44 protein-coding genes and 1 pseudogene (1 of these 45 running past the window's edge) are annotated in these 57,671 nt (G+C 32.9%); 26 read left to right on the plus strand and 19 right to left on the minus strand.

Annotated features, from left to right (window positions below):
* Window positions 1-127: 127 nt before the first annotated feature.
* Together GMC_RS0110745 and pyrE are read right to left on the minus strand one after the other, a co-directional pair.
* On the minus strand, window positions 128-520 hold the full coding sequence (locus GMC_RS0110745) for an orotate phosphoribosyltransferase (protein ID WP_010522136.1): 393 nt from the start codon (window positions 518-520) through the stop codon (window positions 128-130).
* 27 nt (window positions 521-547) lie between these two features.
* Window positions 548-1,189, minus strand: coding sequence for an orotate phosphoribosyltransferase (gene pyrE / locus GMC_RS0110750; protein WP_010522137.1), 642 nt, complete (start codon window positions 1,187-1,189; stop codon window positions 548-550).
* Between the two features lie 8 nt (window positions 1,190-1,197).
* Here pyrE and GMC_RS0110755 point away from each other — a divergent pair, with 8 nt between their 5' ends.
* The 3 genes from GMC_RS0110755 to GMC_RS0110765 all read left to right on the plus strand — a co-directional run bounded on the left by GMC_RS0110755 (window position 1,198) and on the right by GMC_RS0110765 (window position 3,938).
* Window positions 1,198-1,797, plus strand: a complete 600-nt coding sequence (locus GMC_RS0110755) for an NUDIX hydrolase (protein ID WP_010522138.1) — start codon at window positions 1,198-1,200, stop codon at window positions 1,795-1,797.
* 1 nt (window position 1,798) lies between these two features.
* The gene (locus GMC_RS0110760) at window positions 1,799-2,122 is read left to right on the plus strand and encodes a hypothetical protein (protein ID WP_193361489.1); all 324 of its coding nucleotides are present in this window, start codon (window positions 1,799-1,801) and stop codon (window positions 2,120-2,122) included.
* 202 nt (window positions 2,123-2,324) lie between these two features.
* Entirely contained in the window at window positions 2,325-3,938 is a 1,614-nt protein-coding gene (locus GMC_RS0110765; RefSeq protein ID WP_010522140.1) for a SulP family inorganic anion transporter, read from the plus strand.
* A gap of 317 nt (window positions 3,939-4,255) precedes the next feature.
* On the opposite strand, the gene coaD is transcribed toward GMC_RS0110765, so the two are convergent.
* The 3 genes from coaD to GMC_RS22570 all read right to left on the minus strand — a co-directional run bounded on the left by coaD (window position 4,256) and on the right by GMC_RS22570 (window position 10,051).
* The gene (gene coaD, locus GMC_RS0110770; RefSeq protein ID WP_010522141.1) at window positions 4,256-4,711 is read right to left on the minus strand and encodes a pantetheine-phosphate adenylyltransferase; all 456 of its coding nucleotides are present in this window, start codon (window positions 4,709-4,711) and stop codon (window positions 4,256-4,258) included.
* A gap of 178 nt (window positions 4,712-4,889) precedes the next feature.
* Entirely contained in the window at window positions 4,890-7,079 is a 2,190-nt protein-coding gene (locus tag GMC_RS19750; RefSeq protein WP_094766284.1) for an RICIN domain-containing protein, read from the minus strand.
* Between the two features lie 383 nt (window positions 7,080-7,462).
* On the minus strand, window positions 7,463-10,051 hold the full coding sequence (locus GMC_RS22570; RefSeq protein ID WP_010522143.1) for a carbohydrate-binding protein: 2,589 nt from the start codon (window positions 10,049-10,051) through the stop codon (window positions 7,463-7,465).
* Between the two features lie 1,030 nt (window positions 10,052-11,081).
* On the opposite strand from GMC_RS22570, the gene GMC_RS0110795 reads away from it, so the two are divergent.
* From GMC_RS0110795 to GMC_RS0110820, 6 genes are all read left to right on the plus strand, one after another.
* Window positions 11,082-11,285: a hypothetical protein gene (locus tag GMC_RS0110795; protein ID WP_010522144.1), complete on the plus strand. Its 204-nt coding sequence runs from the start codon at window positions 11,082-11,084 to the stop codon at window positions 11,283-11,285.
* A 38-nt stretch (window positions 11,286-11,323) separates the two neighbouring features.
* Entirely contained in the window at window positions 11,324-12,370 is a 1,047-nt protein-coding gene (locus GMC_RS0110800; RefSeq protein ID WP_498365822.1) for a glycosyltransferase, read from the plus strand.
* A complete protein-coding gene (locus tag GMC_RS0110805) occupies window positions 12,370-12,942 on the plus strand; it encodes an RNA polymerase sigma factor (RefSeq protein WP_010522146.1) in 573 nt (190 codons plus the stop codon). The genes GMC_RS0110800 and GMC_RS0110805 overlap by 1 nt, the downstream gene beginning before the upstream one ends.
* A gap of 116 nt (window positions 12,943-13,058) precedes the next feature.
* Complete coding sequence (lipA, locus tag GMC_RS0110810; protein ID WP_010522147.1) at window positions 13,059-13,934, plus strand: lipoyl synthase; 876 nt, start codon at window positions 13,059-13,061, stop codon at window positions 13,932-13,934.
* 6 nt (window positions 13,935-13,940) lie between these two features.
* Window positions 13,941-14,942: a type I glyceraldehyde-3-phosphate dehydrogenase gene (gene gap / locus GMC_RS0110815; RefSeq protein ID WP_010522148.1), complete on the plus strand. Its 1,002-nt coding sequence runs from the start codon at window positions 13,941-13,943 to the stop codon at window positions 14,940-14,942.
* A 30-nt stretch (window positions 14,943-14,972) separates the two neighbouring features.
* Window positions 14,973-16,451 (plus strand): response regulator, encoded by a 1,479-nt coding sequence (locus GMC_RS0110820; RefSeq protein ID WP_010522149.1) that lies wholly within the window; start codon window positions 14,973-14,975, stop codon window positions 16,449-16,451.
* Between the two features lie 180 nt (window positions 16,452-16,631).
* Here the strand turns inward: GMC_RS0110820 and lpxK are convergent, their stop codons facing one another.
* Window positions 16,632-17,642 (minus strand): tetraacyldisaccharide 4'-kinase, encoded by a 1,011-nt coding sequence (gene lpxK, locus GMC_RS0110825; protein ID WP_010522150.1) that lies wholly within the window; start codon window positions 17,640-17,642, stop codon window positions 16,632-16,634.
* A 119-nt stretch (window positions 17,643-17,761) separates the two neighbouring features.
* On the opposite strand from lpxK, the gene GMC_RS0110830 reads away from it, so the two are divergent.
* The 7 genes from GMC_RS0110830 to GMC_RS0110855 all read left to right on the plus strand — a co-directional run bounded on the left by GMC_RS0110830 (window position 17,762) and on the right by GMC_RS0110855 (window position 29,372).
* Window positions 17,762-18,877 (plus strand): Nif3-like dinuclear metal center hexameric protein, encoded by a 1,116-nt coding sequence (locus GMC_RS0110830; RefSeq protein ID WP_010522151.1) that lies wholly within the window; start codon window positions 17,762-17,764, stop codon window positions 18,875-18,877.
* Window positions 18,878-18,880: 3 nt separating this feature from the next.
* The gene (locus GMC_RS0110835) at window positions 18,881-19,657 is read left to right on the plus strand and encodes a zinc ribbon domain-containing protein (RefSeq protein ID WP_010522152.1); all 777 of its coding nucleotides are present in this window, start codon (window positions 18,881-18,883) and stop codon (window positions 19,655-19,657) included.
* Between the two features lie 684 nt (window positions 19,658-20,341).
* Complete coding sequence (locus GMC_RS0110840; RefSeq protein ID WP_010522153.1) at window positions 20,342-23,395, plus strand: SusC/RagA family TonB-linked outer membrane protein; 3,054 nt, start codon at window positions 20,342-20,344, stop codon at window positions 23,393-23,395.
* Window positions 23,396-23,414: 19 nt separating this feature from the next.
* Window positions 23,415-24,995 carry a RagB/SusD family nutrient uptake outer membrane protein gene (locus tag GMC_RS0110845; protein ID WP_010522154.1) on the plus strand — a complete coding sequence of 527 codons (1,581 nt, stop codon included), beginning with the start codon at window positions 23,415-23,417 and terminating at the stop codon, window positions 24,993-24,995.
* Window positions 24,996-25,098: 103 nt separating this feature from the next.
* On the plus strand, window positions 25,099-26,709 hold the full coding sequence (locus GMC_RS22280; RefSeq protein ID WP_238527973.1) for an FG-GAP repeat domain-containing protein: 1,611 nt from the start codon (window positions 25,099-25,101) through the stop codon (window positions 26,707-26,709).
* Window positions 26,669-28,414 carry an FG-GAP-like repeat-containing protein gene (locus GMC_RS22285; protein ID WP_498365823.1) on the plus strand — a complete coding sequence of 582 codons (1,746 nt, stop codon included), beginning with the start codon at window positions 26,669-26,671 and terminating at the stop codon, window positions 28,412-28,414. The genes GMC_RS22280 and GMC_RS22285 overlap by 41 nt, the downstream gene beginning before the upstream one ends.
* Before the next feature lie 457 nt (window positions 28,415-28,871).
* Window positions 28,872-29,372 carry a hypothetical protein gene (locus GMC_RS0110855; protein ID WP_010522155.1) on the plus strand — a complete coding sequence of 167 codons (501 nt, stop codon included), beginning with the start codon at window positions 28,872-28,874 and terminating at the stop codon, window positions 29,370-29,372.
* A 235-nt stretch (window positions 29,373-29,607) separates the two neighbouring features.
* Here the strand turns inward: GMC_RS0110855 and GMC_RS0110860 are convergent, their stop codons facing one another.
* The 4 genes from GMC_RS0110860 to GMC_RS0110880 all read right to left on the minus strand — a co-directional run bounded on the left by GMC_RS0110860 (window position 29,608) and on the right by GMC_RS0110880 (window position 33,162).
* Window positions 29,608-30,159 carry a hypothetical protein gene (locus GMC_RS0110860; RefSeq protein ID WP_010522156.1) on the minus strand — a complete coding sequence of 184 codons (552 nt, stop codon included), beginning with the start codon at window positions 30,157-30,159 and terminating at the stop codon, window positions 29,608-29,610.
* 703 nt (window positions 30,160-30,862) lie between these two features.
* On the minus strand, window positions 30,863-31,075 hold the full coding sequence (locus tag GMC_RS19765) for a hypothetical protein (protein ID WP_138940611.1): 213 nt from the start codon (window positions 31,073-31,075) through the stop codon (window positions 30,863-30,865).
* Between the two features lie 648 nt (window positions 31,076-31,723).
* On the minus strand, window positions 31,724-32,296 hold the full coding sequence (locus GMC_RS0110875) for a DUF2911 domain-containing protein (protein WP_010522158.1): 573 nt from the start codon (window positions 32,294-32,296) through the stop codon (window positions 31,724-31,726).
* A gap of 71 nt (window positions 32,297-32,367) precedes the next feature.
* A complete protein-coding gene (locus tag GMC_RS0110880; protein WP_010522159.1) occupies window positions 32,368-33,162 on the minus strand; it encodes a DUF2797 domain-containing protein in 795 nt (264 codons plus the stop codon).
* Between the two features lie 248 nt (window positions 33,163-33,410).
* Between GMC_RS0110880 and GMC_RS0110885 the strand changes: the two genes are divergently transcribed.
* Window positions 33,411-34,922 (plus strand): GH3 auxin-responsive promoter family protein, encoded by a 1,512-nt coding sequence (locus GMC_RS0110885; protein WP_010522160.1) that lies wholly within the window; start codon window positions 33,411-33,413, stop codon window positions 34,920-34,922.
* A gap of 145 nt (window positions 34,923-35,067) precedes the next feature.
* Window positions 35,068-35,328, plus strand: coding sequence for a hypothetical protein (locus tag GMC_RS0110890; protein WP_010522161.1), 261 nt, complete (start codon window positions 35,068-35,070; stop codon window positions 35,326-35,328).
* A gap of 228 nt (window positions 35,329-35,556) precedes the next feature.
* On the opposite strand, the gene clpX is transcribed toward GMC_RS0110890, so the two are convergent.
* The 3 genes from clpX to tig form a co-directional block, all read right to left on the minus strand.
* Window positions 35,557-36,786, minus strand: coding sequence for an ATP-dependent Clp protease ATP-binding subunit ClpX (gene clpX / locus GMC_RS0110895; protein ID WP_010522162.1), 1,230 nt, complete (start codon window positions 36,784-36,786; stop codon window positions 35,557-35,559).
* 163 nt (window positions 36,787-36,949) lie between these two features.
* Window positions 36,950-37,624 carry an ATP-dependent Clp endopeptidase proteolytic subunit ClpP gene (clpP, locus tag GMC_RS0110900; protein ID WP_010522163.1) on the minus strand — a complete coding sequence of 225 codons (675 nt, stop codon included), beginning with the start codon at window positions 37,622-37,624 and terminating at the stop codon, window positions 36,950-36,952.
* Between the two features lie 92 nt (window positions 37,625-37,716).
* The gene (gene tig / locus GMC_RS0110905; protein WP_010522164.1) at window positions 37,717-39,039 is read right to left on the minus strand and encodes a trigger factor; all 1,323 of its coding nucleotides are present in this window, start codon (window positions 39,037-39,039) and stop codon (window positions 37,717-37,719) included.
* A 288-nt stretch (window positions 39,040-39,327) separates the two neighbouring features.
* On the opposite strand from tig, the gene GMC_RS0110910 reads away from it, so the two are divergent.
* The 4 genes from GMC_RS0110910 to GMC_RS0110925 all read left to right on the plus strand — a co-directional run bounded on the left by GMC_RS0110910 (window position 39,328) and on the right by GMC_RS0110925 (window position 47,200).
* Entirely contained in the window at window positions 39,328-40,233 is a 906-nt protein-coding gene (locus GMC_RS0110910; protein WP_010522165.1) for an AEC family transporter, read from the plus strand.
* A gap of 604 nt (window positions 40,234-40,837) precedes the next feature.
* The gene (locus GMC_RS0110915; protein ID WP_010522166.1) at window positions 40,838-44,179 is read left to right on the plus strand and encodes a T9SS C-terminal target domain-containing protein; all 3,342 of its coding nucleotides are present in this window, start codon (window positions 40,838-40,840) and stop codon (window positions 44,177-44,179) included.
* A gap of 72 nt (window positions 44,180-44,251) precedes the next feature.
* Window positions 44,252-45,196: a PorP/SprF family type IX secretion system membrane protein gene (locus tag GMC_RS0110920; RefSeq protein ID WP_238527974.1), complete on the plus strand. Its 945-nt coding sequence runs from the start codon at window positions 44,252-44,254 to the stop codon at window positions 45,194-45,196.
* Window positions 45,197-45,220: 24 nt separating this feature from the next.
* Window positions 45,221-47,200: an OmpA family protein gene (locus GMC_RS0110925; protein ID WP_010522168.1), complete on the plus strand. Its 1,980-nt coding sequence runs from the start codon at window positions 45,221-45,223 to the stop codon at window positions 47,198-47,200.
* Window positions 47,201-47,399: 199 nt separating this feature from the next.
* Here the strand turns inward: GMC_RS0110925 and GMC_RS0110930 are convergent, their stop codons facing one another.
* Window positions 47,400-48,425 carry a PorP/SprF family type IX secretion system membrane protein gene (locus tag GMC_RS0110930; protein ID WP_010522169.1) on the minus strand — a complete coding sequence of 342 codons (1,026 nt, stop codon included), beginning with the start codon at window positions 48,423-48,425 and terminating at the stop codon, window positions 47,400-47,402.
* Window positions 48,426-48,647: 222 nt separating this feature from the next.
* Between GMC_RS0110930 and GMC_RS0110935 the strand changes: the two genes are divergently transcribed.
* Window positions 48,648-49,709, plus strand: coding sequence for a hypothetical protein (locus GMC_RS0110935; RefSeq protein ID WP_029489728.1), 1,062 nt, complete (start codon window positions 48,648-48,650; stop codon window positions 49,707-49,709).
* A 132-nt stretch (window positions 49,710-49,841) separates the two neighbouring features.
* Here the strand turns inward: GMC_RS0110935 and GMC_RS19770 are convergent, their stop codons facing one another.
* Together GMC_RS19770 and GMC_RS0110945 are read right to left on the minus strand one after the other, a co-directional pair.
* On the minus strand, window positions 49,842-50,957 hold the full coding sequence (locus tag GMC_RS19770) for an LOG family protein (RefSeq protein ID WP_050813310.1): 1,116 nt from the start codon (window positions 50,955-50,957) through the stop codon (window positions 49,842-49,844).
* A 68-nt stretch (window positions 50,958-51,025) separates the two neighbouring features.
* The gene (locus GMC_RS0110945; RefSeq protein WP_010522172.1) at window positions 51,026-51,637 is read right to left on the minus strand and encodes a MarC family protein; all 612 of its coding nucleotides are present in this window, start codon (window positions 51,635-51,637) and stop codon (window positions 51,026-51,028) included.
* 91 nt (window positions 51,638-51,728) lie between these two features.
* On the opposite strand from GMC_RS0110945, the gene hisS reads away from it, so the two are divergent.
* Together hisS and GMC_RS0110955 are read left to right on the plus strand one after the other, a co-directional pair.
* Entirely contained in the window at window positions 51,729-53,099 is a 1,371-nt protein-coding gene (gene hisS / locus GMC_RS0110950; RefSeq protein ID WP_010522173.1) for a histidine--tRNA ligase, read from the plus strand.
* Between the two features lie 86 nt (window positions 53,100-53,185).
* Window positions 53,186-53,752 (plus strand): glutathione peroxidase, encoded by a 567-nt coding sequence (locus GMC_RS0110955; protein WP_010522174.1) that lies wholly within the window; start codon window positions 53,186-53,188, stop codon window positions 53,750-53,752.
* 157 nt (window positions 53,753-53,909) lie between these two features.
* On the opposite strand, the gene GMC_RS0110960 is transcribed toward GMC_RS0110955, so the two are convergent.
* The 3 genes from GMC_RS0110960 to GMC_RS0110970 all read right to left on the minus strand — a co-directional run bounded on the left by GMC_RS0110960 (window position 53,910) and on the right by GMC_RS0110970 (window position 56,652).
* Entirely contained in the window at window positions 53,910-54,203 is a 294-nt protein-coding gene (locus GMC_RS0110960; protein WP_010522175.1) for a hypothetical protein, read from the minus strand.
* A 150-nt stretch (window positions 54,204-54,353) separates the two neighbouring features.
* Window positions 54,354-55,109, minus strand: coding sequence for a VC0807 family protein (locus GMC_RS0110965; RefSeq protein ID WP_238527975.1), 756 nt, complete (start codon window positions 55,107-55,109; stop codon window positions 54,354-54,356).
* Window positions 55,075-56,652, minus strand: a complete 1,578-nt coding sequence (locus GMC_RS0110970) for a hypothetical protein (RefSeq protein ID WP_010522177.1) — start codon at window positions 56,650-56,652, stop codon at window positions 55,075-55,077. Before GMC_RS0110970 ends, GMC_RS0110965 begins: the two co-directional genes overlap by 35 nt.
* A gap of 219 nt (window positions 56,653-56,871) precedes the next feature.
* On the opposite strand from GMC_RS0110970, the pseudogene lpdA reads away from it, so the two are divergent.
* A pseudogene (gene lpdA, locus GMC_RS19775) lies at window positions 56,872-57,671 on the plus strand (dihydrolipoyl dehydrogenase) (it continues 608 nt past the right edge of the window).

Consider the following 57,671-nt stretch of genomic DNA (forward strand, 5'->3'; position numbering starts at 1 on the left):
AGGTTATTTTTTAATATGTAACCGTAGCCTCACATACGCTAGCTATTAAAAGGTGATTAAATAAAAAGCTTCCCTTAAATTCTAAAGGAAGCTTTTATACTCTAGTTACGCAGTAATGCACAGCGAATTAAATATTTTTAAGATTTTCAGCCAATGCAGTAATAAAATTTTGAATCGGTTTTTTTATCATCATTGCCATCATGGCGTTAAATTCACCATCAAAAATAAGTTGGGTCTCCGTTTCATTGTCATTTGTTGCTTTCATATTTGCAGTTAAAGTAAATGGAAGCTTGTCACTTGCAGCACCAAGTACCACAGTGCTTGGGGCATTATTTTCTTTTTGTTTCAAAACAATTTCGGGCATTCCTTTTAACTGAAACAAAAATTTATCATCGCTTAGTTTTTCAAATTTTTGTTTACTATCAGGCATAATTTGCTCAAAATTTTCAACTTTAGTTAAAAAATCAAACACTTCCTGACTGCTTTTTCCAATGCTTACTTTAGGACTTTCTAAATTCATTTTTCGTGGTATTGTTTAAAACAATTATTATTTGCCCCATTCAGCGGGGTTGGTTCTCCAATTTTGTAATGTTTCAGCTTGTTTTGCAGTAACATAATTAGCTTCCTGAGCCAATACTATTAAATTTTCGTAATTGCTAAGGGTGTGTAACGTTACTTCTGCGGCAGTAAAATTATCAGCAGCTACTTGAAATCCGTAACTAAATATGGCTACCATACCCAACATGTTAGCATTGCATTTTTTTAACGCTTCAACTGCTAAAAGACTGCTTTTCCCCGTACTAATCAAGTCCTCAATTACTACTACATTTTTATTGGTGGGAATAATACCTTCTATCTGATTTTGCCTTCCGTGTTTTTTTGCCTCGGGACGAATGTATATAAATGGCAAACCAAGTGCATCGGCAACAAGCATACCAATACCAATAGCACCAGTAGCTACGCCAGCAATAACCTCGGCATTTGGATATTGTTTGCGTATAGCGGCAGCAAATTTGTTTTTGATGTCGTTTCTCACTTCAGGAAAAGACAAACAAATTCTATTGTCACAATATATAGGCGATTTCCATCCTGAAGCCCATGTAAATGGGTCTTGCGGTTGTAATTTAATTGCGTTAATTTGCAGTAATTGAGATGCTGTTTCTTTAGCAGTTTTTATATCAAAAATCATAGACGCAAATGTATAAAGTTTTTGTCAATAATTCAGTAATTATCCTGTCTACCGAGTCTTGGATTTCCGATGAGCATATTAAAGTGAATATAAAAAAAGCGAATATGACTAAAATTATAAATGAGCTTTTAATGTATCCTAGTATTAAGTATCATTTGTATCACAAAAAGGAGGATAAACTTTTTAAAATTTTGCATAAAAAATTACCCGTAGTTGCTGCAGGAGGAGGGAAGGTGTATAATGCTCAAAAAGAGATATTATTTATTCATCGAAATGGCAAGTGGGATTTACCTAAAGGAAAAGCAGAAAAAAATGAATCAATATCTCAAACGGCGCTGCGCGAAGTTGAGGAAGAAACAGGAATTGAAAATTTAATTTTAGGGGATTTTATAAGAAAAACCTACCATGTATACCGCCGTAATAATGTGTTTAAGTTGAAGTTGACGTACTGGTTTGAAATGTATTCGGATTTTAAAGGAGAACTACTACCGCAGGAAGATGAAGGAATTACCAAAGTAAGGTGGAAATCATTTAAAAAGAGCAAAAAAGCATTAGAAAACACCTACGGAGCAATTAAAGAGTTGTTTCCAATGGAATATTTTGATTAATATGACAGCTTATCAAGAAAACAGATTAATTGTTTACAAAGCAAAAATAGAAATGCTAAAAAACGACGCTAATTATTTTAAAAAAAATATGTTCTCGTTTGTTTTGTTTGGAATTGGCTTTTCAATTATTGCTCCTTTTTATGGGCAGGATAGTACGAACCTAGGGAATTCCGAAACTGTTGCGGAAAAGTTAGGTGGAGGGTATTTGCAAGCGGTTTTGTTTTGTGCAGCTTTATATTTTACCCTTTTGATAATTGGTACGTTGGTTTTTCCATTACAGGATAAATTAAAAGTAAAAAATTTCAGAAAAAAATTGATGCTATAATGCAGGAAATTGAAAAAGATAAAAATTTATAGTAGGTTGATTGAGTTTGATACAGCCTGCTTCGCCCATTTCATTGATAAGACTAAGGCTTATTTAATTCGTTTTAAAGCTGTACTTTTGCATTTTTAAAAACGGCATTAAAAAATGGCGTGCTAATAAAGTTTAGTAGCTTCATTTTTAATTAATTCAATAAATACATATTTTGAAACAGTATTTTAAAACAAATTCTTCAGGAATTAAAAATGATATTACAGCAGGTATAACTACTTCATTAGCCATGATTCCTGAGGTGGTAGCTTTTGCTTTTGTATTAGGAATTGATCCCTTAGTAGCGCTATCAGGGGCATTTATGGTAGGCTTAATCGCTGCAATTTTTGGTGGAAGACCAGGCTTAATTTCTGGTGCAGCAGGTGCTGTTGCCGTAGTATTGATTCATTTGTTAATTGATGGAAATAAACGCGGTTTAGCCTTTGATATTCCTGTGGAAAATATGGGCTATTTCTATTTGTTAGCTACAGTTATTTTAATGGGAATCATTCAAATAATTGCCGGCTTATTTAAATTAGGGCGCTTTGTACGTTTAATACCGCATCCAGTAATGATGGGGTTTGTTAATGGTTTGGCTATCGTGATCTTTTTGGCACAATTGAAAATGTTTTTTCATAAAACTCCGGCAGGTGTAGCTACTATTATGGAAGGTGCAGAGCTGTACAGTATGATTGGTTTAGTAGCTTCAACCATGGGGTTGGTATATTTTTTACCTAAATTTAAATACACCAAAAAACTCCCTGCAGCATTAACGGCTATTTTAATTGTATCACTAATTAAAATTTTTGGAAACATCAACGTAACTACCGTGGGATCTTACATTAGAGAAGGTGGTGGTGCTGGGTTGAAAGGGAAATTTCCGACGCCTAATTTAGAGCTATGGGAACACTTGCCATTGGCTTTTGATACGTTTACTTTTATTTTGCCATATGCTGCTTTAGCAGCTGCAGTAGGATTAATTGAATCTTTAATGACGTTAAATTTAGTGGACGAAATTACAGAGACCAGAGGGAACGGAAACCGCGAATGTGTAGCGCAAGGAGCAGCTAATGTAGTGAGTGGTTTGTTCGGTGGTACTGCTGGTTGTGGTATGATTGGTCAAACGATGATTAATATTAACTCCGGTGGACGTGGGCGTGCTTCGGGTATTGTAATGGCGGTTACCTTACTGATTTTTATTTTATTTGCCGATACGTATATTGAAATGGTACCAATTGCTGCCTTAGTAGGAGTAATGTTTATGATGGTTATTGAAACCTTTGCTTGGAGTAGTTTCCGAATTTTAAAGCGTATTCCAAAATCAGATGCATTCGTATTGATAGCAGTATCTACCATTACGGTATTTGTTGATTTGGCTATTGCGGTATTAGCTGGTGTTATTATTTCAGCTTTGGTATTTGCTTGGGAAAGTGCTAAGCGTGTACGTGTAAATCGCTCAATTAAGGATGATGGTACAAAATTATATGAAATATGGGGCTCTGTTTTTTTCGGAAGTATCCAAAGTTTCAATTCCAAGTTTGATGTAAACGGTGATCCTGAAAATGTTGAAATTGACTTTATGGAAGCTAAAGTTGCCGATCATTCTGCATTGGAAGCTATTTTTGTTTTGGTGGAGAAATATGAAAAAGCAGGCAAAAAGCTTACTTTAAAACACTTAAGCACTGAGTGTAAAGATTTAATGCGAAAAGCGTCACCTAAATTTGAAGGTGTTATTGAAGATAGTGTACAGGATCCACGATATCACGTAATGGCAAAAGCATTAGAATAACATTTGTGTAGGGTGACCTTATCATTTTAAAACAAAAAGGAGTAATCATAAATTTATAATTACTCCATTTTTCAAATTTCGTAACTTTATTTCAGACTTCAAATTTTTCATTTTAAATGATTGTTTTTTGCATATTACATCATGCCTTAATTAGGGCTTGCTGATTTTTTCTTTCTCCTTCAATCAAAAACCACTAAACTTTATTTTAGTAATTTGAAATTAGAAACGTATAGCGTTGTTATTCTAAACCATTTTTAATGGAAAATCACTCATTACAATATGTCGTAAGCTAATATTTAATGAAAGCTCAGGTCAAATTACTTCTTCCTTACAGTATCGGGCACTAGTACCGTGTAATCGCCATTATTTCTAAGGACATCCCGAACAATACTACTACTAATAAATGATGTTTTGGCTGAGGTAAGTAAAAATACCGTATCAATATCAGTAAGTACTTTATTAGTATGCGCAATGGCTTTTTCAAATTCGAAATCGGCAGGATTTCGCAATCCTCTCAAAATAAATTTGGCATTAATTTCTTTACAAAAATCTACGGTTAAACCACTGTAAGTAACAACGCTGATGTTTTTTTTATCAGCAAAAGCTTTTTGAATAAATTCAACACGTTCATGTAATGAAAACATGTATTTTTTTGAAGCATTTACTCCAATGGCAACCACTAATTCGTCAAACAATTCAGCGCCCCGAGATATAATATCGTAATGACCCAAAGTAAGTGGATCGAATGAACCTGGAAAAATCGCTTTGCGCATCATTATTATATTAAATGTTTGATACAAAATACAAAGTTTCTGTAAGTAAATGCTTAGTTCTATATTTTTATTTTTTGGAAAGAAGTTTAGTTAACCAAAAAAAGACCGCCTTTTCAGGTAGCCTTTTTTGATTGAAAATTAATTTAGTTCAACAAAAATTAAACTATTAGTGCTAGATTTACTTTTTTGAAATCATAAATTTTTCATTGATAACGCTACCATTTGCTGTTTTAATTGAAATAAAATACATGCCATTTCCTAAGGTGTTTAAAGAAATATTTTCAACAAAACTGTGATTGCTGTTAAAATTTCCTTCAGATAACTTTTGTCCTTGTACTGATGTTATAGTGTACGATACGGCTTGATTCATAAACTGTTCAAGGTTTAAGTGAAGTGATTCTGCCGTAGGATTTGGAAATAATCGGATAGTTGTAGTAGCTGTATTATCTAAAATTTTTGCGCCATTCACAGGAACTAATTCAAAACGTTGATTGCTATTTGATGTATTGTATTCCCATACCTGTACATTTTTGTTGATACCTACGCCTTTGTCTAAAGTTCTGTTTTTACAATGGTTAGGTCGTAAAAACACGTTGCCATTGTTGCTAGTTACTATCCATTTTTGATGATTTGAATTAGCACTTGTCCATGTAGAAATATTACTACCGTTGGCACATGCCGCAAAGGGAACCTCTAGGTAACGTTGGGAACCGATGTTTTTAATTGTATGAACACCATTTCCAATATGCTTGAACTGCCATTTTTGATCATTTGAGGTGCGTGCGTCATACATTCTGGCATTGTAATTATCCCGTTTTGGTGCGATAATGTTTTGACTATTTGATTTATTTCTAATAAAATAAGTGCCATTTAATCTAAGGTTACCATTGTTAGGCGTTGGATTAGGCTGAGGAGTTACAACCACAGGTGGAGGAGGTGTGTTTCCGCTACCAAATAAATTAGGTGTTACTTTAATTTGTGTGCTAGTTAAATTAGGAGGAGTACTGTTTATAAGCACTTCGGGCCCACCATTAGGGTAAAGATTTGTTGGTCTAGCTTTGGTTCCAGCTGCAGGAGTATTGAGTGTTATAAAACGTACATCATTTGTATTGTTATTTTGTGGCTTTGGGTTATGTCTTTGACCATTACCTTCAACACTCCAAACATAGTTGTTTTCAAATTTTATTGTGCTATGTTGTATAAAACGGTCTTTGCGCATTACAATACCATCTCTAAAAGTTTCAGGGTAAAATACGTGGTTATTAATCCAGTCATTATTACGAGTTCCTTTGAAACTACCTACGCCTCTTCTTGAGTTTTCAGTTCCATTTTCCTGCATTCCGCCAACACCTTTTGATCTTCTTCCAGGCAAATGAATAGCTACGTTGTTGTTCATTACATTGTTATGTGCATCAATTTCAGTCCAAAGCATAAATCTGAAATTTACACCCAAAACAACATTTAAATCAACAGTACCATTTTGGCAAAAAGCATCAACATCAATACCGTCCAAATGATTTCCGTAACATAAATTGTTTTTTACTGAAAATCCATTAACCGCAATGAGGTGCATGGCTCTGCGGACATTGTTGTAAAAAAAGTTATTTTCAACCGTTACATTTCTGGTTTGGTGTATAAAAATGGTATTAAATCCGTTGATTACTTCGTTATTAGTAATAGTAATATTTCTAGAGTTTAGCGTATACGCGAAGGGAAGTTTGGATTTACAATCAATAAGTCCTCTTTTAGTACCATTAATAGTAATGTTATTTTTTCTTTTTATTCTAAAAATACCATCTCTAATAATAGGTATTGGACTTAATGCATCAGTATTTGCTAGCGGTCTGTTTGGTCCTGTGTAAGTAACTTTACCATCAATCCAAAAGGTTTTATTGGAACCAACAACAATAGGATTATTTACATTAATATTGTTTCTGAAAATATAGGTTTCTCTATTATTGTTGCTAATTCTACTTCTGTTAGCATTTAAACTAGCAGTGCTATTAATGATAATTGCTCCGGCAATATTATTTACCGTTGCGCGACGTGCATTTAGTTTGTTTGCAGTGGATTTTACGGCAGGCATTTGAGCAATATATCCAGCTAACGGACCTTGAGTAAGTCTCGATTGAATAACTACGTCAGGAATAGTTGCTGCATTTAGCGTACGCCTAATCTGATTGATGTTTCCCTTAGGTGCGGGTGCCTTTCTTACCATTACATTACCATTTGGTAAACCAGGTGTTCCAGCTTCTTGCGCAGGAAATGACCGGTAACCTCCATTTAAGGTAAAAACTTGAGCGTTTAAGGATGTTGCAAAAAGGGAGCAAAGTAATATGAGTCCCATTAGATTTCTAATTGTGTTCATTTTTTAATTAGTTAGTTTATAAATAAAAAGTACTATTCGAGCATTACGTAAAACAGCATTTGAGCAAAATATTGATGAGCATATATTTTTACGGCATTAAAAATTCAAAATAAATTTTAGTTTGCTTTGCGTTTTAACTTTAATTTGTGCTTTTTTTAGCAGTTTAGCTTTTGAAAAGCCATTAATGGGAATGAAAGAATCGTTATAGGATAAATTTTGTTTAGGTAAGAAAAAAGAAAATACATTTAGTACGAGTTGCGGCATGCAGTATCATGTAACAAACAATTATTTTAAATGGGTTTAAGTAGAGTAACCTATGTAAAAGCAAAAATCCACCGAACTATAAGTTCAGTGGATTTTTTACAATTTGTGAATATTAAAAATTATTCTTTGATTACTTTAATCACCTTGGTAGTATTGTTAAGGGTTTTAAAGCTTACCAAGTAAATACCGTTGCTATAATTTGAAAAGTCAATGATAGTATCATTTACATTAGTGGTGTTAATTTGCTGGAGAAGCTGACCGTTTAAATCATATACATCTATAGCATCAATACTTGTTGTATCTATAGAATTAACAGTTAAAAAATCTGTTGTTGGATTTGGAAATGCCGTAATTGATAAACTTTCAGATAGGTCAGCGTTTTTAGCACCTGTAGTTTCATTGTAAGTGACTACTAGTTTAGGTTCTCTATTTCCATTTTCTTTAGAGGCAAATGAAACATCATTACCATTATCCATTTCAATAATTAAGGTTATAAAATTTGACTTCTGTAAGTTGGATAAGGTAAACTTTTCAGTACTGTTTAATGGGTAGTTTTTGTTTAAACTAGCCAATTGTCGGCCTTTAGAAGGTCTATTGCTATTATTTAAATTATTTTCATTCCAACCAGTTCCGTTATTTCCTTGATAAACTTTGATCACTCCGTTTCCAGCATCACCACTAACGGTAAGATCTAAATTTGCTGCAGTAATCGAACCTGAAATTTGTCTTAAATCGAATCTCAAATAACTAGTTCTTCTTCCTTTTTCTACTCTTAAAACAGTTGAGTTATTGTTGTTATTTCCCTGTAAGAAAGAATCATCGATAGGAGAAAGCGTGGTTGTTTTAGCTACCACATTTCTAGATCTTTGCACTTGTAAACGATCAATATTATATAAGAAACCATTAGCTCCTTTATAATTTAATTGCAATACCTGGTTTCCTGCAGTAAGATTTACATCAACAGAAACCCTAAAATAGTTATGCCAATTATTGTTTGGAGTCACTGTAACTTCTCCAACCGTGGTATTATTAGCTAAAAATTCAATTGTTCCACCTATTCCATTACTAGAAACATAAGCATTAATTGTATATATGTTTGATTCAGATACATTAACATTGTATGAGCTGTTATTTCCGTTTCTGATAAATCCAAGATTTCGATTATTCGAGTTTGGAGTATTCTCGGCGCGAACGCTACCAGATTTTCTTGCAAAATTTTCAACTTGAATAGTTCCAGGAATTCTGATGGCATTAGCAACAGGTGCTGGTGCTGGAGCAGGAGCTGGTTGTGGAGCTGGTGCTGGCTGCGGAGCTGGAGCTGGAGTTGAGTTTCCTCCTCCAAATAAATTTGGAGTAACTTTGATTTCAGCGCCAGTTAAATTTGGTGGAGCATTGTTAATCAATACCTCAGGACCACCATTAGGAAAAAGATTTGTTGGTCTTGCTTTGGTTCCTCTAGTTGGGTTATTAAGTGTTAAAAAACGAACATCATTGGTGTTGTTGTTTTGAGGCTTTGGATTGTGTCTTTGTCCATTACCTTCAACTGACCAAACATAATTATTTTCAAATTTAATTGTGTTATGCTGTATAAATCGGTCTTTACGCATTACAATACCATCTCTAAATGTTTCAGGATAAAATACATGATTGTTTGTCCAGTCGTTATTTCTGGATCCTCTGAAATTTCCAACGCCTCTTCTTGAGTTTTCAGTACCATTCTCTTGCATTCCACCAACACCTCTTGACCTTCTGCCAGGTAAATGAATAGCTACGTTATTATCCATCACATTATCATGAGCATCAATTTCAGTCCATAGCATGAATCTGAAATTTACCCCTGCTACTACATTTAAATCAACAGTACCATTTTGGCAAAATGCGTCAACATCAATACCATCTAAATGATTAATGTAACATAAATTGTTTTTTACTGAAAAACCATTAACAGCAATTAAATGCATAGCCCTGCGCACATTGTTGTATAAAAAGTTATTTTCAATGGTAACTTCTCTAGTTTGGTGCATAAAAATAGCATTGAATCCATTAATAACTTCATTATTAGTAATCGTAATATTTCTTGAATTTAAAGCATATGCAAAAGGAAGTTCGGATTTACAATCGATAAGCCCTCTTTTGGTACCATTAATAGTAATGTTATTTTTTCTGACCATTCTAAAAATACCATCTCTAATAATCGGGATTGGACTTAAAGCGTCAGTATTTGCTAAAGGTCTTTTCGGCCCAGTATAGGTTAGTAAGCCATCAATCCAAAACGTTTTATTAGAACCAACTACAATAGGATCGTTAACATTCACATTATTTCGAAAAATATAAGTTTCTCTATTATTATTGCTTATTCTGCTTCTGTTAGCATTTAAACTTGCAGTACTATTTATAATGATAGCACCAGGAATGTTATTAACAGTTGCGCGTCTAGCATTCAATTTATTGGCAGTGGATATTACCGCAGGCATTTGTGCAATATAACCAGCTAATGGTCCCTCAGTAAGTCTTGATTGAATTACCACATCAGGTATGGTGGCAGCATTTAATGTGCGTCTGATTTGATTTGCGTTTCCAGTAGCAGCAGGTGCTTTCCTGACAAGCACATTTCCATTAGGTAAACCAGGAGTTCCAGCTTCCTGTGCAGGGAACGATTGATAACCTCCATTTAAAGTAAAAACTTGAGCGTTTAATGAGGCTGTCATGAAGGTGCAGAGAGTTAAAAGTCTCATCAAAATTTTAAATGTATTCATTTTTGAATTAGTTGAATTATTATTAAAAAGCGTAATGATAAAATTAGAAAAAAAGAGTTTCTTAAATTTAACACAGGGATTTCCTTCATGATAATGATGTATTTTAAAATCGAATGCCAATGATGTATTTGGGCTATCTAAAAATTCATTTTGGCGAAAACGAATTTGAAAGTCTTGTTTGTTTAATGAAAAATTTGGATTTAAATTCTAAGCAAGTATTGTATTTTGAGTTAATTGTAGCGCATTGTTCCTTTTGTTTTGAGGTTTGAATGAGCTTTAATAAATAAAATATTACGCAGGGTTCAATTTTAAAAGCAGGAGTGTTTTTGATATTGAATTCCCCATCTATAATGCTTTAACTTCTTTATATTTAACTTAGTAGCTAGGGCTGCGTTTAGATATTTTTTTGAAAACAAAGAACTGTTAGTTTATGTTAAAGAAATTCAAAATCAGCATCGCTAATAAGGAAAATGAAATTTCATATGCCCTAAGCTTTTTTGTTGATTGAATGCAGTTTTGATGTTGTAAAAAAAAGTATTTTAATCAGTTGTTTTAAATAGCTATTAATAGAATTTGTGGGAATAATAAAAAAACCACGTTATATAATATAACGTGGTTTATTACTAATAAGCTAGTTGAGTTTGTTTTGAGCAGTTGTTATTTTTTAAAGGACAAATTTGCAATACTAGTAGTATGCAGCATATTTGTGAATTTTTAAGTGATACAAATTTAATTAGTTTTGTAGTTGTATTTACAATCAATAGATTTTTCTTTCGGTTTGTCAATAACTTAGGGGAAAAAGTTCGAATATGATGAATTTATAACTGAATAAATGTTTTTTTAACGATAATTTTTTCTGTTAAACTTGTTAATTACGATGTTTTCATAAGGCTTTTTGCTGTTTCATAGAAATAAAAAAGTTTGTGTTAGGCATTCATCATTTTGAATTCGTAAATTTGAAACCTTATTTATTCTTGTTATCATGAAACTTATATTTATTACTATTGGTTTACTGGGATTGGCATTTGCTGGGATTGCAATTAAAATTTGGGCAAAAAAAGATGGAAAATTTGCTGGTACTTGCGCAAGTCAGAGTCCTTTTCTAAATAAAAATGGAGAATCTTGTTCTTTGTGTGGTAAAACACCAGATCAATATGAAAATTGTAGCGATCCTCAACATTCATAAGATTCATTGATGGCGACATTTTTTTTATTCTTCTGGGAATAGTCTGCGCGGTAAATTTGTGCTACTATTTAATATTTTCTAAGTTTGTGTTTTCAAAACATCAAAAAAGTAGTGAAGAGATAGCTAATATTTCTGTTTTAGTGCATATTAAAAATCAGGAGGATCAGCTTGAAAATTTCTTGAATCAAATAAAAAAGCAAACCCACCCTAATTATGAACTTGTTTTAATTAATAATGCTTCATATGATAATTCACTTAGTATTTTAGAAGCTTTTGCAGAAGAAAATAGTAATGCAGCAATTGTAAATGTTGAAAATAACGAAGCTTTTTGGGGTAGTAAAAAGTATGCATTGACTTTAGGGATAAAAAAGGCAAAACACAAAAATTTGCTTTTTGTAACTCCAGATATTGAAATACAATCGACAGCGTGGATTGCAGAAATGTCAAAAATGTATAGTAATGACAAGCAAATTGTTTTGGGTTACGTTAATTTTATAAAGCAAGGCGGTGTTGTTAATTTATTGCTACGCTACAATCGGTTAATTACAAATTTATATAATTTTGGATGGGCTGAAATTCATAAACCTTACGTAGCTTGGGAAAGTAATACAGGGTATACTTCTGAATTGTTTTTTGAAAATAATGGATTTTCAACACACATGAATATACAAACAGGTACTGAGGATTTGTTTATCAGGCATGCTGCGACAAAGAAAAATGTTGCTTTTGCTACAGCACCAGAAATGGCTATCCGAGTTGATTCTAGTTTTAAGGAATGGCTTTTACAACGCAAAAATCAATTGATTCACTATAATTTGGGGGCTAAATTAGCGCTTAGTTCATTGTATATTTCGCAATTGTTATTTTGGGTATTGGCAATTATTGGTATCGTGTTATTTCATCATCCAATAGTATACCTGTTAGTCGGATTGCGTTTTTTACTAGTGGGATTAATTGTTGGTAAAGCGGCATTCAAATTGTCAGAAAAAGATGTCATTTATTTATTCCCTCTTTGGGAATTGCTAAGCATTTGTCTGCAAATACCTATATTTATAGGTGTAATATTTACAAAGTCGTCACGGTGATGCAAATTAACAGTCCTCAATTACTTTTGCATATTGAAAAAGCTAAGGAGGGAGCGCAAGCGTCCTTCAGTTTTTTGTTAGATACCTTTTGGAATGAGGTGTATCAGTTTCAATTGCAAAGAACAAAAAATGATTTCGAAGCAGAGGAAATTACAATAATGAGTTTTTCAAAAGCCTTTGATAAAATAGAGCAATTTAATTCTGATTATAGTTTTAAAGGTTGGTTATTCGCAATATCGAAAAATGCACATATTGATCAAGTCAGAAAGCAAAAAAATGATTGGAAGATAGCTACGCAGGCTCAGGAAAGTAGTATGGCAAATACCGTTTTAGATCTTACTCCTACGCCTGAGGATCAGTTGATTACTAAGCAAAATTTAGCGGAATTATTACGTCATATAAAAAAGCTGAAGCCACACTATCAGCAAATGATTCAGTTGCGCTACTTTCAGGAAATGACTTATAAAGAAATGGCCGATGAGTTGGATGAGCCAATGAATAATATTAAGGTTAAGTTATTAAGAGCAAAAAAATTGCTTTTAACAAGTTTGAATGCAGCAAAAAATGATTGAGATTCACGAGTCACTTAATTTTATTTGAAATAGTTTCATTGTATAACAGATGTTAACTTATTTTAAGAAAATATACCATTATAAATTAGATTCGTAATTTTGCAAAAAATATATTTATGAGTATAGATGCTCCAGTTGTTGAAACAAAAAGAACGCCAAAACCTAAATGGTTGCGGGTTAAACTTCCTACAGGAAAAAAATATACGGAATTACGTGGTTTAGTAGATAAATACAATTTACATACGATATGTACTTCGGGGAGTTGTCCAAATATGGGCGAATGTTGGAGTGAAGGTACAGCAACATTTATGATTTTGGGGAACACATGTACCCGTTCATGCGGGTTTTGCGGAGTTAAAACAGGAAGGCCGGATACAGTGGATTGGGCGGAACCTGAAAAAGTGGCACGTTCCATAAAAATAATGAACATTAAGCATGCAGTAATTACATCGGTAGATCGTGATGACTTGGCGGACGGAGGCTCAATTATATGGGCTGAAACTATTCAGGCCATACGCAGAATGAACCCTAATACAACACTGGAAACGTTAATCCCTGATTTTATGGGGAAAAAGAAAAATATTGATAGAATCATCACTGAAGCTCCTGAAGTAGTTTCGCATAACATGGAAACAGTGCGTAGGTTAACCCGAGAGGTGCGTATACAAGCTAAATACGAGCAAAGTTTAGAGGTACTTCGTTATTTAAAAGCAGAAGGAATTCATAGAACCAAAAGTGGTATCATGTTAGGTTTAGGTGAAACAGAAGCTGAGGTTATTGAAACAATGGAGGATTTAAGAGCCGTAAATTTGGATGTGCTTACCATTGGTCAATATTTACAACCCAGTAAAAAACATTTGCCAGTAAAGCAATTTATTTTACCAGCACAGTTTGAAAAATATGAAAAATTAGGTTTGGAAATGGGCTTCAGACATGTTGAAAGTAGTGCATTAGTGCGTTCATCATACAAAGCACAAAAACACTTAACCTAGTTTTACATGTTCAATACTCCTATAAGAGTAGCCATAAACGGTTTTGGTCGTATCGGTCGGAGTTTGTTCAGGTTACTAAATGACAATTCCGATATTCAAGTGGTAGCCATAAATGATTTGTCTGATGCGCGTACCTTAAGTCATTTATTAAAATACGATAGTGTCCATGGACTGTTCAAAGGTGAAATTAATTTTGATGCTACACATATTATTGTAGATCAAAAAAAAATTGCTTTTACTTCATACCATAATCCTGCGCAATGTAAATGGGATAGTGTAGATGTTGTTGTGGAGGCTACTGGAAAATTTAAAAGTTATTCAAAATCAAAAGGACACCTTTCTGCAGGAGCAAAAAGAGTAATTGTAAGTGCACCGCCAGAGGATCATAGTATTAAAACTATAGTATTAGGAGTTAATGATGGTACGATTACTCCTGATGATGTAGTGATTTCAAATGCATCGTGTACTACAAATAATGCAGCTCCAATGATCAAGGTAGTAAATGATTTGTGTGGTATTGAGCAAGCTTACATAACAACTGTACACAGTTATACCACAGATCAAAGTTTGCACGATCAACCCCATCGCGATTTGCGAAGGGCTCGAGCCGCCGGACAATCAATAATACCGACTACCACTGGTGCAGCCAAAGCATTAACTCGTATTTTTCCTGAATTAACCACCTCTTTGGGAGGTTGTGGTATTCGTGTGCCTGTACCTAATGGCTCGTTAACGGACATAACGTTTAATGTAATTTCAGAAACTTCAATAGAAACAATTAATCAAGCATTTAAGCAAGCTTCAGATACCTCTTACAAAGGAGTATTGGCTTATACTGAAGATCCTATAGTTTCAGTAGATATTTTAGGAAATACACATTCCTGTGTGTTTGATGCTGGGATGACATCAGTCATCGGAAAGATGGTTAAAGTAATCGGATGGTACGATAATGAAATAGGATATTCTTCAAGATTAATTGAATTAATTGAAAAAATCGCTTCATTTTGAGTATATTTATTACAAATAAGCAATAATTTAATGGTAAGAACGTTACTTTTTGTATTTTTTTTAAGTTTCCTCAATATTAATCCAGCATCAGCAAGCCTCCAGGGGTTAATAGCTGAAGCATCTACGGATTTATTGTATGATGAAGAAGACTTGACGCAACAAATAAAAGCGAAGACCGACGAAATAGAGGATATTAAAAATTTGAAGTTGGGTAAAATCACTACTATTTTAAGTATTGCTTTAATAACAATTTTAACCTTATTAACCTTGGCGTTGTATAAAAACAATAAACTACGAGCCAGAGCAAATAAGTTGCTAAAGCAAAAAAATGCCGAATTAATTGCAGAAAAGGAAAGGGCGGAAAATGCAAGCGCGGTAAAAGCCCAGTTTTTGTCTACAATTACGCATGAGCTTAGAACGCCTTTGTATGCGGTAACAGGATTAACACATTTATTGTTAGAAGAAAATCCAACTGAAAATCAAAAGGAGCATTTAAATTCATTAAGATTTTCAGGGGAATATTTACTTTCATTAATTAATAATATTCTTGATCTAAATAAGCTGGAGGCTAATAAAGTTGAGGTAGAAATTACTTCTTTTAATTTAAAGAAAAGAATATCCGATGTGCTTATCGCTCTTAATAAAGCAGCGGAAGACAGGGGAAATAAATTGAATTTAAATTTTGATTCTAAAATTCCAAAACGAGTTAAAGGCGATCCGCTCAAAATTTCTCAAATTTTAATTAACCTTATCGGTAATGCTATAAAGTTTACCAAAAATGGACAAATTAATATTCATGTACTAAAGGTAAAGGACGTTGATGGCAATAAAATGGTATTGTATTTTGAAGTAGAAGATAATGGTGTGGGAATTTCGGAGAAAAAGAAATATGATATTTTTGAAAATTTTAATCAAGAATCTTTAGAAGTAAATAGGAAATATGGAGGTACGGGATTAGGGCTTTCTATTGTGAAAAATTTGCTTTCGCTCCTGGATAGTGAAATTAAATTAAACAGTACTGTTGGTAAAGGATCTAAATTTTTCTTTGAATTAGAATTTGGATTGTATCAAGAATCCGAAATTACTAAGAAAGAAAAAGCATTGTCTACTATTAATTTTAAGGAAATGGAAGGTAGGCGTGTTTTAATTGTTGAGGACAATAAAATTAATCAGTTAATTACTCGTAAAATTTTAGAAAAAAATAAAATTATATGCGAGGTGGCTGATAATGGTGAAATAGCCGTTGAAAAAGCTAAAAAATTTAGCTATGATCTAATTTTAATGGATATTCATATGCCAGGTATTAGTGGGGTTGAAGCTACAAATCAAATTAGAAAATTTGATATGCGTACACCAGTAATCGCATTAACCGCCGTTACTTTAGCGGATCATATGGACGAATTTTACGCCAATGGTATTACCGATGTAATTCCAAAACCTTACAAAACTGAGGAATTCTTTTTAAAGCTTCAAAAAGTTTTTAGAGGCGAATATGAGGTTAAAATTTAGATTTTGATTTGGACTAATAGTTATTTATATAAATCAATACAATATATAGTATCAAGTTTAGTAATGTTTCGAGTGATTTGTGAAATGAAACGGAGTGAATTGAATACGGGAGGCGTTGTTTAATAAATACTCAGGCAGATTCATAAAAATTTTGATCTAAATAAAATACCTATAAATTTCCTAACTAGATACAATAGCATTGATCTGTTGTTTAAATGCAGCTTCATTATTTAGGAATTTTACTTTAATAGGCAAGTAGAACAGTTTTTCTTTTAGTATTTCAATGTCCTTCAAACGCATAAAATCCTTTTGAGTAGTGAGTATAAATTGATGGGAACTAATTTTTTTAATTTCACGATCCGAAAACACATGGTGGTCAGGAAAATTCAAGTGAACAAACGTAGCTTCTAACTCATTCAAATGATTAACTAAAGGGGTGGGGTTTGCAATACCAGTGACCAGGCAAAAGGTGTTTTCTGTAAATTTTTCCAAATTCAACTTACTAGTGTTGGAATGAACAGTTTCTGCGTAAGCAATACCAGTAAAATAAACGCTTTGATGGGCAAGCGGATTTAGTTTGGTTATTATTTTTTGCTGTAGGTGGTCGCTCAAATTTAAAGGACATTTGGTGACAACAATAATAGTTGCTCTTGCTGCTGCCGAAATGGGTTCTCTAAGATCTCCAGAGGGAAGCATACAGTCATCAGGATATAAATTGTAATGGGTGGTCAATAAAATTTGTAATCCAGCAGTTACCTTTCGATGTTGAAAAGCATCGTCTAAAATGATGACTTCAGGTTTTGGTTTTAGTTTGCGTAGTTGGTTAATGCCGTTTCTGCGCTCAGCATCAACTGCAACTGTAATATTTGGATAAGTCGTTTTGAATTGCAAAGGTTCATCGCCAATTTCAAGAGCCGTGCTATTGGTGTTAGCTAACTGAAAACCTGTAGTACTGCGTTTATAGCCTCTACTTAATGTGGCAATACGTTTTTCATTTTGCAAAATGTCAATTAGGTAAGCTACAAAAGGAGATTTTCCTGTGCCTCCAACGCTAAGGTTACCTACGGTGATTAGTGGAAAATTATAGGTTTGGCTTTTAAAAATGTTCCAATCGTACATTTTTTTTATAGTCAAAGCCCCCCAATAATAAAAGGGATTAAGTGGCCATAGTAATTTTCTTGAAAATTTCATGTTTACGAAATTACATATAAAGTCTTTATTGTAAAAAAAATACCTAAGAACCGAATAGATATTTTTTAACTTGCTATTAAAGTTCAAACGAGCACTAATTTGATTTGAATAAAATAAATATGACAGTAAAAGAAATAACACAACTATTCGAACAGAAAGTGCCTTTGCATTATGCGGAAAGTTTTGATAATGTAGGGCTTTTGGTAGGGGATGTCAATCAAAAAGTAACCAACATACTTGTAACTTTGGATGCGTTAGAGGCGGTAATTGAGGAGGCAATAGCTAAAAATTGCAATTTAATTGTGTGTTTTCATCCAATAGTTTTTAAGGGGTTAAAAAAAATTACAGGTAAGGATTATGTAGAACGTGTGGTGATCAAAGCCATACAACATAATATAGCGATTTATGCAATGCACACCGCTTTGGATAATCATTGGCAAGGGGTGAATAAAATGATTTGTGATAAGTTGCAATTACGTAATCAACACATTTTGATGCCTAAAAAGGAAACAATAAAAAAGTTAACTGTTTTTGTTCCCAAGGCTAGTTTTGTTAATGTTAGAGAAGCACTTTTTTCTGCTGGAGCAGGAAGTATTGGAAATTACGAATCGTGTAGTTTTTACAACGAAGGAGTAGGAAGTTATAAAGGAGGAAAGGAATCAAACCCGGTGCTTGGTAAAAAAGGAGAATACCATGAAGAAAATGAGGTGCATTTACAAGTAACTTTTGCTTCACATTTAAAATCTAAAGTAATAAGCCAAATGTTAAAAGCACATCCGTATGAAGAGGTAGCTTATGAAGTAACTACTTTGGAGAATGTAAATCAAAAAATTGGCATGGGAATGGTAGGTGAATTGTCTGAAACATTATCAGAAACTGAAGCGTTAGCGTTGGTAAAAAAAGTTTTTAAAACTCAAGGGATCCGACACAGTGAATTTTTAGGGATACCAATACAAAAAATAGCTGTTTTAGGCGGGAGTGGAGCATTTGCAATTGAAAGCGCAAAAGCTTCTGGAGCACAATTATTTATAACCTCGGATGTTAAGTATCACGAGTTTTTTCAGGCTGAAAAAAAGTTGGTTGTAGCTGATATTGGACATTATGAGTCGGAGCAGTTCACAAAAAACTTAATTGTATCGATACTTACGAAAAAAATCAGTAATTTTGCACCTGCCTATAATTCAGGCAATATCATATTATCGGATACAAACACCAATCCTATTAAGTATTTTTAATATATGGCTAAGAAAGAAGTTACTGTTGAAGAAAAGTTAAGAGCATTATACGATCTGCAACTTATAGACTCAAGAATTGATGAAATTGCGGCTATCCGTGGAGAGCTTCCTTTAGAGGTAGAGGATCTTCAGGACGAGGTAGCAGGTTTACATACTAGGTTGGAAAAATTAAAAATCGATCTAAGCACAGTTGATGATTCCATAAAAGCGAAAAAAATAGCTATTGATGAATCAAAGCAACTGATTACAAAATATCAAGAGCAACAAAAAAATGTGCGTAATAACAGGGAGTTTAATTCTTTAAGTAAAGAAATTGAATTTCAGGAATTGGAAATTGAACTTTCTGAAAAACACATAAAGGAATTTAAAGCGCAAATAGTTCAGAAAAAAGAAGTAATTGCTCAAACTGAGCAACGTATTTCGGATCGTACAACGCATTTGGATCATAAAAAAGCAGAATTGGATGATATTATGGCGGAAACTCAGAAAGAAGAGGAGGCTTTATTAAAAAAATCTGAAGATTTTGAAAAGAAGATTGAAGATCGTTTAGTGTCTGCATATAAACGCATACGCACTAATGTAAAGAATGGTTTAGCGGTAGTGCCTGTGGAAAGAGGAGCTTCTGGAGGTTCATATTTCACCATTCCGCCACAAGTACAAGCTGAAATAGCGTCGAGGAGAAAAATTATAACCGATGAACATAGCGGCCGTATTTTAGTTGATTTAGAACTAGCAACTGAAGAAGGAGAGAAAATGGGAAAAATATTTGCTAAATTTTAGTAGTATTTAAATTATCCTAATAATTAACGAAAAACCCGAGTAATTTTATTACTCGGGTTTTTTGTGTTTAAGTGGTTTGATTTGATGTAAAAATGTTTCGGTGAGTTTAAATTCGTAATAGTGTCACTGTACTCCATAATGCAGTTTGTTGTTTTGAAAAAAAAGAGTGACAATCCAAATAGTTTTGTAAAGAAGTTTTATGATTTTTTAGTATGGATGAGGTAAACTGTAAATAAGTTTGGTTGAAAATAAAATTGTTTGTGTTTGGGTTTAATCGAATATTCTTACGGATTTTTGTAGTTCTTTCATTGTATTCACTGATTGTAATTTTTTTTAACCCTTAGTTAGTAAGATAATTCCTTCTTTTTATAAAGGTTAAAACTATATAATTGTAAATAAGAAGATTAGGTGTAAGACAAGTCTAGGTAGTAGTGATTTGATTTTGTGTGTTTCAAAACAATGATAAACAAAGGGTTATATTTTTTTGTTGTTTAGTTAATGTAGGAGTATTCTTAAGCAAAATAGGTATAACGTTTTATTGAAATAATAATTTTTTTTTGATAATATAACAATTGTAAGGGGTTAAAAATATAATAAGATTATTATTTTAAATAAATAATTGTATTTTTGATTGTGTAATGTATGTATACGTGCGTTTAAAAACAAATTAACTAAACTATTTTTATGAGAACAAAAACTAAAAAAGGTCTGGTGAATTTCAAGCGAAAGAGGAGCTTGGGTTCAGTAGTGCCATTACTGTTTTTAGCAACAGGATTTAATGTAGTTTCTGCAAATGGAATTGAAGCTTTACATAAATACGAAAACGATAAAGTTAATGTGGTAGTTCAGACTATTACAGGAACTATTGTTGATGCCGATGGGATTCCGTTGCCAGGTGCAACTGTAGTTATAAAAGGAACTAGTAAAGGAACACAAACAGATTTTGATGGGAACTTTATTATTGATGCCAATGCGGGTGATGTATTAGAAATTTCTTATGTTGGTTTTAAAACTCAAGAAATTGTTATTGGTGATCAGGCAACGATAAGCATAGCATTAGAGCAGGATATTGATGCGTTAACGGAGGTAGTTGTCGTTGGTTATGGAAAAGTTAAAAAGAGTGATTTAACTGGTGCGGTGGCAAAAGTAACAGATAAAGCATTTGAAGAACAGCCTATTTCACGTGTCGAAGACGCTTTACAAGGACGTTTGTCTGGTGTTACTGTTGCTCAGTCTAATGGTACTCCTGGATCGGACACAAAAATAAGAGTGAGAGGTGTTAATTCGGTAACTGGAGCAAATGCGCCTTTAGTGATTGTTGATGGTATTTTTGGTGGTGATTTACGAACAATCAATCCCAATAATATCGCTTCGATCGAAGTTTTAAAAGATGCATCTTCATTGGCTTTATATGGGTCAAGAGGGTCTAATGGAGTTATATTGGTAACTACGAAAAAAGGTAAGGGTAAGCCTAAAGTTGAAGTTGATTATTTTACATCTGTAGCTCAATTGGCTAATTCTTATGATAATCGATTATCATCAGGAGAATTCGCAAGAAGAAGAAATGCTAATGCAACTGGAGGAGCAATATTTAGTGAAGAAGAAATAAGAAACTTAGATGCTAATCCAATTGATTATGAAGATGAATTATTTCGTTCAGCTACAACAAACAATATTCAGTTATCTGTAAGTGGAGGAGATGATAAAATTAATTATTTTATCTCAGGTAATTATGTCAATCAAGAGGGTATAATGATTACAAATGAGTTTGAAAGGTACTCATTGAGGTCAAATCTACAATCAAAAATTAATGATAAACTTAAAGTAGGACTTAATTTGTATGCTAATAGAGAAACAGACATAAATAATCCAAATATTTTTAATAGAACCTTTGGTGGACCAGTAGTTCAAGCTTTAACTACAGACCCTACTGAGCCAGTATTTAATTCTGATGGGTCTTTAAATATTACAGGTTTTAGATTTGGTAACTTGGATGCTACTTCATACATAGCTGATATTAGAAGAAGCGATTTGCAAAGGCAAACCGATAGAATAAACACTAATATAAATTTGGAGTATAAAATTTTCGAACCATTAACCTATAAATTACTTGTTGGTTTATCTTTAAGAAATAGAAGCAATGAGTTTTTAATTAAGGAAAGTACAGGCTTAAATGATATTTCTAATAGGGCAGAAGTTAGAAATGAAAAGTTTAGTGAATATCAATTTACAAATATTTTAAACTATAACAAATCATTCGGTAACCATAATTTGGACGCTATTGCTGTATATGAATTTCAAGCTAGTGAGAGTAGTGATAACACCTCAACATTTGCAAATATATCTGGAGACATAAATGATGTTGCATTGTTAGATACATCAACTACTGTTGAACAGAGAAATTTTGCAAGTAACTTTGGAGAGAGTGGAATTCAATCCTTTTTAGGAAGATTAAACTACAATTATAATGGAAGTTTATACATAACTGGTGCATTACGTATCGATGAGTCTTCTCGATTTCTACCAGATGAAAGAGTTGGTTATTTCCCTTCTGCTGCTCTGGCTTATAGTTTTAAAAAAATGACATTCATTGAAAATAGCTCAGTGTTTAATGATTTAAAATTAAGAACAAGTTGGGGGCAAGTTGGGAATCAAAATGTACCAGCAGGTGCTTTTAATGATTTAAGAACTCCAAATCCAGGAACAACTATACCTATTTTAAGAAGGTTCGGAAATCCTGATATTACTTGGGAGACTACAACCCAAATTGATGCAGGTATTGATGTTTCTTTATTTAATAATAGACTTAATTTTTCATTTGATTATTTCAATAAAGTTACGGATGATTTACTTCTTAGAAGGTTTTTTGACTTAAGAGTTGATGCAGAATTATTTACATTTGAAAATATTGGAGAAGTTGAAAATAAAGGGTTTGATATCGCTTTAAATGGTGATATAATTGATACAGAAAATTTCACATGGAATTCTGGATTAGTTTTTTCCTTTGTAGAAAACGAAGTGACAAAGCTTTTTGATGATTTTACTGAAATTAGACAAAATGTTAGAGCTGTTGATAATATCAATGCCCCAATTAATATTGTAGAATTAGGTGCTCCATTAGGGCAATTTAGAGGTGCTACTTTTGCTGGAATTAATGATGCCGGTGAATCTACATATGTAGGTGTAGATGCTGATGGTAATGTAGCAACGGGTTCTTTAAGTGAAGGAGTCACTCCTGATTTAGGAGTAATTGGTAATGGAACTCCTACTACAACTTGGGGGTTCAACAACACATTCACATACAAAAATTTAGATCTTAATATTTTTATTAGAGGAGCTCATGGTTTTGATGTATACAATCAAGTCGCAGCAGCATTAGATAGTAATGCTAATGGTAATTTTAGAAACACATTAGTAAATACACCCGACATTACAGGAAATTTATTGAATTCTTCTAAATATGTCGAAAATGGTGGTTTTGTAAGGTTGAGTAATCTATCTTTAGCATACACAATTAGAAATCCATTCAAAGGATTAAGCTCTGCTAAAATATCCGTTAGTGGTCAAAATCTATTATTAATCACTGATTACAGTGGATATGATCCAGAAGTTTCATCGTCTAACCCATTTGGTCAGAACGAATCTGGTCAAGACAACTCAGATGTATCTTCTGGTATAGATTTAGGAGCTATTCCTAATCCAAGAACTATAACTTTAGGTCTTAAATTAAGTTTTTAATCAAATATTTATTTTTATTATGTATAGAGTTTTAATAAAAAAATATAATAGTAAAGTACTTCGTTTTTTAGTCTTTTCTTTACTATGTTTTTCGCAATATAGTTGCTCTGAATTATTAGATGATTTAGGAGACAACTCAGATACAGATGTAACAGCTGCTCCATCAAACCCAGAAGAATTAAATGAAGCAGTTTTGGGAGTTTATGATGCTTTTTTAACGGCAAATCAGCTCAATGATCTTGTGGCGCCAGCTTGGGCTGGTGACGATATTACTGTAATTAGTGCCAAGACTGATTTTGCACAGAATGAAACGAGACAGGTTTCAGCAGCTAATGGTAGAAATTTAACGTCATGGAGAAATCTTCAAATTATGCTTTCAAGAGCTAATGAGAATATCGAAATATTAGAACCTTTAGTTGAGTCACCAGCAGTAGGTCAATCCGAAGAAGAGACTGCTTTATTAAATATTTATTTACATGAGCTAAAATTTTTAAGAGCTTATGTTTGGCATCAATTTTTAAGAGTATTTGGTAAAGCTCCCTTAGTAGTATCTAGGTTAATTCCTGTAGATAATTTGAGCGATCCATTAGAAGTATATTTGCAAATAGAAAAAGATTTATTAGATGCAGAGGAAGTTATTCCTAATTTACACCCAGGGACAGTTTTTGCAGAAGAGGGTGTGCCATCAGGAGAACGCCCAAATAAAGGTACGATAAGAGCTTTTTTAGCAAGAGTTTATATAGATTGGGCAGGATTTCCAGTTAAAGATGTTTCAAAATATGCTTTAGCTGCTGAAAAGGCAAAATTAGTTATTGATAACAAGGCTGTTCATGGTTTTGATCTTTTAGATGATTTGAATGATTTGTGGCTATTGGAAAATAGATTTAATAAAGAAAGTGTTTTTGCATTAACATACAACGCTGATCAACAAAATAGAGATAACAGAAAGTATGGTCAAGTTGGTTTACCAGGTCAAGTACCATTAAATGGTTGGGATGAGACATTTGCAGAAGTAAGGTTTTTTGAAGATTTTCCAGAAGGAGTTAGAAAAGAAGTTACATTTAGGCAAGATTTGATTGATGAATTTCCAAATTTTGAAACGATACAAGCTCCTGTTTATTCAAAAATTGCAGGGCCTTTAGGAGACCTGCCTAATGGATCTTTTGCTACTAATAGAAGTGACTTTTTAATTAGATTTGCAGATGTATTATTGATGTTTGCAGAAGCTTCTGGTAGATCAGGAAGTGTTACTGCCGATGCTTGGGAAGCTTTAAATCAAGTGCGCCGTAGAGCAGAAGGCTTGCCTTTTTCTGTACCAAATGCTACCGTTGATGTTACTACGGGTGATCTAGGAGAATTGGCCTTTACTGAACGTAAATGGGAGTTAGCAGGTGAATGGTTAAGATGGTATGATTTAGTCAGATTAGAAAGAGTTGAGCAAGCTTTAAAAGATGAAGCGAGACAACCATTAGTTACTCGAAATAGTGAAGGGAATTTATTGGAAATCAATAATCCAGCTGTAGGAAGTTTAGACACTAATAATTATTTTGCGCCTATTCCAGCTGAAATTATTTCTGAAAATCCTGGATTTGCAAATTAATTTTTATTATTTTAAATTTAATAACGGTAAGTTTTAAAAAGCTTGCCGTTTTTTTGTATTATATAAGTACTATTATAAATACCCTATGTTTTTTAAAAATTTAATGAGTTGCTCTTTACTATTTATCTTTTTTTTGTCCTGCAAAAAAGAGACAAAAAAAAATGCTAATGAACAAATAGATAACAAAAAAGAAACAGAAGTGGTAATTGAAAATAAATTGTTTTCACAAGTAAAGCCTCAAAATTCAAAAATTACCTTCCAAAACAAACTTACAGAAGATTTAGATTTCAACTATTATCAATACATGTATTCCTATATAGGTGCTGGAATAGCTTCTGGTGATTTTAATAATGATGGTCTAGAAGACTTGTTTTTTGTATCTAATAGTAATGCGTGTAAACTATATAAGAATAAAGGAAGTCTAGTTTTTGAAGACGTTTCTTTAAATACGAATATTAACCCTCAAAAAGGTTTCAACACAGGGGTGACTACTGTAGATATTAATAATGATAGTTTATTGGATATATATATAGTTAGAGGTGGTTTGGATAGTTCAGAGGGCAAATTTGAAAACTTGCTTTACATTAATCAGGGCGGTTTTAAATTCAAAGAAGAAGCAAAAAAGTATGGATTGAATGATGCCAATAGAGGTATCCAAGCCACTTTTTTTGATATGGATAATGACAATGATTTGGATGTATTTATATCAAATACCCCAGACATTGATGGGAAAACAAAAAATATTGTCGATTTAAATAAGCAACAAAAAAATCCAGCTACGCAAAAATTATTGGGGAATGATAAATTATATGAAAATTTAGGCAATGGTAAGTTTAAAGATGTTTCGATAAAAGCGGGCTTACATTATGACATAGGTTTTGGCTTAAATCCGCAAGTTAGTGATTTAAATGGAGACGGTTTTCTGGATATTTATGTGTGCAATGATTTTAAAGTACCCGATTTTGCCTACATAAATAACGGAAATGGAACATTTACCGATAAGCGTGATGAATTGTTTAAACATATTTCTCATAATAGTATGGGGAGCGATATTGTAGATATTAATAATGATGGGAAGTTTGATGTTTTAACATTAGATATGAACCCTGAAGATTATTTGAGATCAAAAACAACCATGTCGATGACTTCCATACCAAAATTTGAGCAAATGGTTGCCAATAATTACCACCATCAGTACATGCATAATATGCTGCAAGTCAATAATGGGAATAGTACCTTTAGTGAGGTATCAAATTTGTCAGGTATGGCAAATACCGATTGGAGTTGGTCAATTTTGGCAGCGGATTTAGACTTAGATGGGTTTGAAGATATGTATGTAACAAATGGCGTATTCAGAGATGTAATTGATCAAGATACTACTCAAGAAATATTAAAAATCCTTAGAAAAAATAGAAGGAAACCAACTAAAGAAGATTTTTTACAATTCACTAAAATGTTACCGCAACAAAAATTGAAAAATTATTTCTTTAAAAATAATGGTAATTTATCATTTACTAATACTACCGAAGACTGGAGCGATATTGAACCTACATTTTCTAATGGAGCTATTTATGTGGATTTAGATAATGATGGAGATTTAGAAGTTGTTACTAATAACATAAATGAAACAGCAACGATATTAAAAAATAATGCTGTAGAATTAAATAAAGGAAATTTTTTTAAAGCTAAATTTTGTTGGACCAAAAGAAAATAGCGATGGACAAGGAGTAAAGGCTACGCTACATACAAATACAGGAAAAAAATATACTAGACAGTTAATTAATACTAGAGGTTTTTTATCTTCAGTTTCTTCGACCTTACATTTCGGGATTCCTAAAGGAGATAGTATTACAAAGGTGAATATACAATGGTTAGATGGCAAATCACAATTACTAACTGATGTGGCGGTGAACATAACGGTTAGTGTTGGATATATAAATAGTACTAAGACAAAAGTTAATAAAGAAACATTAGAACCTATTTTTAAAGAAGATTCATTTAAATATAGTCATAATGATCCTTATTTTAACGATTATAAATTACAATTGTTATTGCCTTATAAATATTCGCAATTAGGTCCAGCCAAAGCAGTAGGCGATGTTAATGGAGATGGAGTAGAAGATGTTTTTTTAGGAGGAGGATTTGAGCAAGAGGCTACATTACTTTTAGGAATTAAAAATGGACGTTTTACAAGAAAGGCTCAAAAAGATTTTGCAACGGATGCAAGATATGAGGATATATCAGCTACTTTTTTTGATGCGGATAAAGATGGCGATATAGACTTGTATGTAGGTTCTGGAAGTTATGAGTTTTCACCACGCTCCAGAGGATTATTGGATCGATATTACGAGAATGATGGAAAGGGTATTTTTACTAAAAAGGCAGCTATCCCAGAATTAAACACAGTTACGACTGCAGTGGTTACCGGAGATTATGATGGTGACGGGGATCAAGATATATTTGTGGGGAGTGGTGTTGTTCCTGCAAAATATCCTAACTCGGGATCTAGCTACTTATTAAAAAATGAAAATGGGAAGTTTAGTATTGCTAACAAAGAAGTAGGTATTAATAATTTAGGAATGCTAAAAGATGCTGTATTTGAGGATATTAATAAAGATGGAAAATTAGATTTAATAGTAGCAGGAGAATGGACAGGTGTTCAAGTTTTATTAAATAAAAATGGAAAGTTTGTAAAGGCTGAGCAATACAAAAAATTAGAAGAAACAAAAGCTTGGTGGAATAAAATTTTGGTTGAAGATGTAGACAATGATGGTGACTTGGACATCATAGCAGGTAATTTGGGGTTGAATACGAAGTTTCATGCAAATAAGGAAAAACCATTTCATGTGTATGCCAAGGATTTTGATGCCAATGGTGTAGAAGATATTGTATTAGCAAAAGATTACAAAGGCAAGCAAGTGCCCGTTCGTGGGCGTACCTGCACATCGCAACAAATGCCACATATAGCTAAAAAAATTCCAACATTTGAAGAGTTTGCCAACCTTGGAGTCGATGGTATTTTAGGTAAAGACATTGATTCGGCTTTGCATTATGAAGTAAATGAGTTTCGTTCAGGAATTTTTTATAATGAAGAGGGAGACTTTAAATTTGTTCCATTCTCAAATGAAGTACAAACTTCTTTAGTTAATAGTATTCTATTTAAAGATTTTGATTCCGATGGTAAAAAAGATTTATTACTAGCCGGAAATAATCATCATTTTGAAGTTGAAACTACAAGATCAGATGCTGGTATTGGTTCATTTCTTAAGGGAGATGGCAAAGGGAATTTTACATGGCTATCGAATAAATATTCAGGATTTTTTGCAAATAAGGATGTTCGTCATATAGTAGATCTATCTAAACAAAAACAAGTACTAGTGCTTAATAATAATGATACACATCAGTTGTTTCGTTATTAAGTTATAGGTTATTATTTCGAATGATTTACGTAATGAAATGAAGTAAATAATACCCGATCGCGCGGAGTGTGCTGTGAGAGGATCGTAAGATTCTCGTAACTGAAAATAAGATGGTAGTAGGTCTACCGATATGGGCTTGCAGGAGCAGGTATCAAACTACCTTTCTGACCCGATAGCGCGGAAATGTTTTCCTTGCCAACAAAGTTAATCAAACAAAGTGATTTTTTTTGTAAAAAGTTTTGTTTTAAAAATAGAGTCTTCTTGTTGTAAGTTTATCAAGTGAAATAGAAGTAGATGTTTTAATTGAAAGTTTACTATAAATTGATGGTGTAGATTAACACGGATTGCAAATCCGCGCTATCGGGTTTTTATTCAAACCAAATGCTAAATATAGACTTAATAAGATAGAACCTTCAAAATCTAACCCTGCAGTTTTAATATATAAAATAATCGAACTTTGATTCATAAGAAAATTAAAATATTACTAGAAGAATATCAACAATTTGATTCTAATGAATCGGATATTTATGATGAAAAGAGCTATTTGTCTTGGATAAAGGAATCTATTGAATGGAGAGAATTATCGCTCAGAGAGAAGCATAAAAAGAGAAGATTTGTTTTTAGTGTTATCCAAAAAACAGGTAATGCGGAAGAATTTGTAGTAGAAACGACAGTAATAGAGCTTTATGAACTTGTAGAGAAAGTTTTAGACGCTATAGAAAAACTTCCTGAAAATTATGTAAGTACTCGTTTAGTAGCAATGTTAACTGTTTTTATGTTCCATGTTAATGAACAACGAGATACAAGGCAAATGTCGACTACATCTTTTAAATTAATTGGGAATATTTTAGAACATTGCATTAATCATAAAACATTTAATCCGCTAAATTCTGAGTTAAAAACAATGATTAAATTGTTTAATCAACTAGATGAACTTTTAACTGACACTATCCTGTAAAAAGTTTTTTTTACTAGGACCCGATAGCGCGGAAATGTTTTCCGTGCCTACAAAGTTAATCAAACAAAGTGATTTTTTTTGTAAAAAGTTTTGTTTTAAAAATAGAGTCTTCTTGTTGTAAGTTTATCAAGTGAAATAGAAGTAGATGTTTTAATTGAAAGATCAATGTAAATTGATGTTGTAGATTAGATTTAAACTGCAAATCCGCCTATCGGGTGTGATAGAATTAAAAATATCATTCTATAATTTGTTCTAAAAATATAATTTTAGAGTTTTTCGATTGCTCTATAATAATTCTTTTTGCGTTTAATAATTCAGGTTTTTCAGATTTATTGAATAAGTGTTTTTTTATTTCTGTAGGATTGTTTTCAAAATGAAGTACAGTATCTAAACCTTCAAGATTTTCAGCAATTTTTTGACCCAAGTTTTCAACTCTAATTACTTTAAATTCGTTACTAATTTTTTCTTTTTCTTCTAGATCTTTTTTTAAATAATATACAAAGGCAAAATAGTATAAAGCTATAATTATTATATTTGCTAAAAGTATTATAACTATCATTGTTAAGTTTAAGTACATTGGTTCAGTTACATCTTCAAGCTTTCTGATATTTTTATATTTGTCAAAAAATTTAATAAAATTCCATAGTTCAGGTGGTGTAAATAGAGCTAAAACCCCCAATATTGGGCCCGTTATATAGACCTTTCTGAATTTTCTATTTCCTTTATCGTATTCTTTTCTAATAATTTTTAATTCATCTGGAGTTAATGGTAAAATATTCGTTTTCATATTTTATTTATCTCGGCTATGGTTGAGTTTTTGAAATTATATCTAATTTAAGCCTTTTTTTGACAATGCTTCGAGTGATTTGCGCAATGGAATGAAGCAAATAGTATCGATAATTGCTTTCCGATTTCAACAGACGAGTTTCCGATATATTTCTTCTCCGCTATGGCTATGATAAAACACTCGAACTAGTCAGCGGGTTTTATTTAAGTTGGTATTTAGTTTAGTATTGCTTCGAGTGATTTGCGTAATGAAATTAAGCAAATAGTATCGATAATTGCTTTCCGATTCCGATAGAGGAGTTCTCGATACGTTTTCTCTCCGCTATGGTTACGATAAAATACTCAAACGAGTCAGTGTGTTTTATTTGGGTTAGGTGTCGAGTTTAGTATCGCTTCGAGTGATTTGGACACTACCTAAAATTTTAGCGTTCTAGGATCTTTTTTGTTATTCCAAAAACGAAGGAATACTATTTTTTGTTGGTCTGCGTAATAGAAAAGAGTTACTTGTTTTACAACAGGTATTTGGTATACGTTTTTACGAGAAGTAGCTTTGTAAGTAACGTTTTGCAGTTTAAGTTGCTCTTCGAGTTCATTAACTTTAGTTACAAATCTTTTAGAAACTTCGATAGGAAATTCTTATAGTAAATAATCAATATTATTCCAATAATCTTTTTTAGCTTGTGGTGTCCACGTAAGTGTAAACATTAGCGATTTTTAAACAGTTGTGGATATTTTTCGCGAGTTTCTTCCATTACGGATTTATGTGAAATCTCTTCACCATTACTCATGGCATCTAAAGCAATGTCAATGGACTTTTCTTGCTCTTTAGAAAGTTGGTATAGACCGTCGTTTATTTCGTCTTCTAAACCGCTGTATTTTTCTTTTATTCTGTTCCAGTCTTCAATAGGTATTATCACACTCCTATGAATGCCATTTTTGTCTGATATATATTGTAGGTTCATAATTTTAGATTTTAAGAAGCATATGTTTATTTTGCTTTATAAGCTGTAATAGTTAGAGTAAGATCAAGAAACTTCATAATCATCTGTTTGCCTTCTTTTACTATATTTTGAAAAACTTCAAATTAAATAACTCTTTTTTATGATAGCAATAATATCATCAATTTATATTGTATCTGTAGAAATTTAGATTGTTGCGAAATGTTTTCCCTGCTTACAAAGTTAATCAAATAGAATTAAATTTAGATTGTTGAATAATCCCATTTATGATAAGCGAGTTTACTTATCAAGCATTGCTTCGAGTGATTTGCGCAATGGAATGAAGCAAATAGTATCGAGAAGTGCTTTCCGATTACGACAGGTGTATTCTCTCAACATTTTCTTTCCACTATCGCTTCGATGAAACACTCGAACCAGTCATTGCAAGTAATAAATTCAAATACGCTATTTTGCTGCTACAATAGGCTTGATTTTGAAGTGTCAAGCAAAAAAGAAACATTTTGCACTTAAAATTTAATGTTGAAGACAGTTTTGTAAAAATTAATGCAGTAAAAAATAATCCATACGGTATTGCCGCATGGATATTAATAAAAACGTTGAGGCTTTTTATTTTAAAATAATAGGAAATTCGGCAACTGTTTTGTCCCACCCCATTTTTAAGTGCACGGTATTTTCACTTTTTTTATATAATGCAATGGAAAATGCTTCAATGTCGCTTTTTGAAGTTACGGTAGCAGCTTTTGCTTCGGCAATATTTTTACTTTTGTCATAAGTGTATACTCCCCACATATCCGTTGCGCTGTTAATGTAGAGTGTCCAATTATCTTTTGTTGGTAAAATGGCAAACGAGTAGGTGCCTGTTTCAATTATTTTTCCGCCAATTTCAACAGGTACATTTAAAATAAGTTCAGGAATTTCATTGGCACCAGCCCTCCACAATTTGTCAAACGGCACTAGGTTTCCAAAAATTTCACGCCCTTTTTTCTGTGGCCTGGAATATAGTACTTTAATTTTTGGATTTAAAGCCGCAATTTTATCGGGTGAAGATTCAAAAAATCGTTTTGCTGCCTTTGCAGGATAATAAGTAACATCTAAAGGGCTTGGATCAACTTTTTCAAAATCTTGCGCAAATAAGCTAGTGCATACAGTAAAAAATGTAAATATTAAGAGTGTTTTCATAAATAGAATATTTTAAAAGTAGACTTACTAACAGTTTACTAATTACATATGGGGGTTAATTTTATAAATGTTTAACTTATTTTTAACGAAACTACAAAGCCTTCGTGATTCCTAACATTAAAAACTGTGTTGTCCTCAAATATGAGGTATTGTCCCTTAATGCCTTTTAATTTGCCTGAATACGTTGGCGTTTTTCCTAAATTTAAAGAGGTAACTTTTTTAGGGTAATTAATTACAGGAAAATTAATAGCCGTTTCTTTATTGTTTTCAATAAAATAAGGGAGGGCTTCTTCCGGAATATATTGTTTTATGGTGCTTTTAACCGACGCTAAAGTTTCGTCAGTAATAGTATTTGTAAGCATTTTACGCCAATTGGTTTTGTCGGCAATGTGTTCTTTTAATGCTACTTCAGTAATTCCGGCTAAATACCTATTGGGTAATTCAGCAATTTCGATAGCCTCATGTGCGCCTTGGTCTATCCAACGGGTGGGTACTTGAGTTTTTCGGGTAACTCCCACTTTTATATTACTGGAGTTGGCCAGGTATACAATGTGGGGCTGCAATTGTACTTTTTTTTCGTAAGTAAGGTCTCTGTCTTCAATACCTAAATGGGCTTTGCTCAGTTCGGGTTTCATAATCCAATCGCCAGCATTTGGTAATTTGTAAAAATCATCATAGCAATATCCTTGTCTAAAAATTTTTTTATTCTGGCCGCAGCCTAAACATTCATAGCCTTCAAATTGAATATCAATTGTTTTGTCAAGCAATTGATTCATGTGTATAAAGTGTGATTTAAAAACCAAATAATAATTTATGGGATTCGTATGTTCTGTCTGCATTTTTGTTAAAACTCCAACGTATTGCATAAATTTTAATGAATTAGTTTGTTGTTTTTTATTATTTTAGAATTAAAAAATTAAAACTGTTACTTTTAGTTTGAAAAAGCTATTGACGGTAATTTAAGTTGAAAAAAGCTTATTTTTTTAGCTTAGTATAAAGTCAAGCTATTTTTTTAAGTGCAATCTTTTAATGATTTTTTTCTTTTTGCTAAAAAAATTAGCCTAAAGTTCATCAAAAATAGTTTAAATTAATACTGTAAATATAAAGATTTCAAATGCCATTTCCTTTAGTAAATTCTATAGCCAGTTGGTTTTTAAAAAAGCGAATCCATCAGATGGAATTATTTTTAAAATACCCAAATGAAGTGCAACATGAGCTGCTTTTTAATTTATTGAAAACTGCAAAAAATACAGAATTTGGAAAGCATTATGCCTTTGAAACGATTAAAACTTATAAAGAATTTACTGAACGAATTCCAATTAGGAGTTATGAAGAAGTTGAACCTTATATTACGCGTAGCCGTAAGGGAGAATCGAATATATTTTGGCCTTCGGAAATAAAGTGGTTTGCAAAATCTAGCGGAACTACCAATGCGCAAAGTAAATTTATACCCGTGAGCGCACAGTCATTGGAGGATTGCCATTATGCTGCTAGTAAAGATTTGTTGTGTGTGTATTTAAATAATAATGAAGGGTCGGAATTATTTAAAGGAAAAGGATTGCGTTTAGGTGGGAGCAAAAAATTATATGAACAAAATGGTACTTTTTATGGTGATTTATCAGCTATTTTAATTGATAATATGCCTTTTTGGGCGGAATTTAGTTCTACTCCCTCAAACCAAGTCTCATTAATGAGTGATTGGGAAATTAAAATGAAAGCTATTGTAAGGGAAACGCTTTCCGATAATGTAACCAGTTTGGCAGGTGTACCCTCATGGATGCTGGTGTTATTAAATGAGGTAATGAAGCAAAAAGGAGTAGCTCATTTATCGGAAGTATGGAAAAATTTAGAAGTATATTTCCACGGAGGGGTAAGTTTTACACCTTACAAAGAGCAATACAAAAAAATTATGCCTTCGGATTTTAAATATTATGAAATTTTTAATGCTTCAGAAGGTTTTTTTGCGCTCCAGGATCAAAATAATAGTAGCGAATTGTTACTTATGTTGGATTATGGTATTTTTTATGAATTTATAGATATGGATACCTATCACTCATCCAGCCCTAAAGTAATTCCTTTAAGTGAAGTTACCTTAGGGAAAAATTATGCTATTATTATTACCACTAATGCAGGCTTGTGGAGGTACAAAGTTGGGGATACTGTTCGGTTTACGAACTTAAATCCTTACCGAATTAAGGTTACTGGGCGGACCAAACATTTTATTAATGTTTTTGGTGAAGAATTAATTATTGAAAATACAGAAGAGGCTTTAAGCAAAGTTTGCGAAACAACTGGAGCAGAGGTAAAAGATTATAGTGTGGCACCTATTTTTATGGAAGGAAATGAAAAAGGAGCACACGAATGGATGGTGGAATTTAAAAAACATCCTCATTGCATCGAAAAATTTTCAACCCTTTTGGATAAGGAATTGCAGTATTTAAATAGTGATTACAAGGCAAAACGGGATCATAATATCACATTAAACCCATTGGTATTTCATGTAGCTAGGCCAGGGCTATTTTATGATTGGTTAAAGTCGAAAAATAAATTAGGAGGACAGCACAAAGTACCAAGATTATCAAATTCAAGATCTTACCTTGATGAACTAATTCATTGTAATAATTAATTTGTAATAATCTGTATTTTAGTTTTTTAAACTAAAATTAAGTGTTTTATCTGTTTTTTGTGTTATTTCATCTAAAATGAAATATTTTTTTGAGAATAGTTTTTATTTACTTTTTATATTATGCTCAAATACAACGATTTATATAATGAAAACTACATTAATTTTTATACTTTGTGTTTTTGGAGTAACTATGTTCGCAAAATACATTCCAGAAAAAAATATTTCGGCTAAACAAATAAGACTAATTAAAATTGAGCGAGTTGTTAAAACAATACCTCATAAAGGCGATAAAAAATATAAAGCAAGCATAAAACGACTGGTTAAAAATGTTGATACAAATACTTTTGAGAAAAGGGATACTTTTAAAAATATTCAGTTAACGTATTTGATTGATTTAAGCAAATGATATAAAAAAAATAGTGAAAAGTAAATTTATCTATTCAAAATGGAGATTTATTATAGGGACTTTTTAATTAAAGAATTGGCATAACCGTAATATAAGAATACTGTAAGTATGAAATAAAAAAAATAAGAAATGGCTATTTTCAAAAAACTAATAAAGTAGAATGTTTATCTCTTATATAAAACAACGTCCAATTCAAAATTTGAAATTGGACGTTGTTTTTTTTAATAATTAAGATACAGCTTTGAGCTTAATGGTTGATTTATTCAACTTTTTTTCAGCATAATCTTTGGTGACTTTAAAGACTTTATCGTTGCTGTCAGGTAATTCAAACATAGCATCAGTTAAAATGGCTTCGCATAGGGAGCGTAAACCCCTTGCGCCTAACTTATATTCATTCGCTTTTGCTACAATAAAATCCAAAGCGCCATCAGTTATTGAAAACTCAATATCATCCATTTCAAACAACTTAGTGTACTGTTTAATAATGGCGTTTTTAGGCTCTGTTAAAATGGCCCTTAAGGTTTTAGAATCTAAAGGGTTCATGTAGCTAAGTACAGGCAAACGACCAATTATTTCAGGAATCAAACCAAAGTCTTTAAGGTCTTTAGGTATAATGTATTGAAGTAAGTTCTCCTTTTCAATAACTTCTTCTTTTATTGAAGCACTAAAACCAACCGCTTGCATATTCAATCGTTTTTGAATATTACGTTCAATCCCATCAAAAGCACCACCGGCAATAAATAAAATGTTTTCTGTATTTACTTCAATAAATTTTTGATCAGGGTGTTTTCTTCCTCCTTTTGGTGGTACGTTAACAGTAGTACCTTCTAAAAGTTTTAACAAAGCTTGTTGTACACCTTCGCCAGATACATCACGCGTTATGCTAGGATTATCACTTTTACGAGCAATTTTATCTATTTCATCAATAAAAACAATACCGCGCTGGGCTTTTTCCAAATTGTAATCGGCAACTTGTAATAGTTTTGTTAAGATAGTTTCCACATCTTCACCAACATAACCAGCCTCCGTTAAAACGGTAGCATCTACGATAGCTAAAGGTACGTTAAGCATTTTTGCAATTGTTTTTGCAATTAATGTTTTTCCAGTACCAGTTTGTCCTACCAAAATAATATTACTTTTTTGGATTTCAATATCATCATCAGCTTTCTTTTGTAATAATCGCTTATAGTGGTTGTACACAGCAACAGAAATTACTTTTTTTGAAAAATCCTGACCTATTATATAGGTGTCCAAAAATTGCTTGATAGCTTTTGGTTTGCTTAAAACTAGTTCTTGGCTTAACTCTTCACTTTCTTCATCCTTTGATTCTTCCACAACAATGCCATAGGCCTGTTGTATGCATCGATCACAAATGTGGGCGTCTAAACCTGCAATTAATAAGTTAGTTTCAGGTTTTTTACGTCCGCAAAAGGAGCATTCTAAATCATCTTTCGCCATTTTTATTTTCGTTCTGGTTATTTATTTATCCGCTATAAGTAGTGGATTTAATTATATAAGGTAAACCTTGACTGTTTTTAGGTTATGGATTTAGTCTCTTTAATTTTGTAAACCCTAAATTCACAACCTAGTTATCTACTATTTTAACGTAGTATTTTTTAAATTATTTTCGAGAAAGTATTTCATCGATCATACCATACTCCAATGCTTTTTCAGCCTTCATCCAATAATCACGATCACTGTCGTTATATACTTTTTCGTAAGTTTGACCTGAATGCTTTGCAATAATATTGTAAAGTTCTTCTTTCAGAATTAAAATTTCTCTGGCAGTAATTTCAATATCGCTGGCCTGTCCTTGTGCACCACCTAATGGTTGGTGAATCATGATGCGACTATGTGGTAATGCCGAACGCTTTCCTTTTTGCCCAGCACACATGAGTACAGCACCCATGGAAGCAGCCATACCAGTACAAATAGTGGCAACATCAGGCTTTATAAATTGCATGGTGTCGTATATGCCCAATCCAGCATATACACTTCCTCCTGGAGAGTTTATGTAAATTTGAATGTCTTTATTAGAATCAGTACTTTCCAAAAACAAAAGTTGTGCTTGTACAATGTTAGCAATTTGATCGTTAATTCCAGTTCCTAAAAAAATGATGCGATCCATCATTAATCTTGAAAATACATCCATTGCAACAGCATTCATTTGGCGTTCTTCAATAATATTCGGCGTCATACCTATCGGTGTCATAGCACTGGTAATTTTTCCATAATAATTACTATTGATGCCGTGGTGTTTTGTTGCGTATTTTTCAAATTCTTTTCCGTAATCCATATAAAAAGAAATAATTTTAAGTTTAAAAAAGGCGTAAAACAATTAGTTCTACGCCTTAAAGATAAGTATAATTGAGAAAAAATACTTGTTTCTTATGACTTATAAGCTTCTTTTACGAAGTCTTCAAAAGTCACTTCTTTTTCTTCTAACTTTGCGTTTTCTTTATAAAAAGCAAGCAATTTTTGACTCATTAATTGTTCAGAAATACGCTTCACTTCTTCTTGGTTTCCTAAAATTCGACCAGCAATTTCTTCTAATTCTTTATCTTCAGGGTTAGTTTGACCAAATTGAGCCATTTGCCCTTTGATTAATTCCTTAGCGTGCGATTTGATTTCGTCATAAGTAACCTGCAAATTGTTGTCGGTAATAATTTTACCTTCAATTAATTGGAAACGTAATCCCTTTTCGCTCTTTTCGTATTCCGCAGCAGCTTCTTCAGCAGATAATTGTTTTTCACCTGAAACTTGAAGCCATTTCTTTAAAAAGTCAGCAGGCAAGTCAAAAGCCGTATTTTCAATAACGCTTTCTGTAACGGTATTCAATAATTGTTGGTCAGCTTGCTGTTCAAATTGTCTTTCAGCGTCTTCTTTAATTTTTTCTTTTAATTCAGAAACTGAGGTTACTTCTTTTTCTCCAAAAAGTTTGTCAAATAATTCTTGATCTAAGTCAGCTAAAATACGTTCGTTAATTTCTGAAATTGTAAAAGTAACATCTACGTCAATGCTGTCCTTTTGTTCCTGAGAAACCCCTACTAAGCTTACCAATAATTGGTCGTTTTCAAATAAATCCTTTGTGTTTACAGTAATTACGTCATTTACTTTAGCGCCAATAAACTGTTCTTTAGTCTTTTCTTGTAACGCATCTATTTCAACGGTTGCCTGTTTGCTTATTGAAGCAGCTTCATTTTCGAATAAACCAGCAACAACATTATCATTTGCTACAGTGTCAACAGGAGTTAATTTGCCATATTGTTTTTGAATTGATTTGATTTGGTTGTCAATCATTTCATCAGTAGCCACAATTTTGTATTGTGTTATGGAGTCATCTCCTTGTAAATTTACATCAAATTTGGGGGCTAATCCTAGTTCAAATTCAAATTCAAATTTTTCAGCATCCCAGCTAAAGTCAGCTTGCTCTTTTGGTAAAGGATTCCCTAAAACATCTAATTTTTCCTCAGTAAGGTACTTGTTTAATGATTCCTGAATCAATTTGTTGATTTCATCAACTATAACGGCTTGTCCGTATTGTTTTTTAACCATTCCCATAGGCACGTGACCTTTTCTAAAACCAGGGATATTGGCATTTTTTCTATAGTCTTTCAGTATCTTTTCAACACGATCACTGTAATCTTCTTTTTCGATATTTACGGTAACTACCGCATTCAAATCATCAATCTGCTCTTTAGAAATGTTCATTCTGGCTATTATTAAGTAGAAATAAATTGGGTGCAAAAGTAATACATTTTTAAAGGTTTACCAATTTTTAATTTCTTACAGAAAGTTAAAAAGTGTAAAGTATAAAAACTAACATTGCTAGGAATCTATTAACGCTAAAATGTAACGTCAATTTGTGCCTTATTTTTATTTTTTGATTTCAAAATATGCAATGGTAATGATGTATTTAAAATTTCAAATTAAACATATAATCACTAAAGACAGCTCATAAATACCATGTATTTTTGAAAAGTAGGCAATCAAAAAAAAATGGAAAATTTTATAATTATAGCGATCTCTATACTATCTGGAGTGTTTTTGAAAAAGTTTAGAGCATTGCCAAAGGATAGTCATAAAATTATCAATCTTTGGATAATATATGTTGCTTTACCTGCAATCACTTTACATAACATTCCAAAAATGCAATGGAATTTGGAGTTGTTATTGCCAATAGCCATGCCGTTAATTGTTTTTATTGCGGCATTTTTGTTTATACAACTTTTAGGAAGATTTATGTATTTAGGCAAAAGTCTAAAAGGAGCTTTGTTACTTACAATTGGTTTTTCAAACTTGTCCTTTTTGGGATTTCCTTTAACGGAAGCTTACTATGGGAAACAAGGATTGCAATTAGCTATTTTATGTGATCAGGTTGGGTTTATTACTTTATCAAGCTTAGGAATAATTACGGCTAGTTATGCATCCGCAACTGATAAATCTGATTTCAGTGGCATTTCAATTTTAAAAAAACTGATTATTTTTCCACCAACCATTGCATTTGTTTTAGCGTTAGTTTTGCCTAAAATTGTAAATTTTAATGGAATTGCAATAGATGTAGTTTTAAAAAGTTTTGGAGGTACTATGGTTCCAATGGCTTTGTTTTCAGTTGGTATGCAATTGCAATTTAAACATTGGAAATCAGATAAGTTGTTGTTAGTAGCAGCGTTGTCTTATAAATTATTTCTTGCTCCGCTATTAATTATGCTCATTAGTGGATTCTTTATAATTGACAAGTTTGTAATTCAAGTGAGTGTTTTAGAGGCAGCAATGGCGCCTATGGTAACTAGCGTAATTGTAGCAACCGAATTTGGACTAAAACCTAAATTGTGTAGTATGATTTTAAGTTTTGGAATTCCAATTTCTTTTATTACCACTTATTTATGGTATTATTTTTTGTAAAAGAAGTTTTTTAATAAAAACGAATTGATTAATAATGCCACATTTTTGAGACGTACTTGACGTTTTGAAACCATATTGATACATTTGGCTGGAATTTTAAGGAAGTTATATAATTAAATTAACAGTCTTTTAACGAATATTTTTGCTCAGTTATCTATTTTCCAAAAAAACTATGTTTTTTTTCTACACTATTTTTGGTGATATCATCAAGAGCTAAAAATCGGCAGATTAGCAAATTTTTTAAAGCAATCTTTAAATTAAGTGTTTTTTAATAATTTAAATTGTGTGATAATTAATTCATTCAAATGCAAATAGTTAATTGTTGGTTTAAGGAGAAATAAACACTTGAAAAAATTATTTTACAAAATAAATTTAGTCTTTAAAAATTGTTATTTTTTCCTACAAGAACAAAAAACACAGCCTTATTTTTGTAGGAAAATACCTTCATTTAATTAAACGGGATTGCGTAAAACTTGATTAGTACATACATTTGACAACTATTATTTTTTGTAAAGTTCACAGGAAACTTTAGAAAAAATGATTGCGAATACACAACATCATAGGGGGCTTACTTATAATAGTTGAATGTCAAAAGTAACTAAGTATGAAGAAGTTTTTATTTATATATCTTCAGTTCCAAATTGTATTGTTTTTTGCAAGTAATTATAACTTCAGCATAATCAAGGCTCAAACTTTAAGAAATGCCGTAGAGGATGAAGACTTAGTTTGTCAAAATAGTGCTAACAATGTTATTGATATTCTAGTCAATGATACCTTTGGGACAGCTGGTCCAAATACTTCAACCGATCATTTACAAGTAACAGGAGTAACTGATGCAGGCGGGAACATCCGTGTTTCGGATAATGGGACTTCGGATGACTTATTGGATGACTTCATTTTGTATGATAGTCCTGCAGGATTTTCTGGTTTTGATAGTTTTTCATATATCATTGTTGATGAAAATGGGGATACTGATAGCGCAACCGTTCGAGTTGAAGTTATTAATACTGCTGGCTGTAGTAGTGTTAACGCTGAAAATGATTCGTTTGAAATTGATGAAGATTCTGATACAATCAATTTCAGGGTACTTGTCAACGATACTTTTGGTGTGCGTGGGGCTAGTGAAAGTGCTATTGCCATAATAAGCGGCCCTTCTAACGGTATGGCCAACGTAAATAGTAATGGTACACCTGCCGATCCAACAGATGATAGTATTGATTATAAGCCAGCTAAAGATTATTTTGGCACCGATCAAATTACTTATGAGATTTGTGATGCTGGACGTGGGTGTGATACAGCTACAATTTCAATTACAGTTGTAAATTTGAATGATATTCCCAACGCGTTGTTTGATTCAGCTGAGGTTGATGAAAATTCAAGCAATAATGAAATTGATGTTTTAGATAATGATACTTTTGGAGGCGATGGTCCTGGAACCACTTCAATTAACATAACTGTGCCTCCAATAAATGGAGTCGCAACAGTTGACGATCAAGGTACGCCAGCAGATGTTACTGATGATATCATTCTTTATACTCCTACAGTAAATTCATCGGCAAATGATTCATTATCATATGAAATCTGTGATGTTGATGGCGAGTGTGCAAGCGCTTCTGTAAATATTATGGTAAATGAAGTTAATGGCTTGCCGGTAGCAATTGCTGATGATTTTTCAATAAATGAAGATGCCATTCTTAGTTTACTAAACGTGCTTTCCAACGATGATTTCGGAAGCGACGGTGCGGGTTCTTTTACTGTAGTAGGTCTTCCGGCCAATGGTACTGTAATTGTGAATGCAGGAACTGATGTTACAGATCCTACGGATGATGTTTTAGAATACACGCCTAATCCTAATTTTTTTGGTAATGATGCGTTGACTTATGAAATCTGTGATAGTAATGGTGATTGTGTTGTTGGTAATGTTGCTATAGTCATAGAAGCAGTTAATGACCTTCCTAGTCCTGTGGACGACCTTAATATGGTAGCTGAGGATTCTGTGAACAATGAAATTAATGTGCTTGATAACGATAGTTTCGGAGGGGACGGTCCAAGTACTACAGCCATAACAATTACGATAAATCCAACAAATGGAGTCGCTACGGTGAATACAAACGGAACGCCCAATGATCCAACGGATGATATTTTAGAATATATACCAAATCCAGATTTTTTTGGGAACGATGAATTAACTTACCAAATTTGTGATGCTGACGGTAGTTGCGAAACTGCTAAAGTTGAGATATCGGTAACTAATGATACAACGGACCTACCAAATGCAGTAGATGATATGGCTACTATTAGTGAAGACTCAGTAGATAATGAAATCAATGTATTGGAAAATGATACTTTTGGTGGCGATGGAGCAGGGAATACGGCCATTGCTATTACCGTAACTCCGACCAATGGAGTCGCTACGGTAAATACAAATGGAACGCCTAATGATCCAACAGATAATACTATAACGTATACGCCAGAGTCAAATTTTTTCGGTACAGATATCTTAACGTACGAAATCTGCGATGCAAGTACTGATTGTACAACGGCAGTAGTTACAATAACGGTTACCAATGATCCGTCTGACACTCCAGTGGCCGTTGAAGATTCCATTACGGTTGATGAAGATTCTTCAGATAATGAAATCAATGTATTAGAAAATGATGATTTTGGTGGTGATGGAGCTGGCAATACGGCTATTGCCATTACCGTAAATCCAACAAATGGAGTCGCTACGGTAAATACAAACGGAACGCCCAATGATCCAACGGATGATATTGTAACGTATACGCCAGAGCTAAACTTTTTTGGAACAGATACCTTAACCTACGAAATCTGTGATGCAAGTGCCGATTGTATAACGGCGGTAGTTACAATTACGGTTACTAATAATACTTTTGATACTCCTGTGGCCGTTGAAGATTCCATTACGGTAGATGAAGATTCAACCAATAACGAAATCAATATATTGGATAATGATACTTTTGGTGGTGATGGAGCTAGTACTACAGCTGCTATTAAAATTATCAGTGATCCAACAAATGGCATAGCAACTATTAGTACTAATGACACTGCAGAAAATCCATTTGATGATTTTTTACTATATACACCTGATCCTGAATTTTCGGGAGTAGATACACTTATTTATGAAATTTGTGATACCAACGGCGACTGTGATCAAGCTGAGGTAACCATTACTGTTAATGAATTGATTACTAGTAATCCACAACTGAGCCTGCTTAAGTCTGGTAACTATGTAGATGCGAATAATGATGGGATATTGAATTCAGGGGATATTATTGAATACACTTTTACAATAATTAATACTGGAAATGAGGTTTTAACTGATATTAATGTCACGGATTTGTTAGCTGGAGTTGTGGTGTCAGGAGTGCCATTTTCGCTTAATCCGCAAGAAGAAGATAGTACCACTTTTTCCGCCACTTATACAATTAATGCATCAGACATTACCAATGGACAGGTAATTAATCAAGCAATGGTTATTGCCACATCTCCATCAGGAGATAGTGTAATTGATGATTCTGATGACCCCGATGATCCAAGTAATATAGATTCTAATAATGATGGAGAGCCTGATGACCCCACGATTATTAAATTAGAGCCTGAAAATGATGATACAGAAACTGATGTGACCGTTTTTGAAACCTTTACTCCTAACGGTGATGCGGTAAATGATGAGTTTGTAATTAAAAATTTAGAAAATTATCCAATAAATACGCTCAAAATTTTCAATAGATGGGGATTGAAAGTTTTTGAAGAAGATGGCTACGGACAGGCTGATTCATCAAAATTTGTGGGACAAAGTGACGGTCGCGCAACAATAAATAGGAGCGCAAAATTACCAACAGGAACATACTTTTACACACTGAATTACCAAAACTCTAACGGAGACGCTAAAACTAAAGCGGGCTCATTCTATTTAGTTAAATAGATCAAAAAACTCATTTATTTGAAAATTAATCGTCAGAGAATTATGTGTATGAAGGAGGTGTTAAAAAAAATTATGTTATTTATTATCTTGTCACTTTGTTTTTCAGTGACAGGTCAGCAAGATGCTCAGTACACTCAATATATGTATAACACGGCTATCATTAATCCGGCGTATACTGGTAGCAGAGGTAAAACTAGCATTTCAGGATTAAGCCGAAGGCAATGGGTTGGATTTGAAGGAGGTCCAGCAACGCATACACTAGCTTTTGAAACTCCATTGGATCGATTTAGTAATTTCAATTACGGACTTTCAATTATTAGCGATCATATAAAACCTACCACGGAAACTAATTTCAGTTTGGATTTTGCTTATAGATTAAGAGTAACAGATACTGGCTTTTTACGATTTGGAACAAAAATAGGAGGAAATTTGCTCAATGCGAATTTAACCAACCTTTCCAGAGAAGAAACAATTGATAATGCTCTCTTAAACGACATTGATAATAAGTTTATACCCAATTTTGGTTTGGGTGTTTATTACCATAATGACCAATTTTACGCAGGAATAAGTGCGCCTAATATGTTGACTACAAATTTTTTTAATGAAGAAAGTGTATCCTCAAGTGCAGGGAATACAGTATTGCTTTCAAAACAAAGAGTCAATTATTATTTTATTGCTGGACATACTTTTGACTTGAGTTATAACGTTAAGTTTAAACCAGCTGTACTCACTAAAGTTGTTTCAGGTGCACCGTTGCAGGTTGATATTTCAGTAAATTTTTTGATTTTTCAAAAATTTACCGTTGGTACAGCTTACAGGTTAAGCGCCGCATTTAGTGGTTTATTTGGGTATCAACTTTCAAAATCATTAATGGTGGGATTATCGTATGATGTTGATGCATCCGAGCTGATAAGTACAAGTACAAATTATGGAAGTTTTGAATTTGTGATGAGGTATGATTTGAAAAACAAATTAAATCTTACTTCAAAAAGAATGTTAACCCCTCGTTTTTTCTAGGTTATGAAAACAATTTACATTTTTATGGTATTCATTTTATTGTTTTTAGGCAAATTGGTAAATGCTCAAAACAACGAAAGTAATGATTTGATCACTAACGCAAACTTAGATTTTGAACGTTTTGCCTTTATTGATGCTCGTAAAATTTATATTGAAGTAGCCAACAAAGGATACAAGTCGGCTGATCTGTATCAAAAAATTGCAGATTCTTATTATTTTAACGCTGAATTTAGAGAAGCCCATTTTTGGTACGACAAATTGGTTAAAGAATTTGAATCGTCAATTTCTCCTGAATATTTATACCGATATGCGCAATGCTTAAAAAGCGTTCAGAAATTTAAAAAAGCGCTTAAAATAATGAATAAGTTTTCATCCATTACAAATGAAAAAGATTCTAGGGCTTTTAATTATAAAAACAATCGCTATTACCTAGATTTGATAGAAAAGCGATCTGGTAAATTTCAGTTCAATCCTTTTGATTACAACAGTGAATTTTCTGAATATTCACCCAGTTTTGCCCCAAATGGTGATTTGGTTTTTGCCTCATCCAGGGGAGGTGGAGAAATATCAGTTTGGGACAAAATGCCTTTTTTAGATTTGTATAATATTAATTTAGAGCAAGGGAAATTAAATAACGATATTAACATAAAGCCGTTAAAAGGAGACGTAAATACTCCCGTACATGAATCTTCAGCTGCCATTACGAAAGATGGTAGAACGATGTATTTTACCAGAAATAATTTTTTAAAAAAACAATTAAATTCAAGTGGTTCTGGTACGGTAATGCTCAAATTATACCAAGCTGAATTGGTAAACAAGCGATGGACAAATATAAAAGAACTTCCTTTTAATAGTGATGATTATTCAACAGCACACCCAGCTTTAAGTCCAGATGAAAATAAACTTTATTTTGCAAGTGACATGCCCGGATCTTTTGGAAATTCCGATTTGTATGTTGTTGATATTAATCCTGACAAAACATTTAGTAAACCAAAAAACTTAGGCTATAACATCAATACTGAGGGTAGAGAAACTTTTCCTTTTATAAGTAATGATGGCAATTTGTATTTTTCTAGCGATGGTCATTTAGGTTTAGGCGGGCTGGATGTTTTTATTTCCAAAATTGCCCGAAACACTTATTCAGATCCTTACAACATAGGCCGTCCTATAAACGGTCCTGCGGATGATTTTTCTTTTATCATAGATAAAAAAACAGATATTGGTTTCTTTGCAAGTAACAGGGTTGATGGTAAAGGAAGTGATGATATTTATAGTATCAAGCAAGTAGCACTTTTGGATACTAATTGTCAGTTATTTATTGAAGGTATTGTTTATAATGAAAATTCAGATACCGTAGTTCCAAACGCATTGGTAAAATTATATGATGGAAATATGAATTTGACCAATCAAGCAACTACGGACGGAAAGGGATATTATACCTTTGCTGTGGATTGTAATTCATTATATAATTTAAATGCCGATAAAACAGGATTTCGCTCGCAACAAACAAGTTTAAGGACCACTAAATATAAGGGAGAAGTTATAAAGCAAAATTTTGATTTGTCAAGTAATAGTTTTAGATCTACCCTAGCAAGAGTAGGTGATGATTTGGCAAAAATTTTACAATTGAATACGATATATTTTAATTACAATGATTACGAAATACGCAAGGATGCAGAGTTGGAGCTTCAGAAAATAATTGTATTATTACAAACTAATGATCATATAAATATCGAAATTAGATCGCATACTGATAGCAGAGCAAATGACGATTATAATTACGATTTAAGTAAATTAAGAGCAAAAACTACCAGAGATTATTTAGTTGAAAGCGGAGGTATAGATCGGGATCGTATTTTTTATAAAGGATATGGGGAAACACAGTTAGTTAATAATTGTGCTAATGGTGTTGATTGTAATGAAAAGCAACACGAAAAAAACAGACGATGTGAATTTATTATTTTAAATTCAGGAATCATTAATACAGCTGCTTCGGGTAATTAATAACAAACGAAACGGAATTAATATCAAAAAAAATTATATAATGTAGGGTAACTGAACTTTTCTAGCGAACTACAAAAAAAGATGTTTTTAAAAAGGGTAATTATACCGGTTTAGATTTTACAGCACTCAAATAAAAACGTTTTTTTAATTGGATAAGAAAAAATAAAAGTCGATGGCTGCAAAAGCTGTAGGTTGTTGGTTAATCATTAATAGCAGGACAATTACAATTCCATCTTTTTTCTGCTCCTCGGTAGCTGTCAGCACCAAAATTGTACCCTAGTGTTATTTGATGAAATCCAGCGTTACTAATGGTTACTTCATTAAGTTGATTGGTGTAAGTGTAAGCAAATACAAAATTTCTGTAATTGACTCCAATAAATGGACTAATAGTTTGAAATCGTTGTTCTTCAACAGTTTCGTTATTGGTAGTAATTGGGGTGCCTTCAAAATTTACGCGGTAGGACAATCCGCCCCAAAATTTATTGCCATTCAAATCCTTGTAAATTTTAGCATTTACGTCAACTATTTGTTCGTTTATGGAAGGTGTGGTCAAGTATAAAAAAGAAGGTTCAAAACTAAAACCGTTACTGCCTATACCTAATGTATATCCTACGGTAGAAATTAAGCGACGCTGCGACTCGGGTTCAGCATTAGTAAAAACATTAAATCGCTGTTTGCTTATTGAAAGTGCATTTTTAATTGTCAAATGCAAAAAGAAATCATTATTAAGGTACGAAACACCAAAATCGGTGTCAAAATAAGTGTCTGCAAGTATATTGCCCGTAATAGCAGGGTCATTGAATCGTGGATTGACAAGGTCTCTTTCGTCAATTTTTTGTTGAATTATAGCTCCACTAGCTCCAAAAATAAGTCTGTTTAAACTTAACTGTCTCGAAGTTAAATTTAAATGATAAGCAAATGTTGCGTAAAATCCATTTTGTGAAAAATTACCGTTGGTATCACTAAAAGCAAGCACTCCAGCTCCAATATTGTTTCTTATCCGTCCATTGATACTGGCAGTTGCCAAGGTAGGGGCATCCTGCACATCAAACCATTGTGAACGTCCGGTTAAACGTATTTGATTGGATGATGCAGCACCAGCCATCGAAGGGTGAATTAAATACCAGCTGCTAGTTAAATAGTCCTGATATGTAGGTAAACCTTCTTGCGAAAGCGCTAATTGAAATATGCAAAAAAACACAAGTAAACTAATTTTTGCTTTCATAAACAGTGGCCTTATTTGAATGTTGTGAGAATATACAAAATTCAAAGTTAAGTATTTAGAATGATTCAGCCATATTTTTTATAGATTAAATGCTTAAAATCATCGATAATGTGTTTTGGTGCTAATTTGTAAACTTTGGTTGAAAAATGAAATCAAAAGGGAACGTTGTATTTCCAATTAGTGAAACTGCAATTTGTAGCGAAGAGTGTATATTTGTTAATTATGGAAGAACGTTTGATGTCAAAAAAAAAGCCAACCTATCCTATCCAAACTTTTTTGAATAGCTATTTAAATGATTACAACAGGTCATTAAAAATTTCTGTTTTTTATGATGATTTATTGCGATTTTCAGGTGCCATAAGTGTAATGGATGTAAGTGATAATGATACGTTGTGGGTAAGGGTTTTTTATAACGAATTTGAGCGAAAAGATATTGATCGAAGTCTAAAGCAGGTATATACAATTTTGCATTCTGACGGAAATCAGGAGATTACCGAGTTTTTAAGTATCGACGCTATTGATTACTGTACTTTTGGAAATTCAAAACCCTTCCGAATCAAAATCCGAAATGTATTAAATGATAATTACACTTATTTTTATGTAAAGCAAGCCGATGCATCCAGGGTTTATGGGTTGGAGCTTGAGCATATTTTTTCGCCCAATCGAATTAATTTTTTTGTTCATGGCAATACATTAATTGAAGAACATATTGTAGGTATCCCCGGAGATACTTTTATTAAAAATTATTTGCCAGAATTAAATTCGCAAGCCAAAGCGCAAATAGCCAAAGAGTTTGTTAAGTTTAATGAACGGTGTCAATTACGATTACTTGGTGATATGCGCTCTTATAATTATGTAATTATTCCAACCCACGATTTTGATCATGTGGAATATAAAATAAGAGCTATCGATTTTGATCAACAGTGTTATGAAGGGAAATTGAAGGTATACCAGCCTCAATTTTTTAAAGAAAATAACGCTATGATTTTTATGATTAGCGACCGCCTGGATTTATCATCAGTACACCAGTATCAAAAGGAAGAGCGTTCTATTTTAGCAAAGCGTATGATGAATACCCACACGCGAACAGCTCGTTTACTGGAGTGCATGGAAAAAGATAGTATTTCAACGCATGAAAATGTGGAAGTTTTAAGGTCTGACCTTTTTAATTTCACATTTCATTCCAAATTCAGAAAGTGTGAAACCATGGGGCAAATTCTAAAAACAGGTTTCGATTTTGTTACTAAAAATTACGTTTCCCATAGAAAAGAAACGGGGTATTAATAGTTTTCGATACATTTTTATTCCGCTAGAGCTACATAAAAAAACACTTGAGCCGATATTGAAATTAGGTCATGGTTAGCTATTACTTCGAGTGATTTGTGTAATGGAATGAAACAAATTTTATCGAGAAGACTACTTAGAAATTGAAAACGCATCAAGCTGCTCAATTACTTCTTCATTTGTATCGCAAAGCGAGAGTAAAAGATTACTGTATTTTTCTTCATTATTAAGTTTTTCAATTAATGGATATACTGGGCGTTCTTTAGTCCAGTATTCGGAATCCATAAAAATCATGGGACTTGAAACTTCGAAACTTAAATAGTGATTTTGGGTGGCATCCTGAAAAATTTCTTGAATAGTTCCTGCGCTTCCAGGAGTAAATACAATACCCCCTTTTGCTATGGCAAGTAGCCCGTCTTCACGTATGCTATTGGCAAAATATTTTGCAATTCTAGTGGCAAATGGTGTAGGAGGTTCATGTCCGTAAAGCCAAGTCGGAATTCCTATACTCTCATAATTTGAGGTAGGATACTTTTTTAAAACTTCAAAACTTTTGTCAAGCCACATTCTGTCCTTATAGCTAGGTGCTGTAGCCAATATTGCAATGGCATCCTCCAATTCAGCGTCAGTTTTACCCGCAAACCACGCGCCAACATGCGTAGCTTCCATAGCGCCAGGACCACCACCTGATAACATCAAATATCCTTTTTCGGTAAGCTTTTTACTCAGTTGCGCTACGGTGGTAAAACCTTCATCGGCACGGGATAGGCCGTGTCCACCCATAATAGCCACTTTTTTATCTTCGGGATAGTTTTCCAAAAAACCATAAAGTGCATCTGATATGGAATGATCGTGTAAGCGTCTGCCTAAAGTTTCTTTAATATCATTGCCTTCCTTTCCAGTTTTCAAAAAATGCGAATAAATAATAGCATCCTTTGTTTTTTTATAACTCTCGGGCTGATTTAAAATATAATTATCATATAAAATTTCTTTAGTGTATAGCCCGTTTACATAAGTGTTGTAGGGCATATCCAATTTTGGGAATAAATAATTGTTAGTATACAAATTGCAAACTAAATAGTCAGGCAGTGAGCAGCCTAAAAAAATACAATCAGTAAATGTGGTGTCGCTCAGGGCAGAAGTAAAACTGGTAAAATCTAAATTTTGAAAAGCGTATTTTGAAATATGAAGCTCCTTTTCCAAAAGCGTTTGTAATTTTTTTTGCGATTCTATTTCTGTGTATTGCATTGACGCTGTAATGTAATTGCTAAAAATAATTTGCAAGATAAACTATTTTTAAGTCAAGTCTTGCTTTCTTAAATTGGTGAAAAATAACTTGAAATACCCGTTAAAATACTCTGCACGGCATACGAAGCTAAAATTAACCCCATTACCTTACTAATTACTGTAATTCCGTAATTTCCAATTTTTTTCTGTACCACGTTTGCGGCTAATAAAATGCCACAGGTTATCGCTACCACTATAAGAACTAAAATTGTGGTTATAGCTTGTTCTTTAATGGAGTAAATGTGATTGTCTGTCATGAGTACTACAGCCATTATAGCTCCTGGCGACGCAATCGAGGGGATAGCAACAGGAAAAATAGTAACGTGCTTATAATCGGTAATTTGATTTTTTTCTCTTTCAGGTTTTCCATCGCCAAAAATCATTGTTAGTGCAAAAAGAAATAAAATAACCCCGCCAGATACTTGAAATGCATCTAATGAAATGGACATGCCTTCTAAAATAAGCTGTCCAATAACTATAAAAAATAGCAAAATCATAAAGGCAATAGCCGATGCCCTGATCGCGATTTTTTGTTTGTGAATTTTATCAAATTCCCGAGTAGCTTCCATATAAACAGGTACAGAGCCAAGAGGATCCAAAACAGCGATCAAAAAAAATAACGAAGTAAGAATTTCAGTCATTTATAAAAAATTAATGATGCCGTATAATTATGAAAATATTGCTACGGCAAATTCATGATAAATATAGATATTTGCAGTTACAATTTATACTATGGCACAAAAACCTTCATTACCAAAAGGCACTAGAGATTTTTCACCGGCAGAGGTGGCAAAACGAACTTATATTATGAATACAGTTCGTTCTCATTTTAAAAATTTTGGCTTTAATCCTATAGAAACGCCTAGTTTTGAAAATAGCGCTACCCTAATGGGAAAGTATGGAGAAGAAGGAGATCGTTTGATTTTTAAAATTTTAAATAGTGGTGACTATCTAAAAAAAGCAAACGATGAGGTATTAGCTGCTAAGGATAGTCAAAAGTTGATCGGTCAAATTTCGGAAAAAGCCTTGCGTTATGATTTGACTGTGCCATTTGCGCGTTATGTGGTACAACACCAAAATGACATTGAATTTCCGTTTAAGCGTTTTCAAATTCAACCCGTTTGGAGGGCGGATCGACCACAAAAAGGGCGATTCAGAGAGTTTTTTCAATGCGATGCTGATGTGGTAGGGAGTACTTCTCTTTGGCAGGAAGTGGAATTTGTACAATTGTATGATGCTGTTTTTACCGATTTAGGATTAAAAGGAGTCACTATAAAAATGAATAACCGTAAAATTCTTGCGGGCATAGCTGAAGTTATTGGTGCTAAAGATAAGTTGATCGACTTTACTGTAGCTTTGGATAAACTGGATAAAATAGGAGAAGCAGGGGTACGTAAAGAAATGCTCGGAAAAGGAATATCGGAACAAGCATTAGAAAAAGTAGCGCCGTTATTTTCCTTTTCAGGAAGTTTTTCTGAAAAATTAACGCAATTAAAAGCATTGTTGCACTCTTCCGAAGAGGGGTTAAAAGGAGTAGAGGAACTGACTTTTATTATTAATACTATTGAAAATCTTGGATTAAAATCAGCCACTTTAGATTTGGACGTCACTTTAGCCCGAGGATTAAATTATTATACGGGAGCTATTTTTGAAGTAGCAGCACCAGAAGAAGTAGCCATAGGATCCATTGGTGGTGGTGGTCGCTATGATGACCTAACGGGAATTTTTGGACTAAAAAATGTGAGTGGCGTGGGTATATCCTTTGGTTTGGATCGTATTTACTTGGTGTTGGATGAGCTGAACTTATTCCCAACCGAAGTTTCCGAAACAACAAAGGTGTTTTTCATTAACTTTGGTACTACCGAGGCTTTGTATTGTTATAAAACTATACAAAAATTAAGAGCAAAAGGTGTTTCAGCAGAGTTATATCCAGATGCAGCCAAAATGAAAAAACAAATGAACTATGCCAATAAAAGGGCGTTTTCTTATGTTATTTTAGCAGGAGATCAAGAGGTGGAGAATAAGCAATACACCATAAAGAATATGGCAACTGGCGAACAAAAAACGGTAGATTTTGATATGCTACTAAATACGGTGATTTAATTTTATTTTGTTTGTACTAAACCTTAGTATTCCTTTAATAGTTGTGTTATAAATTTCATTGTACCTTAGACAATATGATAAAAATTATGGCATTACTATTTCTGGCTTCCTTGTTTGGGTGCGGTAAAACTAAAACTTCGATAACTAAAAACACAGCACAGCGTTCCGCTGAAAATTCAATATATCAATTTAAGGTTAAGGATTTATCAGGTTCCGAATTTGATTTTGCTTCTCTTAAAGGTAAAAAAGTGATGATTGTTAATACCGCATCAAAATGTGGTTTAACGGGTCAGTACAAGCAGTTGCAACAATTGTTTGATAAATATGCTGATAACGGGTTTACTATTGTGGGCTTTCCTGCTAATAATTTCATGAAGCAAGAACCCGGATCAAATAAAGATATTGCCGCATTTTGTACTAAAAACTATGGCGTAACTTTTCCAATGATGGGTAAAATTGACGTTAAAGGAGCAAAACAACATGAAGTATATCAATTTTTGACAAAAAAGGAAAAAAATGGATACAAAGACAATACAGTAAAATGGAATTTTCAAAAATATTTGATCGATGAAAATGGATATGTAGTTCATGTAATTCCTTCAAGAACCCTCCCGAACGAACAATTCATTATTGATTGGATACTAAAAAAATAAAAAAATCCATTTTACATATAAAATAGATTTTTTTATGCATTATTAAATGTTTTAAAAAAACTTTTTTAAACGAAAAATTCCTATTCACTTTTATGAATAGTATCTGTTTGGTTAGTAATTATTGATTTAGAATATTGATAAGCCACTATCATTGACGCTACTTCTTTTTTCCAAATTTTTCGGTAGCCTCATCAAAATTTGAAGAAAGGATTTTTTTTGCAGTAAGTGCACCTTTATCGCCTTTAGCAATTCTTTTTTCAATATTTTCCGTGTAAATCGGGTTTTTTAAATAGCTGTTTTTCATTTCTTCAAATTCAGCTTCAGTAAAGTCAGTTTTAGTCTGCTTAAGAACTGTAACTTGATCGGAATTTTTTATTACGTTTTTAGTCTGGCCAAGTATTGTTGTGGTGCAAAATAGTGTCGATGCTAAAAAAAATAGTAAATTTTTCATGAGTATAGTATTTAAGGTTTAGGGCTTTATAAAGTTAAGAACAATAAATAGATATTGTATTTTGTTGTTATAAAAATAATATGTTATCTAAATGTATTTTTATAAAACATTTTGATCACAAATTATACCAAGAATAATTTTTTATTTTATCTATTGATTAAACATAAAAATTTCATCGCTGGTAAGTCCTGTCAACTTTTTAATACTCATATAAATATATCGGATGATAGCAATCATAATAAGCATGGACGGAACAACAATAATGGGATAGCTATACAAACTCATTTTGCCCATTTCGTTATTGAAAGCTTCCGAACCAGCCGGGCTGGTTACAAAGTATTTAGCCACAGCATAGTTTAAAATGGCTGATAAAATAAAAGACAGAAAAAGATAGAAAGATGCTTTTTTAATATTCTTTTTCAATTGAAGTTCTTCAGCGTCATTTAAATGTGCATTAATTACTTTTTTATTAAAAATATCATCATTGTACAAAAACTTTGGAGCTAAGGGGTAGGATGTATAATTGGAAATCAATAAAACGCATCCTATAATAAAAGGTATGGCAGCTTCCTTAATTGCAATAAACTCCGTAGGCAGTTCAAATACTCCAACTATTCCAGTTAAAAGAATACTTACAAATCCGAGGACCGAAACAAAATTCTTTTCTTTTTTTATTAATAAATCGTATAAGCCATATCCAACAGGTAAGGCTAAGGCGATGAGTAAAATGTGCACTGATGTGAGTTGCAAACCAAGCTTTTCTGCCCATTTAGCACCTTTCATCAACAGAATGGCAGGTAAAATTATATTGATAATTAGATTATTTAATCCATTATCCTTTTTTTTAGGAGTGTTCTCTTGCATTTTGGGATTAGTTATCTTCTTCTTCTTCTTCTTCTTCTTCAAAAACAATACTTTCGTAAGCGCCAATATCTGGGGCGTCTAAGCTTCTTAAAGTTCCAATAATATCACTACCAGCAAGACTGACTGCTTTTCCATTAGCGGCAGATGCTTCACTGATTTGCATAAAATTCAATTTGGTGTTTTTAAACTCAACGTTTTCATTAAAAATACAATTTACATATAAATCAGTATTTTCAAAATCATATTCTGGGATACTTCCTTGAAGCGTTCGGTCATTAAATTCAATCAAACAATTTTTAAATTCAAAGTTAAATTCAGCCTCATCCCTGTTAGATAAGTTTAATTCTACCCGATTACTACCAGCAATAATGCAGTTGGTAAAATTGGCTGCTTCCAAATTAGAATCAGCAACAGTATTGGTCATATTTGGTCTGTTACTAATATTTAATGCAGGTTGCGCACGCAAACCAAAACTAAAATAATTAGTAATAGTGGAGTGTGTAAAATTATACGTTCCACCTTCTTCAATACCAAGGCTTGCCTGACCACTTTGGTTAATAACTACGTTGTTTGCCATTATGTTAGTGGCAATAGCTTGTATACCCGCAGCTTGAGAGTTGTATATTTGAACATTTTCCAGTGTTAAGCTGGGGGTAGTTTCATCTCCATTACCGTCAATTAAAATTCCAATTGTAGCATTTTTAATAGTGGTGTTGGTAATTCTATTGTTTATTGACCCTTTTCGGAACCAAATAAGTCCCCACTGCCCAGGTAAATCATCAAAATCTTCAGCTATCCGATCTCCTTCAATAATAACTTGATTTTTCATAGGCTCATCCTCCGGACTTTTGGTGCCATTAATAACTAAGCTTGCCCCTTCTTCAATGATCAAGCCAGAATCTTCATGAAAATGTATTCGGGCTCCAGCCTCAATGGTTAATGTTTTTCCAGTAGGTACTACAGCGTTTCCGTAAATAACATATGCTTTTTCGTTAGTCATAGTCAATTCATCATCGGTAAGGTCAAAGCCGTTTAATTGAATAAATTCACCCTGATCATCGCGTTGTCTGGTTTCAAAATCACGTCCAGGATCGGTGGTTTCTTTAAAAATAAACGTGGCATCTTTAACTAAAGTAATCAGTTCTATTGCTTTTTCCTGGTTGGAAAAAGTGATTTTATCATTGTAAAAAGAATCTTCTAAACTGTCAGCGTCAGCATCAATAGTAGCTTCTATAAAAATAAAAATACTATCCTTGGCTAGGATATTGATATTTTCAAAAATTTTACCAGACTCAGGAGTTTGCGGACTACCAATTAAGGGTTGCCCGTCTACACTTAATGTGTATTTAGATGTAGCGCCTCTTTCCAAGGAAATCATAGGAATGGTAATATCATTATCTGAACGATTATATACTTTTACTGATTGCGTACTGGATTGAATTCTGGTAAACAAAGTGTCCATAAAAATGGTGTCGGCAGAAAATTCAATACCTCCAGCGCTTACAATTTCGGTATCAAAATCTTTTCGGCAACTACTCCAAAGAAGAATGCAAAAAAGGGCAATAAAAAAATGAAAATATTTCATGGGACAAAAATACGTTTTTGGTAAAAATAGGATATTTTGATAAATGGATAAACAAAGTTTAGGTTTTAGATATGTCAACTACGTATTTATACGTAATTAAGCTGACAAAATTTGATGCTTAAAAAACAAAACATTTGTACATTTGTTAGAGTAATTAATAAACTTAAATAAGTTGTTATAATTGTAATTTAAAACGACTATTATCAAAAAATATATATTATGAGTTCATTTGATGTTGCTGTTATAGGTTCAGGACCTGGAGGATATGTTGCTGCAATTCGTTGCGCGCAATTGGGAATGAAAACAGCTATTATTGAAAAATACAATACACTTGGTGGTACATGTTTAAACGTAGGGTGTATTCCAAGTAAGGCGTTGTTAGATTCTTCGCATCATTTTGAACATGCAACAAAACATTTTGAAGGGCATGGTATTGAAATTTCGGGGGAGGTAAAGGCGAATCTTGAAAAAATGATTGCCCGTAAACAAACCGTAGTGGATCAAACTTGTGATGGTGTTGCTTATTTAATGAAAAAAAATAAGATAGAAGTTTTTCAGGGCACTGGTAGCTTTAAGGATGCTACTCATATTGATATCGCTACTGCAGAAGGTGAAACTGTAGAAATTGAAGCAAAAAATACTATTATTGCCACAGGGTCAAAGCCTTCCACCTTATCATTTGCAGAAATTGATAAGACCAGAATTATTACATCAACCGAAGCATTGAAATTAAAAGAAATCCCCAAACACTTATTAATTATAGGAGGTGGTGTTATTGGTCTGGAGCTTGGTCAAGTTTACCGCCGTTTAGGCGCTCAGGTTTCAGTAGTTGAATATGCAGACCGTATCATTCCAACAATGGATGCAGCTTTGTCAAAAGAATTGATGAAGGCAATGAAAAAGCAAGGGGGTAAAATTTTATTTGCCTTACTGTGTAAAAAATGTTGAAAATACGGGTGATGAGGTCCTCATTACTGCAACTGATAAAAAAGATCAAGAAGTTACTTTTAATGCGGATT

It is taken from the genome of Aquimarina agarivorans, from assembly GCF_000218485.1.
In the GTDB taxonomy this organism is placed as follows: Bacteria; Bacteroidota; Bacteroidia; order Flavobacteriales; family Flavobacteriaceae; genus Aquimarina; species Aquimarina agarivorans.

Excerpts from the sequence above, each read along its gene's own strand:
- GMC_RS0110970 (WP_010522177.1), bottom strand. The coding sequence starts at position 56,652 with ATGAAATATTTTCATTTTTTTATTGCCCTTTTTTGCATTCTTCTTTGG.
- GMC_RS0110745 (WP_010522136.1), bottom strand. The coding sequence starts at position 520 with ATGAATTTAGAAAGTCCTAAAGTAAGCATTGGAAAAAGCAGTCAGGAA.
- GMC_RS22570 (WP_010522143.1), bottom strand. The coding sequence starts at position 10,051 with ATGACAGCCTCATTAAACGCTCAAGTTTTTACTTTAAATGGAGGTTAT.
- GMC_RS0110920 (WP_238527974.1), top strand. The coding sequence starts at position 44,252 with ATGTTATTTATTATCTTGTCACTTTGTTTTTCAGTGACAGGTCAGCAA.
- GMC_RS0110805 (WP_010522146.1), top strand. The coding sequence starts at position 12,370 with ATGCAAATTAACAGTCCTCAATTACTTTTGCATATTGAAAAAGCTAAG.
- GMC_RS0110835 (WP_010522152.1), top strand. The coding sequence starts at position 18,881 with ATGGCTAAGAAAGAAGTTACTGTTGAAGAAAAGTTAAGAGCATTATAC.
- GMC_RS0110875 (WP_010522158.1), bottom strand. The coding sequence starts at position 32,296 with ATGAAAACACTCTTAATATTTACATTTTTTACTGTATGCACTAGCTTA.
- GMC_RS0110955 (WP_010522174.1), top strand. The coding sequence starts at position 53,186 with ATGGCATTACTATTTCTGGCTTCCTTGTTTGGGTGCGGTAAAACTAAA.
- clpP (WP_010522163.1), bottom strand. The coding sequence starts at position 37,624 with ATGGATTACGGAAAAGAATTTGAAAAATACGCAACAAAACACCACGGC.
- GMC_RS0110910 (WP_010522165.1), top strand. The coding sequence starts at position 39,328 with ATGGAAAATTTTATAATTATAGCGATCTCTATACTATCTGGAGTGTTT.
- GMC_RS0110880 (WP_010522159.1), bottom strand. The coding sequence starts at position 33,162 with ATGCAATACGTTGGAGTTTTAACAAAAATGCAGACAGAACATACGAAT.
- GMC_RS0110930 (WP_010522169.1), bottom strand. The coding sequence starts at position 48,425 with ATGAAAGCAAAAATTAGTTTACTTGTGTTTTTTTGCATATTTCAATTA.
- pyrE (WP_010522137.1), bottom strand. The coding sequence starts at position 1,189 with ATGATTTTTGATATAAAAACTGCTAAAGAAACAGCATCTCAATTACTG.
- GMC_RS0110935 (WP_029489728.1), top strand. The coding sequence starts at position 48,648 with ATGGAAGAACGTTTGATGTCAAAAAAAAAGCCAACCTATCCTATCCAA.
- GMC_RS0110795 (WP_010522144.1), top strand. The coding sequence starts at position 11,082 with ATGAAACTTATATTTATTACTATTGGTTTACTGGGATTGGCATTTGCT.
- GMC_RS19750 (WP_094766284.1), bottom strand. The coding sequence starts at position 7,079 with ATGAACACAATTAGAAATCTAATGGGACTCATATTACTTTGCTCCCTT.
- GMC_RS0110945 (WP_010522172.1), bottom strand. The coding sequence starts at position 51,637 with ATGACTGAAATTCTTACTTCGTTATTTTTTTTGATCGCTGTTTTGGAT.
- GMC_RS0110890 (WP_010522161.1), top strand. The coding sequence starts at position 35,068 with ATGAAAACTACATTAATTTTTATACTTTGTGTTTTTGGAGTAACTATG.
- GMC_RS0110960 (WP_010522175.1), bottom strand. The coding sequence starts at position 54,203 with ATGAAAAATTTACTATTTTTTTTAGCATCGACACTATTTTGCACCACA.
- GMC_RS19770 (WP_050813310.1), bottom strand. The coding sequence starts at position 50,957 with ATGCAATACACAGAAATAGAATCGCAAAAAAAATTACAAACGCTTTTG.
- GMC_RS0110760 (WP_193361489.1), top strand. The coding sequence starts at position 1,799 with ATGACAGCTTATCAAGAAAACAGATTAATTGTTTACAAAGCAAAAATA.
- hisS (WP_010522173.1), top strand. The coding sequence starts at position 51,729 with ATGGCACAAAAACCTTCATTACCAAAAGGCACTAGAGATTTTTCACCG.
- GMC_RS0110830 (WP_010522151.1), top strand. The coding sequence starts at position 17,762 with ATGACAGTAAAAGAAATAACACAACTATTCGAACAGAAAGTGCCTTTG.
- lpxK (WP_010522150.1), bottom strand. The coding sequence starts at position 17,642 with ATGAAATTTTCAAGAAAATTACTATGGCCACTTAATCCCTTTTATTAT.
- gap (WP_010522148.1), top strand. The coding sequence starts at position 13,941 with ATGTTCAATACTCCTATAAGAGTAGCCATAAACGGTTTTGGTCGTATC.
- GMC_RS0110840 (WP_010522153.1), top strand. The coding sequence starts at position 20,342 with ATGAGAACAAAAACTAAAAAAGGTCTGGTGAATTTCAAGCGAAAGAGG.
- GMC_RS0110925 (WP_010522168.1), top strand. The coding sequence starts at position 45,221 with ATGGTATTCATTTTATTGTTTTTAGGCAAATTGGTAAATGCTCAAAAC.
- GMC_RS0110860 (WP_010522156.1), bottom strand. The coding sequence starts at position 30,159 with ATGAAAACGAATATTTTACCATTAACTCCAGATGAATTAAAAATTATT.
- GMC_RS0110915 (WP_010522166.1), top strand. The coding sequence starts at position 40,838 with ATGAAGAAGTTTTTATTTATATATCTTCAGTTCCAAATTGTATTGTTT.
- lipA (WP_010522147.1), top strand. The coding sequence starts at position 13,059 with ATGAGTATAGATGCTCCAGTTGTTGAAACAAAAAGAACGCCAAAACCT.
- tig (WP_010522164.1), bottom strand. The coding sequence starts at position 39,039 with ATGAACATTTCTAAAGAGCAGATTGATGATTTGAATGCGGTAGTTACC.
- GMC_RS0110845 (WP_010522154.1), top strand. The coding sequence starts at position 23,415 with ATGTATAGAGTTTTAATAAAAAAATATAATAGTAAAGTACTTCGTTTT.
- clpX (WP_010522162.1), bottom strand. The coding sequence starts at position 36,786 with ATGGCGAAAGATGATTTAGAATGCTCCTTTTGCGGACGTAAAAAACCT.
- coaD (WP_010522141.1), bottom strand. The coding sequence starts at position 4,711 with ATGCGCAAAGCGATTTTTCCAGGTTCATTCGATCCACTTACTTTGGGT.
- GMC_RS0110820 (WP_010522149.1), top strand. The coding sequence starts at position 14,973 with ATGGTAAGAACGTTACTTTTTGTATTTTTTTTAAGTTTCCTCAATATT.
- GMC_RS0110755 (WP_010522138.1), top strand. The coding sequence starts at position 1,198 with ATGTATAAAGTTTTTGTCAATAATTCAGTAATTATCCTGTCTACCGAG.
- GMC_RS0110885 (WP_010522160.1), top strand. The coding sequence starts at position 33,411 with ATGCCATTTCCTTTAGTAAATTCTATAGCCAGTTGGTTTTTAAAAAAG.
- GMC_RS22280 (WP_238527973.1), top strand. The coding sequence starts at position 25,099 with ATGAGTTGCTCTTTACTATTTATCTTTTTTTTGTCCTGCAAAAAAGAG.